The 54972-nt window shown below is 58.6% G+C and carries 60 protein-coding genes, 1 tRNA gene, 2 rRNA genes and 1 pseudogene (1 of these 64 only partly in view); 31 read left to right on the forward strand and 33 right to left on the reverse strand.

Features of this window, described 5'->3' with window-relative positions; genetic code table 11:
• From AC2FNN_RS03100 to AC2FNN_RS03115, 4 genes and pseudogenes are all read left to right on the forward strand, one after another.
• A 23S ribosomal RNA gene (locus AC2FNN_RS03100) occupies nt 1–247 on the forward strand; the annotation flags it as partial.
• Between the two features lie 180 nt (nt 248–427).
• Nucleotides 428–542, forward strand: a 5S ribosomal RNA gene (rrf, locus tag AC2FNN_RS03105).
• 121 nt (nt 543–663) lie between these two features.
• Nucleotides 664–740: transfer RNA gene (locus AC2FNN_RS03110), tRNA-Met, on the forward strand.
• A gap of 200 nt (nt 741–940) precedes the next feature.
• A pseudogene (locus tag AC2FNN_RS03115) lies at nt 941–1201 on the forward strand (integrase core domain-containing protein); the annotation flags it as partial.
• A gap of 104 nt (nt 1202–1305) precedes the next feature.
• Here the strand turns inward: AC2FNN_RS03115 and AC2FNN_RS03120 are convergent.
• The 3 genes from AC2FNN_RS03120 to AC2FNN_RS03130 all read right to left on the reverse strand — a co-directional run bounded on the left by AC2FNN_RS03120 (nt 1306) and on the right by AC2FNN_RS03130 (nt 2772).
• Entirely contained in the window at nt 1306–1620 is a 315-nt protein-coding gene (locus AC2FNN_RS03120) for a DUF1244 domain-containing protein (RefSeq protein WP_496756529.1), read from the reverse strand.
• Nucleotides 1621–1707: 87 nt separating this feature from the next.
• Entirely contained in the window at nt 1708–1947 is a 240-nt protein-coding gene (locus tag AC2FNN_RS03125; RefSeq protein WP_496756530.1) for a DUF6868 family protein, read from the reverse strand.
• An 87-nt stretch (nt 1948–2034) separates the two neighbouring features.
• Complete coding sequence (locus AC2FNN_RS03130) at nt 2035–2772, reverse strand: N-formylglutamate amidohydrolase (RefSeq protein ID WP_496756531.1); 738 nt, start codon at nt 2770–2772, stop codon at nt 2035–2037.
• 142 nt (nt 2773–2914) lie between these two features.
• Here AC2FNN_RS03130 and pyk point away from each other — a divergent pair, with 142 nt between their 5' ends.
• Nucleotides 2915–4360, forward strand: a complete 1446-nt coding sequence (pyk, locus tag AC2FNN_RS03135) for a pyruvate kinase (protein WP_496756532.1) — start codon at nt 2915–2917, stop codon at nt 4358–4360.
• A 12-nt stretch (nt 4361–4372) separates the two neighbouring features.
• Here pyk and AC2FNN_RS03140 read toward each other — a convergent pair whose 3' ends face one another.
• Nucleotides 4373–4834, reverse strand: a complete 462-nt coding sequence (locus tag AC2FNN_RS03140) for an Lrp/AsnC family transcriptional regulator (RefSeq protein WP_245218193.1) — start codon at nt 4832–4834, stop codon at nt 4373–4375.
• 198 nt (nt 4835–5032) lie between these two features.
• Here AC2FNN_RS03140 and AC2FNN_RS03145 point away from each other — a divergent pair, with 198 nt between their 5' ends.
• From AC2FNN_RS03145 to AC2FNN_RS03165, 5 genes are all read left to right on the forward strand, one after another.
• Nucleotides 5033–5470, forward strand: a complete 438-nt coding sequence (locus AC2FNN_RS03145) for a universal stress protein (RefSeq protein WP_496756533.1) — start codon at nt 5033–5035, stop codon at nt 5468–5470.
• A gap of 13 nt (nt 5471–5483) precedes the next feature.
• Nucleotides 5484–7034 (forward strand): alanine/glycine:cation symporter family protein, encoded by a 1551-nt coding sequence (locus AC2FNN_RS03150; RefSeq protein ID WP_496756534.1) that lies wholly within the window; start codon nt 5484–5486, stop codon nt 7032–7034.
• 184 nt (nt 7035–7218) lie between these two features.
• Nucleotides 7219–7419 (forward strand): 50S ribosomal protein L35, encoded by a 201-nt coding sequence (gene rpmI / locus AC2FNN_RS03155; RefSeq protein ID WP_010443552.1) that lies wholly within the window; start codon nt 7219–7221, stop codon nt 7417–7419.
• Nucleotides 7420–7433: 14 nt separating this feature from the next.
• Nucleotides 7434–7799 (forward strand): 50S ribosomal protein L20, encoded by a 366-nt coding sequence (gene rplT / locus AC2FNN_RS03160; protein WP_152457001.1) that lies wholly within the window; start codon nt 7434–7436, stop codon nt 7797–7799.
• Nucleotides 7800–7925: 126 nt separating this feature from the next.
• Nucleotides 7926–9101 carry a S41 family peptidase gene (locus tag AC2FNN_RS03165; RefSeq protein ID WP_496756535.1) on the forward strand — a complete coding sequence of 392 codons (1176 nt, stop codon included), beginning with the start codon at nt 7926–7928 and terminating at the stop codon, nt 9099–9101.
• A gap of 91 nt (nt 9102–9192) precedes the next feature.
• On the opposite strand, the gene AC2FNN_RS03170 is transcribed toward AC2FNN_RS03165, so the two are convergent.
• A complete protein-coding gene (locus AC2FNN_RS03170) occupies nt 9193–10584 on the reverse strand; it encodes an aminotransferase family protein (protein WP_171637665.1) in 1392 nt (463 codons plus the stop codon).
• Between the two features lie 221 nt (nt 10585–10805).
• On the opposite strand from AC2FNN_RS03170, the gene AC2FNN_RS03175 reads away from it, so the two are divergent.
• A complete protein-coding gene (locus AC2FNN_RS03175) occupies nt 10806–12434 on the forward strand; it encodes an acyl-CoA synthetase (protein ID WP_496756537.1) in 1629 nt (542 codons plus the stop codon).
• Here the strand turns inward: AC2FNN_RS03175 and AC2FNN_RS03180 are convergent.
• The 7 genes from AC2FNN_RS03180 to hmgA all read right to left on the reverse strand — a co-directional run bounded on the left by AC2FNN_RS03180 (nt 12413) and on the right by hmgA (nt 19320).
• Nucleotides 12413–12766, reverse strand: a complete 354-nt coding sequence (locus AC2FNN_RS03180; RefSeq protein WP_496756539.1) for a DOPA 4,5-dioxygenase family protein — start codon at nt 12764–12766, stop codon at nt 12413–12415. The genes AC2FNN_RS03175 and AC2FNN_RS03180 overlap by 22 nt on opposite strands.
• Before the next feature lie 86 nt (nt 12767–12852).
• Nucleotides 12853–13491, reverse strand: a complete 639-nt coding sequence (gene maiA / locus AC2FNN_RS03185; protein ID WP_496756541.1) for a maleylacetoacetate isomerase — start codon at nt 13489–13491, stop codon at nt 12853–12855.
• 11 nt (nt 13492–13502) lie between these two features.
• On the reverse strand, nt 13503–13700 hold the full coding sequence (locus AC2FNN_RS03190) for a DUF2783 domain-containing protein (protein ID WP_496756542.1): 198 nt from the start codon (nt 13698–13700) through the stop codon (nt 13503–13505).
• 5 nt (nt 13701–13705) lie between these two features.
• Nucleotides 13706–15316, reverse strand: a complete 1611-nt coding sequence (locus AC2FNN_RS03195; RefSeq protein ID WP_496756544.1) for an FAD-dependent oxidoreductase — start codon at nt 15314–15316, stop codon at nt 13706–13708.
• 134 nt (nt 15317–15450) lie between these two features.
• A complete protein-coding gene (locus AC2FNN_RS03200; RefSeq protein ID WP_496756546.1) occupies nt 15451–16401 on the reverse strand; it encodes an MBL fold metallo-hydrolase in 951 nt (316 codons plus the stop codon).
• 88 nt (nt 16402–16489) lie between these two features.
• A complete protein-coding gene (gene fahA / locus AC2FNN_RS03205; RefSeq protein ID WP_496756548.1) occupies nt 16490–17746 on the reverse strand; it encodes a fumarylacetoacetase in 1257 nt (418 codons plus the stop codon).
• Between the two features lie 218 nt (nt 17747–17964).
• Nucleotides 17965–19320: a homogentisate 1,2-dioxygenase gene (gene hmgA, locus AC2FNN_RS03210; protein ID WP_496756550.1), complete on the reverse strand. Its 1356-nt coding sequence runs from the start codon at nt 19318–19320 to the stop codon at nt 17965–17967.
• A gap of 57 nt (nt 19321–19377) precedes the next feature.
• On the opposite strand from hmgA, the gene AC2FNN_RS03215 reads away from it, so the two are divergent.
• Entirely contained in the window at nt 19378–19830 is a 453-nt protein-coding gene (locus AC2FNN_RS03215) for a MarR family winged helix-turn-helix transcriptional regulator (RefSeq protein ID WP_496756551.1), read from the forward strand.
• A gap of 60 nt (nt 19831–19890) precedes the next feature.
• On the forward strand, nt 19891–21141 hold the full coding sequence (locus tag AC2FNN_RS03220) for an adenylate/guanylate cyclase domain-containing protein (protein WP_496756674.1): 1251 nt from the start codon (nt 19891–19893) through the stop codon (nt 21139–21141).
• A gap of 285 nt (nt 21142–21426) precedes the next feature.
• Here the strand turns inward: AC2FNN_RS03220 and AC2FNN_RS03225 are convergent, their stop codons facing one another.
• Nucleotides 21427–23481, reverse strand: a complete 2055-nt coding sequence (locus AC2FNN_RS03225; protein ID WP_496756553.1) for an alkyl/aryl-sulfatase — start codon at nt 23479–23481, stop codon at nt 21427–21429.
• A 305-nt stretch (nt 23482–23786) separates the two neighbouring features.
• Here AC2FNN_RS03225 and AC2FNN_RS03230 point away from each other — a divergent pair, with 305 nt between their 5' ends.
• Nucleotides 23787–25496, forward strand: coding sequence for a tetratricopeptide repeat protein (locus tag AC2FNN_RS03230; protein ID WP_496756554.1), 1710 nt, complete (start codon nt 23787–23789; stop codon nt 25494–25496).
• A gap of 336 nt (nt 25497–25832) precedes the next feature.
• Here the strand turns inward: AC2FNN_RS03230 and AC2FNN_RS03235 are convergent, their stop codons facing one another.
• Nucleotides 25833–26642, reverse strand: coding sequence for a division plane positioning ATPase MipZ (locus AC2FNN_RS03235; RefSeq protein ID WP_152457022.1), 810 nt, complete (start codon nt 26640–26642; stop codon nt 25833–25835).
• Between the two features lie 217 nt (nt 26643–26859).
• On the opposite strand from AC2FNN_RS03235, the gene AC2FNN_RS03240 reads away from it, so the two are divergent.
• Nucleotides 26860–27747 (forward strand): AEC family transporter, encoded by an 888-nt coding sequence (locus tag AC2FNN_RS03240; RefSeq protein ID WP_496756556.1) that lies wholly within the window; start codon nt 26860–26862, stop codon nt 27745–27747.
• Between the two features lie 77 nt (nt 27748–27824).
• Nucleotides 27825–29432, forward strand: a complete 1608-nt coding sequence (locus AC2FNN_RS03245; protein ID WP_496756558.1) for an MFS transporter — start codon at nt 27825–27827, stop codon at nt 29430–29432.
• Here the strand turns inward: AC2FNN_RS03245 and AC2FNN_RS03250 are convergent.
• The 3 genes from AC2FNN_RS03250 to rplS form a co-directional block, all read right to left on the reverse strand.
• On the reverse strand, nt 29429–29656 hold the full coding sequence (locus AC2FNN_RS03250) for a hypothetical protein (RefSeq protein ID WP_496756560.1): 228 nt from the start codon (nt 29654–29656) through the stop codon (nt 29429–29431). The two genes, AC2FNN_RS03245 and AC2FNN_RS03250, sit on opposite strands and share 4 nt — an antisense overlap.
• Nucleotides 29657–29830: 174 nt before the next feature.
• Nucleotides 29831–30052: a 50S ribosomal protein L31 gene (rpmE, locus tag AC2FNN_RS03255; RefSeq protein WP_480679567.1), complete on the reverse strand. Its 222-nt coding sequence runs from the start codon at nt 30050–30052 to the stop codon at nt 29831–29833.
• Between the two features lie 11 nt (nt 30053–30063).
• Nucleotides 30064–30447 carry a 50S ribosomal protein L19 gene (gene rplS, locus AC2FNN_RS03260; protein ID WP_152457026.1) on the reverse strand — a complete coding sequence of 128 codons (384 nt, stop codon included), beginning with the start codon at nt 30445–30447 and terminating at the stop codon, nt 30064–30066.
• A gap of 370 nt (nt 30448–30817) precedes the next feature.
• On the opposite strand from rplS, the gene AC2FNN_RS03265 reads away from it, so the two are divergent.
• The gene (locus AC2FNN_RS03265; protein ID WP_496756561.1) at nt 30818–31618 is read left to right on the forward strand and encodes a glycoside hydrolase family 25 protein; all 801 of its coding nucleotides are present in this window, start codon (nt 30818–30820) and stop codon (nt 31616–31618) included.
• Nucleotides 31619–31629: 11 nt separating this feature from the next.
• Here the strand turns inward: AC2FNN_RS03265 and AC2FNN_RS03270 are convergent, their stop codons facing one another.
• The 11 genes from AC2FNN_RS03270 to ffh all read right to left on the reverse strand — a co-directional run bounded on the left by AC2FNN_RS03270 (nt 31630) and on the right by ffh (nt 38996).
• Entirely contained in the window at nt 31630–32040 is a 411-nt protein-coding gene (locus AC2FNN_RS03270; protein WP_496756562.1) for a hypothetical protein, read from the reverse strand.
• A 134-nt stretch (nt 32041–32174) separates the two neighbouring features.
• Nucleotides 32175–32984, reverse strand: coding sequence for a tRNA (guanosine(37)-N1)-methyltransferase TrmD (trmD, locus tag AC2FNN_RS03275; protein WP_496756564.1), 810 nt, complete (start codon nt 32982–32984; stop codon nt 32175–32177).
• The gene (locus tag AC2FNN_RS03280) at nt 32981–33796 is read right to left on the reverse strand and encodes a hypothetical protein (protein WP_496756565.1); all 816 of its coding nucleotides are present in this window, start codon (nt 33794–33796) and stop codon (nt 32981–32983) included. The genes trmD and AC2FNN_RS03280 overlap by 4 nt, the downstream gene beginning before the upstream one ends.
• Complete coding sequence (gene rimM, locus AC2FNN_RS03285) at nt 33796–34299, reverse strand: ribosome maturation factor RimM (protein WP_496756566.1); 504 nt, start codon at nt 34297–34299, stop codon at nt 33796–33798. Before rimM ends, AC2FNN_RS03280 begins: the two co-directional genes overlap by 1 nt.
• A gap of 148 nt (nt 34300–34447) precedes the next feature.
• Nucleotides 34448–35083, reverse strand: a complete 636-nt coding sequence (gene bluB, locus AC2FNN_RS03290) for a 5,6-dimethylbenzimidazole synthase (RefSeq protein ID WP_496756567.1) — start codon at nt 35081–35083, stop codon at nt 34448–34450.
• A 12-nt stretch (nt 35084–35095) separates the two neighbouring features.
• Nucleotides 35096–35485, reverse strand: a complete 390-nt coding sequence (gene rpsP / locus AC2FNN_RS03295) for a 30S ribosomal protein S16 (RefSeq protein ID WP_010437590.1) — start codon at nt 35483–35485, stop codon at nt 35096–35098.
• A 71-nt stretch (nt 35486–35556) separates the two neighbouring features.
• Entirely contained in the window at nt 35557–35853 is a 297-nt protein-coding gene (locus AC2FNN_RS03300; protein ID WP_496756568.1) for a chorismate mutase, read from the reverse strand.
• Complete coding sequence (locus AC2FNN_RS03305) at nt 35850–36389, reverse strand: GNAT family N-acetyltransferase (RefSeq protein WP_496756569.1); 540 nt, start codon at nt 36387–36389, stop codon at nt 35850–35852. Before AC2FNN_RS03305 ends, AC2FNN_RS03300 begins: the two co-directional genes overlap by 4 nt.
• Entirely contained in the window at nt 36386–36937 is a 552-nt protein-coding gene (locus AC2FNN_RS03310) for a GNAT family N-acetyltransferase (RefSeq protein ID WP_496756570.1), read from the reverse strand. The genes AC2FNN_RS03305 and AC2FNN_RS03310 overlap by 4 nt, the downstream gene beginning before the upstream one ends.
• Complete coding sequence (locus AC2FNN_RS03315; RefSeq protein WP_496756571.1) at nt 36934–37491, reverse strand: GNAT family N-acetyltransferase; 558 nt, start codon at nt 37489–37491, stop codon at nt 36934–36936. Before AC2FNN_RS03315 ends, AC2FNN_RS03310 begins: the two co-directional genes overlap by 4 nt.
• Complete coding sequence (gene ffh, locus AC2FNN_RS03320; protein ID WP_496756572.1) at nt 37488–38996, reverse strand: signal recognition particle protein; 1509 nt, start codon at nt 38994–38996, stop codon at nt 37488–37490. Before ffh ends, AC2FNN_RS03315 begins: the two co-directional genes overlap by 4 nt.
• Nucleotides 38997–39247: 251 nt before the next feature.
• On the opposite strand from ffh, the gene AC2FNN_RS03325 reads away from it, so the two are divergent.
• On the forward strand, nt 39248–40135 hold the full coding sequence (locus AC2FNN_RS03325) for a sulfotransferase domain-containing protein (protein WP_496756573.1): 888 nt from the start codon (nt 39248–39250) through the stop codon (nt 40133–40135).
• Here the strand turns inward: AC2FNN_RS03325 and AC2FNN_RS03330 are convergent.
• A complete protein-coding gene (locus tag AC2FNN_RS03330) occupies nt 40132–40656 on the reverse strand; it encodes a hypothetical protein (protein WP_496756575.1) in 525 nt (174 codons plus the stop codon). The genes AC2FNN_RS03325 and AC2FNN_RS03330 overlap by 4 nt on opposite strands.
• A 280-nt stretch (nt 40657–40936) precedes the next feature.
• Here AC2FNN_RS03330 and AC2FNN_RS03335 point away from each other — a divergent pair, with 280 nt between their 5' ends.
• The gene (locus tag AC2FNN_RS03335) at nt 40937–41467 is read left to right on the forward strand and encodes a prolyl-tRNA synthetase associated domain-containing protein (RefSeq protein ID WP_496756576.1); all 531 of its coding nucleotides are present in this window, start codon (nt 40937–40939) and stop codon (nt 41465–41467) included.
• Here the strand turns inward: AC2FNN_RS03335 and AC2FNN_RS03340 are convergent, their stop codons facing one another.
• Nucleotides 41468–42205 carry an aspartate/glutamate racemase family protein gene (locus tag AC2FNN_RS03340; RefSeq protein WP_496756577.1) on the reverse strand — a complete coding sequence of 246 codons (738 nt, stop codon included), beginning with the start codon at nt 42203–42205 and terminating at the stop codon, nt 41468–41470. It abuts the gene before it with no gap.
• Nucleotides 42206–42275: 70 nt separating this feature from the next.
• Nucleotides 42276–42857, reverse strand: coding sequence for an FMN-dependent NADH-azoreductase (locus AC2FNN_RS03345; protein WP_496756578.1), 582 nt, complete (start codon nt 42855–42857; stop codon nt 42276–42278).
• A gap of 120 nt (nt 42858–42977) precedes the next feature.
• Here AC2FNN_RS03345 and AC2FNN_RS03350 point away from each other — a divergent pair, with 120 nt between their 5' ends.
• From AC2FNN_RS03350 to AC2FNN_RS03360, 3 genes are all read left to right on the forward strand, one after another.
• Complete coding sequence (locus tag AC2FNN_RS03350; protein ID WP_496756579.1) at nt 42978–43856, forward strand: LysR family transcriptional regulator; 879 nt, start codon at nt 42978–42980, stop codon at nt 43854–43856.
• Nucleotides 43853–44767 (forward strand): DMT family transporter, encoded by a 915-nt coding sequence (locus tag AC2FNN_RS03355; protein ID WP_496756581.1) that lies wholly within the window; start codon nt 43853–43855, stop codon nt 44765–44767. The genes AC2FNN_RS03350 and AC2FNN_RS03355 overlap by 4 nt, the downstream gene beginning before the upstream one ends.
• Nucleotides 44768–44894: 127 nt before the next feature.
• Nucleotides 44895–45308, forward strand: a complete 414-nt coding sequence (locus tag AC2FNN_RS03360) for a universal stress protein (protein WP_496756582.1) — start codon at nt 44895–44897, stop codon at nt 45306–45308.
• Here the strand turns inward: AC2FNN_RS03360 and AC2FNN_RS03365 are convergent.
• Nucleotides 45305–45640 carry an ArsR/SmtB family transcription factor gene (locus AC2FNN_RS03365; protein ID WP_170344797.1) on the reverse strand — a complete coding sequence of 112 codons (336 nt, stop codon included), beginning with the start codon at nt 45638–45640 and terminating at the stop codon, nt 45305–45307. The two genes, AC2FNN_RS03360 and AC2FNN_RS03365, sit on opposite strands and share 4 nt — an antisense overlap.
• Before the next feature lie 231 nt (nt 45641–45871).
• Between AC2FNN_RS03365 and AC2FNN_RS03370 the strand changes: the two genes are divergently transcribed.
• The 6 genes from AC2FNN_RS03370 (at nt 45872) to AC2FNN_RS03395 (ending at nt 49507) form a co-directional block, all read left to right on the forward strand.
• Complete coding sequence (locus AC2FNN_RS03370; protein WP_496756585.1) at nt 45872–46204, forward strand: AtpZ/AtpI family protein; 333 nt, start codon at nt 45872–45874, stop codon at nt 46202–46204.
• Between the two features lie 2 nt (nt 46205–46206).
• A complete protein-coding gene (locus AC2FNN_RS03375) occupies nt 46207–46995 on the forward strand; it encodes a F0F1 ATP synthase subunit A (RefSeq protein WP_496756586.1) in 789 nt (262 codons plus the stop codon).
• Between the two features lie 48 nt (nt 46996–47043).
• The gene (locus AC2FNN_RS03380; protein ID WP_005981269.1) at nt 47044–47268 is read left to right on the forward strand and encodes a F0F1 ATP synthase subunit C; all 225 of its coding nucleotides are present in this window, start codon (nt 47044–47046) and stop codon (nt 47266–47268) included.
• An 86-nt stretch (nt 47269–47354) separates the two neighbouring features.
• Nucleotides 47355–47906: a F0F1 ATP synthase subunit B' gene (locus tag AC2FNN_RS03385; protein WP_496756587.1), complete on the forward strand. Its 552-nt coding sequence runs from the start codon at nt 47355–47357 to the stop codon at nt 47904–47906.
• A 5-nt stretch (nt 47907–47911) separates the two neighbouring features.
• Nucleotides 47912–48472, forward strand: coding sequence for a F0F1 ATP synthase subunit B (locus AC2FNN_RS03390; protein ID WP_496756589.1), 561 nt, complete (start codon nt 47912–47914; stop codon nt 48470–48472).
• A gap of 201 nt (nt 48473–48673) precedes the next feature.
• Complete coding sequence (locus AC2FNN_RS03395; RefSeq protein WP_496756590.1) at nt 48674–49507, forward strand: hypothetical protein; 834 nt, start codon at nt 48674–48676, stop codon at nt 49505–49507.
• Nucleotides 49508–49547: 40 nt separating this feature from the next.
• Here the strand turns inward: AC2FNN_RS03395 and AC2FNN_RS03400 are convergent, their stop codons facing one another.
• The gene (locus AC2FNN_RS03400; protein WP_496756592.1) at nt 49548–50318 is read right to left on the reverse strand and encodes a FadR/GntR family transcriptional regulator; all 771 of its coding nucleotides are present in this window, start codon (nt 50316–50318) and stop codon (nt 49548–49550) included.
• Nucleotides 50319–50468: 150 nt separating this feature from the next.
• On the opposite strand from AC2FNN_RS03400, the gene AC2FNN_RS03405 reads away from it, so the two are divergent.
• The 3 genes from AC2FNN_RS03405 to AC2FNN_RS03415 all read left to right on the forward strand — a co-directional run.
• On the forward strand, nt 50469–51662 hold the full coding sequence (locus AC2FNN_RS03405; protein ID WP_496756593.1) for an aminotransferase-like domain-containing protein: 1194 nt from the start codon (nt 50469–50471) through the stop codon (nt 51660–51662).
• A 44-nt stretch (nt 51663–51706) separates the two neighbouring features.
• A complete protein-coding gene (locus AC2FNN_RS03410) occupies nt 51707–52114 on the forward strand; it encodes a hypothetical protein (protein WP_496756595.1) in 408 nt (135 codons plus the stop codon).
• Nucleotides 52115–52254: 140 nt separating this feature from the next.
• A protein-coding gene (locus AC2FNN_RS03415; protein WP_496756597.1) for a chromosome segregation SMC family protein crosses the window boundary here: on the forward strand, nt 52255–54972 show its 5' portion. It continues 738 nt past the right edge of the window; only the first 2718 of its 3456 coding nucleotides appear in the window; its start codon is at nt 52255–52257; its stop codon lies beyond the right edge, outside the window.

The following is a 54972-nucleotide window of genomic DNA, read 5'->3' on the forward strand; positions in this document are numbered from 1 at the left end:
GAGGAGTTGCCCCTAGTACGAGAGGACCGGGGTGAACGATCCACTGGTGGACCAGTTGTCGTGCCAACGGCAGTGCTGGGTAGCTATGATCGGACAGGATAACCGCTGAAGGCATCTAAGCGGGAAGCCCCCCTCAAAACAAGGTCTCCCTGAGGGCCGTGGAAGACCACCACGTCAATAGGCCGGAGATGTAAGCGCAGCAATGCGTTCAGTTGACCGGTACTAATCGCCCGATAGGCTTGATTTGATCCAGTAACAGAAAGACAAATCAAAAACATACACCTTGAATTGGATAGCTGTGTCGCGCCAAGCGACACTGTTGATTGAAAGCACAACCGTGCAGGACCGCGCATCCGCTTCGCGAATACGCTGCCTCCTGCGCGTCGCGCTTTTGCTCCGCAAAAGCCGCGACGGGGATTTTCCTCGGTTTGGTGGTCATAGCGCAAGTGAAACACCCGGTCCCATCCCGAACCCGGAAGTTAAGCACTGCCGCGCCAATGGTACTTGGGCTTAAGCCCCGGGAGAGTAGGTCACCGCCAAACCTAGTAAAATCCCCCCTCTCTAACACGATGAAAAGAACACTACCCGGTCTCAAGTAGCCGAATAGGCGGTAGACCAACGCTAGGCCTCAAGCAGCGTAAGCGATAGGCCAACGCAAAATGTCGCGGGATGGAGCAGCCCGGTAGCTCGTCAGGCTCATAACCTGAAGGTCGTAGGTTCAAATCCTACTCCCGCAACCAACTTTAGCGAACAGCCGTCGGAATCAAGGCCCGCCTCATCGGCGGGTTTTGCTTTTCTAAGCATGGCGATCAGATTGCCCTGCATATCCAAGACATGGTTCTTCGCATCATGATCGTATGAGACAACAACTCGATCCAGCAGCTCGTGCAGTTCGTCGCTCGCTCTGCCATTGCTCTGATACCCAACCTTCTGCCACTTGGGCATAGAGTTCACCAGCATGGCCATCCTGCGGTGGATCCAGGGCGCCGGAATCGACTGGCCTTACAAAGCGCCGGGAAAACCAACCCAGACCGTATTCATCGAAAGCTTCAACGGCAAGCTGCGCGACGACTGCCTGAATGAAACGCAATTCAGCGCGTTGGCCAAAGCCAGATCAACCTAGGAAGAATGGCAGGAGGACTACAAAACCAACAGACCACATTCGGCGCTCGGAAACCTGACGCCAAGAGAATTTGCTGAGAAAAGGACGATCGACAAAATGGCCGCGTAAGGCCATCAAACAAAACCCAAGAGCTCCCCGCCACGTGGAGGAAACTTGGGGCCCATCTCATGAGCTCTGCGCTGTCAGTCCTTCGTGCCGACGTTTTCTTCGAACGCAACCTTGAAGGCGGCCTGTTTCTCGGGGCTGGCCTCGGTTTGATATTTCGATTTCCATTCATCCATCGTCATGCCGTAGAAAATCTCACGCGCTTCATCCTTGCCCAGTTCGATTCCCTTTTCGTTTGCCGCTTCCTGAAACCAGCGCGACAGGCAGTTGCGACAAAACCCGGCGAGGTTCATCATGTCGATGTTCTGAACGTCCGTGCGGTCTTCCATCAGGTGCTTTTGCAACCGGCGAAAAGCGGCAGCCTGAAGTTCAATTTCGGTTTGCTTGTCCATGATCTGGCTCCGGATGGCGATTGAGTTGCTTCTGACCTAACAATCCAGTCGACCCGTTACAAGAAACGGACGCACCTACGCGCCTTTTCAAATCAGTTTCAAGGCCAGCCACGGCACGATGCAGAAAACCAGCGTCAGGATTTTGTAGTTCGCAAGATACCTGAAATAGGCGCGTTTCACATCGGGGCGTTCCATCCGAAACATCCTGCCGTGAATGCCGGCAATCCAATCCTGCAAAAGCAGAACCATCAGGGTGGTAAAAAGAAGCACCGCGATATTGAGCACGGCCATCCAACCAAAAAACGTTGTCAAAAACTCTTGTGTCATGATGACCCCCTTTCCCAGTTTATATGGGGAATGAAGGCCTTGCTCACAACAGCGAGATGCGCGGCAAAGCACGCGAAAGACTTGCGGTCAAAGGTCGCTTGCTGCCAATGCATCTTGCAGGATCGGAGCCAATCTCTCGGCCCATTCCCTTTGCCCCGTATGGTCTGCGATCAAGTCGTTGCGCAGCTCGATCAGTGCGTTGGGGCGTCCGAACGCGGTACAATGTTTGTCAATCGCATCCCCCGGCAATATTCCGGTATACGGCTCGTTGACGCCAACGCACAGATCATCCTCGGCGCGAAGCCTTTCGATCAGCGGGCCAGAGAACCGCTCGTCCAAGGTGTGCAGCACGCCAATATGCCATGGGCGCGGCTCACGACCGCGCAGCTGGCGGGTGAAGGAATGCATCGAAACGATCACCGCATGGGGCAGGGCCGCCATTCGTGCCAATGCCTCGTGGTAAGGGCGGTAGCACATATTCAGGCGGCGCTCGCGTTCGTCTTCATCTGCATGGCGATTTCCGGGGATGATTGACCCGTCATAGAGCTTCATCAACAGCGTGGGATCGTCTTCACCCCGGTTTGGGTCGATGACCAACCGCGAGAAGTTGGCGGCAATCACCGGCGCGTTCAGGATCTCGCCCAAGTGTTTCGACACCTCATAAGCGCCCACATCATAGGCGATGTGGCGTTCCATATCCTCGCGCGGCAGACCGAGGTCGCCGCCATTTACGTCTGGGGGAACAGTGTTGGTTGCATGGTCGCATGTAATCAGCCAGCGAGACGGGCGATCCGCACCGTGGACGAAAAACGGGTTGTATGTCATGAGCCTGTCATCTTGTTTGCCGCAGGTGTAGGGCAGTTGCTTTGGAAAGGGAATTGCGCAATAAGCATCGAAATGATGTTTGCGGTAACATTTTGCGAAAGCTGATCTGCAAACTTGAGATGACGTAAGGAGGTCTATGCCAATGCGACGCCTGAGAAATGTGAAAATCGTGGCGACGCTGGGGCCAGCGTCAAATGACTATGACACGATTCGTGCCCTGCACGAGGCTGGCGCGGATGTCTTTCGTCTGAACATGAGCCATGGCAGCCATGATGAGATCCGCGAACGGCACAAGATCATTCGGCAGGTGGAAAAGGATCTGGACAGCCCGATTGCCATTCTTGCCGACCTTCAGGGCCCCAAGCTTCGCGTTGGTGTCTTTGCGAATGAGGCCGAGGAGCTGGAAGAAGGTGCGTCTTTCCGTCTCGACCTCGACCCTGCGGCGGGCGACATCAACCGGGTCTGCCTGCCGCATCCCGAGATTTTTGCGGCGCTTGAGCCGGGTGCGCGTCTGCTGGTGAATGACGGCAAGATCCGACTGATCGTTCAGGACTGCGGGCAGGATTTTGCAAATTGCACGGTCGAGGTGGGTGGTACGATCTCGAACCGCAAGGGCGTCAACGTTCCTGATGTGGTGTTGCCGCTGGCGGCTTTGTCGGCCAAGGACCGAGATGATCTGGAGTTTGTCTGCCAACTGGGCGTGGACTGGTTGGCGCTAAGCTTCGTGCAGCGCGCCAAGGACGTTTTCGAGGCTCGCGCGCTTGCGGATGGCCGCGCAGCGATCCTGTCCAAGATAGAAAAACCTGCGGCAGTTGAGGCGTTTGACGACATCCTTGATGCGTCGGACGGGATCATGGTGGCACGCGGCGACCTGGGTGTGGAACTGCCCGTGTCTGCCGTGCCGCCGATCCAGAAACGACTGGTCCGTAAATGCCGCGGGGCAGCCAAGCCCGTCATCGTCGCCACACAGATGCTGGAAAGCATGATCGAAAGCCCGATGCCGACCCGTGCCGAAGTGTCGGATGTTGCGACCGCGATCTACGAAGGCACCGATGCCATCATGCTCAGCGCGGAATCGGCAGCCGGTGCCTATCCCATCGAAGCGGTGCAGACGATGAACAAGGTGGCCATCGAAGTCGAAGCCGACCCGACATATACGCAGATCATCGCGGCCTCGCGTACCGCCAAAGGAACCACCGTTGCGGACGGGATCGTTGCCGCCGCGCGTGAAATAGCCGAGAAAACCGATATCAAGGCGATCTGCTGCTTTACGCAAAGTGGCACGACAGCCGCATTGACCGCGCGCGAACGTCCCGGTGTTCCGATTATCGCGATGACATCGCTGATGGGAACGGCGCGCAGACTCTGCCTGAGCTGGGGTTGCAACTGCGTCATGACGCCCGAGCTTGAACGGTTCAAAAGCGCGGTTGTAAACGCAGCGCGCGCCGCAAGGGCAGGGGGCTTTGCAACTGAAACCGACCAGATCGTTGTCACCGCCGGGGTGCCGTTCAACGTACCGGGTACCACCAACATTCTGCGCGTGGCGCCTTGTGATGAGCGACTGATCTACAGCACGGATCCCGAATAATCAGAACGGGTATCAAAGCCCGGACACCCGTTGGCCAACGGGCTCTTTCACGGCCTCCATGACCGTGAAAGAGCTGGTTTGGTGAATCCCGGGCAGCTTGTTGATTTTCTCGCCCAGTATCATCCGGAAATGCGCGATATCGCGGGTGCGGACAGTCAGCAGGTAATCGAACGACCCTGCCACCATCAGGCAGCTTTCGATTTCCGGCACATCGCGTACGGCCTCGTTGAATTTTTCCAGGGATTGTTCGGCCGTTGCGGTCAGCGATACCTGAACGACAGTCAGAAGGGCCAGCCCCATTCTCTCTTTGTCGACGATGGCGCTGTAGCCCTTGATATAGCCGTTCTTTTCCAACCGTTTCACACGCTCGGAACAGGGCGTGTTTGTAAGGTTAACGCGCGCCGCAAGCTCAACTATTGAGAGCCGGCCATTGGCCTCAAGCTCGTGCAGGATGCGTTGATCGATATTGTCCAATTCTCTACTAATCAGTAAATCTTCCTGTTTTTTTAGTGTGGAACGACAATTTCCACTGAATATAGACCAAAAAAATCCCCAATCCCTAGTGAAAATTCCTGATACTTATCAAAGGGCGGTCTTATTGAAAGTTCCAAGTTCCGGCTGCCCTGCCGGGGGCACGGGCCTCGGCCAAATGAAAAATAATGGAGGAACGACATGACAACAAAGATTGTCATAGGACTCGACGGGACAGAGGCCGGTGAGCGCGTGATTGCCTTTGCCAAGGATTTGGCAAAGTTGATCGGGTCGTGTGAACTGGTGGTTGCTTATGTGATCGAATGGTCCCCTTACACCTTTCAGACACCGGAAGAAAACGCACAGCGTCACAAGCGAAGGGAGGAAGAGATTGATCTGGCAACGTCGCGTATCGTGACACCTGCCGTTGAGGCCCTCAGAGAGGCTGGTTTTCAAGCGCAGGGTGTTGTTCGCCATGGCGATGTGGCCGAGACCTTGAACGCCATCACAACGGGAATGGGCGGTTCGCAGATCGTTGTTGGCCGGTCTTCGGCGGACGGGATCAAGAAACGTATCTTCGGCAGCTCGACCCAGAACCTTGTGATGCATGCCGAAGTTCCGGTCACGGTTGTGAACTGAAGGGAGGGACAAAATGAGAATGCTCAAACAACTCGGCGCCTCGATGGCAGCCGCCATTGTCGCCAGCCCTGCCGTTGCACAAGAAGCTCCGGGGCTTGATGAAAAAATCAACCAGACTTTCGCCGAACTGACCGGCCCATTCGTCAGCTTCATCTTCGCACCATTCCCCGGGACCAGCTTCCCGTGGATCGTGATGTGGCTGGTGATCGCTGCGACGGTCTTCACGCTGTATTTTGCTTTTGTGCAGATGCGGTTCTTCGGCCACGCAATCAGTCTTGTCAAAGGTGACTATTCCGACCCCAATGATGCAGGCGAGGTCAGCCATTTTCAGGCTCTGGCCACGGCGCTGTCCGGTACAGTCGGTCTGGGGAATATCGCGGGTGTCGCCGTCGCCGTCGGCATCGGCGGACCGGGCGCAACCTTCTGGATGATCCTGGCCGGTCTTCTGGGGATGGCGTCGAAATTCACCGAATGTACGCTGGGCGTGAAATACCGCAACGAGTACGAAGACGGCACCGTTTCGGGTGGCCCGATGTACTATATGTCCAAAGGGTTCAACGAACTGGGCTTGCCGGGTGGCAAGATCCTTGCGGTTTTGTTCTCGATCTTCTGTATCCTTGGCGCGCTGGGTGGGGGCAACATGTTCCAGGCCAATCAGGCGCATCAGCAGATCGCGGGCATCGTAGGTGACTATCCGGGTTGGATTACCGGGTTGGTCTTCGCAGCGGTTGTTTTCATGGTCATCGTTGGCGGCCTGAAGTCTATCGCACGGGTGACTGAAAAGGTCGTACCGTTCATGGGCATTCTCTACGTTCTGACGGCATTGGTCATCATCTTGATGAATGCGGATATGATCGGCTGGGCCTTTGGTCAGATCTTCGCCGGCGCCTTCACCGGTCTGGGGGTTGCAGGCGGCATGGTCGGGGCGCTGATCCAGGGTTTCAAACGTGCGGCGTTTTCGAACGAAGCGGGTGTTGGCTCGGCAGCGATTGCGCACTCGGCAGTTCGGACCAAGGAACCGATCACCGAAGGCTTCGTTTCCTTGCTGGAACCGTTCATCGACACCGTGGTGATCTGCACAATGACCGCTCTGGTCATCATCATCACCCAGCAATTGATCATCGATCCGGAAACCGGAAACTACATGCTGAATGAGACCGGTACGGCGATTGCCACTGTTGACGGCAACTCGGGTGTCAGCCTGACCTCTGCCGCCTTCGGCAGCGCGTTCAGTTTCTTCCCGTATATCCTGGCGGTTGCGGTGATCCTGTTTGCCTTCTCGACGATGATCAGCTGGTCCTATTATGGTCTCAAAGCCTGGACCTACCTGTTCGGCGAAGGCCACACCAAAGAGCTGATCTTCAAGGTCATCTTCTGCATCTTCGTCGTCATCGGCGCCGCAGCCAACCTTGGCCCGGTCATCGACTTCTCGGATGCGGCGATCTTTGCTATGGCGGTGGTCAACGTCTTTGCGCTCTACTTCCTGATGAAAGTGGTGCGTCAGGAACTGGCCTCGTATTCCGAGCGCCTGAAAACCGGTGAAATCCGGAAATTCGAACACTAAACCCAATCACTGGGGCGGCCTATGTCGCCCCAGTGCCCGATCAGCCGGCAAAAAGCGCAGAATCTGATCCAAACCCCCTTGCCAGTATGACCGAACTTGCGTAAACGGCGCTTCTGATCGCGTGACCGGCCGAGATGGCATGCCGAGTCGCGTCTGAAACCGAACCCGAAAAAAGGAGACGGAAATGCCTAAGATGAAGACCAAGTCGAGCGCCAAAAAGCGCTTCAAGGTGACTGCGACCGGTAAGGTCCTTGCTGGCCAGGCCGGCAAACGGCACGGCATGATCAAGCGGACCAAGAAATTCATCCGCGACGCCCGTGGCAACACCACCCTGTCCGCCCCCGACGCCAAGATCGTCAAGGGCTACATGCCCTACGACCGCTAAGAGGAGATTAAGAGATGTCCCGCGTTAAAGGTGGAACCGTAACTCACGCCCGTCACAAGAAGGTCATCAAGGCTGCCAAAGGTTACTATGGCCGCCGCAAGAGCACCTTCAAGGTTGCCCGTCAGGCCGTCGACAAGGCCAACCAGTATGCAACCCGCGACCGCAAGAACCGCAAGCGCAACTTCCGCGCGCTGTGGATCCAGCGTATCAACGCTGCTGTGCGTTCGCATGACGAGGCACTGACATATTCCCGCTTCATCAACGGCCTGAACCTGGCCGGTATCGAAGTGGACCGCAAAGTTCTGGCCGACCTGGCCGTGCACGAACCGGAAGCGTTCGGCGCGATCGTCGCCAAAGCTCAGGCCGCTCTGACTGCCTGATCCTCTGAAAAGAGACAGTGAAAGAAAGGCCGTCCCGGTTGGGGCGGCTTTTTTGTTTTCCATAGAATGGACGTCGGTGTTGAGCGCAGTCTGGACATCGTCCAGCAGTTGTGCGCACCGTAAACTATGTCGCTGACACAAGACTTTGAGCAAGTTTTAGAAACTGCCTTGCCACGCGATCCCAGCTTTCGACGGATCGAACAGACGGCGATAGACAGTTGCATTCGTGATACCCGAAGATACGCTTCAGAGGGTCTTAAAGAGGCCTTTCTGTTTTCAACAATGCGCCTACTGGCACTTCCCGACAACGGGCACACACGGCTGATTCCGAACGATGCCATCTCGGTGCTCCCGCTGAGGTTCGTGAGCATCGGAACCGCCTTCCAGTTAGTTGGCGCGGCACTAGAAACAACTGCGCCCCGAGGAAAGCTGGTTGCAGTCAACGGCACACCGTTAAGCCAAATCGAAGCCGCCTCAGAAACATTTCTGGCGGGAACGCGCCAAAGGAAACGGGTAATCGGATCGATTCTTCTCGTTTGGCCCTATGCTTTGGCTCGTCTCGGTTTTTCCTCAAAAGACGAAACGACCGAGTATCGCGTGCAAGACGAGAACGGTCAGATATCCGAATTCAAAGTGGAAAACGGTCATACGGTTCCTGCATCAACGCTCTACCCGCGAAACGAGCATGGCCGGGCTGATCCGGCTTGGACACCCGAGAGACTTGTGGAGACTCAGGACTGGCGGGGACTCGGGCTTTCGATATTGTTGCCCAGTTTTTTCGATCCAGGCGAAGGTGCGTTGCCGAAAGCCATCTCAGGTGCAGCAGAACAAGTAAGCGTTTGCTCGGAAAAAACACTCTTGATTGACATTCGCGGAAACACCGGTGGCGACTTTCTTAAAACGATGCCCTTGATTGATGCCATCTCTGAAAACGCAAGCAGGCAGGTTGTTGTGCTTGTCGATAAATTCACGTTCTCCGCTGCGATAGTTTTTGTCGCCATCCTCAAACATCGTTTGGGACCTAGGCTCAAGCTCATAGGGGAAGAAATGGGTGACGGGTCGACGTTTTTTGCCGAGGGAGGTTCGCTCGATTTGCCGACCAGCGGGGCGGTCGTTCGATACTCATCGGCTTTTCACGATTGGGAGAACGGAACCAGCGATGAAACCACACCGGCCGAGATCGCGCGGCAACTAGTCCCGGCCGGAACACTGGATTTGGATTGGGAGTGGATCGCAGAACCTGCGGCTGAAGATGCACATGGCGCGTTCTATCAACGAATTCTCAGAAGTCTGAGAAATTAGACGAATGGCAGGAAAGCCCGCATAGATGCCACGCGAGCGACAAAAACCGGCGCATTTTAGCGCCGGTTTTCATAGGTTCCGTTAAGGTAACTTACCCGAATACACGCCCCAGCGCGCCATCGACCGCGTCGGTGATCTGGTCGATGTCATCTGCTGTCGCGATCAGGGCGGGCGAGAAGCACAGCGTGTTGTTGCGGCTTGGGATCGAGCGGTTTGTTACGCCGATGATCACGCCCTGGTTCATACAGTCGGCCACAACCGCCTGCGCCAGTTTCTCGTCCACAGGTTCTTTAGAACCACGGTCTGCGACCAGCTCGGCACCCAGGAACAGGCCCTTGCCGCGCACATCGCCGATGACCTTGTGCTTTTCCATCAGCGCCTGAAGGTTGCCCATCATGCGGTCACCCATGGCCGCGCAATTGCCCAGCAGGTTTTCATCCTCGATGATGCGCATGTTTTCGATCGCAGCCGCCGGACCGGCAGTGCATCCACCAAAGGTCGAGATGTCGCGGAAATAGCTCATCGGGTCCGAGGCATCATCCTTGAACATGTCAAAGACTTCCTCGGTGGTGACCATGCAAGCAATCGCAGCATAGCCCGAGGCCACGCCCTTGGCCATGGTCACGAAATCCGGCTTGATGCCGTATTGCTGATAACCGAACCATGTGCCGGTGCGGCCCACGCCGCAGACAACCTCGTCGATATGAAGCAGCACGTCGTATTTCTTGCAGATCTCCTGCACGCGCTGCCAGTAACCTTCGGGCGCTTCGATCACGCCGCCACCTGCGGTCACTGGCTCAAGGCACAGCGCGCCGACGGTGTCGGGGCCTTCGCGCAGGATGACCTGTTCGATCTGATCTGCGGCCCATTCGCCAAAGTTCTCTTCGGGGGCGCCGTCCAGCTCGTGCTTGCGATATTCCATGCAGTGGGGCACGCGCACGAAATCAGGTGCGAACGGTCCGTATTGTGCGGTGCGCTCGTCCTGACCGCCAGCCGACATCGTCGCCAGAGTCGAGCCGTGATAGTCGCGGTCGCGATACAGGATCTTGGTTTTCTTGCCGCCGTACTTCTTGTGCGCGATCTGGCGCACCATCTTGAACGCCTTCTCGTTCGCTTCAGAGCCCGAGTTGGTGTAGTACACGCGGCTCATGCCGGGCATCTTGTCGATCAGTTTTTCCGCGAAGATGGAACCGGGGATCGAGCCTGCGGTATTGGCGAAATAGCACAGTTTCATCAGCTGGTCGTAAACGGCCTTGCAAATCGATTCGCGGCCATAACCGACGTTGACAGTCCAGACGCCGCCGGAAACCGCATCCAGATGCTCTTTGCCTTTCTGGTCCCAGACGCGCATGCCTTTGCCTTCGACAATGATGCGGGGATCATTGGTTTCAAAGGGTTTATGCTGAATCAGATGGTGCCAGATATGGGCGCGGTCGGCTTCGACCACGCGGGAAAGATCGTTTTCGTTGAACGTGCCGTCCATGACAAGTCCTTTCAGTGAGGTGCGGTGCACGGGGTGCGGAAATGGCGTGCCCCGGCATATGTTTAAGATACTTCAGATCACCGCGAATGGCCGGATCTAAGTAGGGCCAGATCGCACCATCCCGTATTGCCAGTCAATAAGGGTACCGTAATACTACGGATTTGTCAGAGCACCAAGTTTGTGCTCAAGTCGCGCAAACCGAGTGCAGGGAGGATCAGCAGTTGGCAGCGACCAATATCTATGAGCGTCATTTGGACAAATGCCGGGCGAATTACACACCCTTGTCGCCCCTCTCGTTCATTGAGCGCACGGCGCAGGTTTATCCCGATTACCCGTCGGTCGTTTATGGCAAGCGGCGTTATACCTGGGCTGAAACCTATGCCCGATGCCGCCTGCTGGCAGGTGCCCTGAATGCGCGGGGTATCGGAAAGGGTGATACCGTATCAATTATCGCCGCAAACATCCCCGAAATGTACGAAGCGCATTTTGGTGTGCCCATGGCCGGTGCCGTATTGAACGCCATCAACACGCGTCTGGATGCTCCGATAGTCGCTTTCATCCTGAACCACGCCGAAACCAAGGCGTTGTTGGTTGACCCCGAGTTTTCCGGCGTCGTGAAAGAGGCGCTGGAGCAGGTTGATCATGATATTCTGGTAATCGACATCGAGGATCCCAGCTTTGAAGGCGGTGAAAGGCTTGGCAGTCTGACATATGACGCCCTGATTTCAGAGGGAGACCCGGGTTTTGACTGGTCACTGCCCGAGGATGAATGGGACGCGATCACGCTGAACTATACGTCTGGCACAACGGGCAATCCCAAGGGCGTGGTTTATCACCACCGCGGCGCCACCCTGAATGCACAATCGGATTTGCTGGACTGGGATATGCCCAAGCATTCGATCTATCTGTGGACCTTGCCGATGTTTCACTGCAATGGCTGGTGCTTCCCCTGGGCCATGGCAGCCAATGCGGGCGTGTCCGTCTGTCTGCGCGCCGTGCGCGCCGAGCCGATCTATGCGGCATTCCGCGACGAGAAGGTCACCCATTTCTGTGGCGCTCCCATCGTTTTGAACATGCTGGCCCACGCGCCGGATGAACTGAAAGACTTTGACCATCAGATCAAGGTGATGACGGCAGGTGCCCCGCCGCCTGCGGCCGTGATCGAAGCGATGGAGGCGATGGGTGTCGAGGTCACGCATGTCTATGGCCTGACCGAAACCTATGGGCCTTCGGTTGTCTGCGCATGGAAAGACGAATGGAACAGCAAAGGGCCCGAAGACCGTGCTGCCCTGAAAGTAAGGCAGGGCGTGCGGTATACCGCGCTGTCTGGCCTGATGGTGGCCGATCCCGAAACGATGGAACCCGTGCCCGCGGACGGCGAAACCATGGGTGAGATCTTTATGCAGGGCAATGTGGTGATGAAAGGGTATCTCAAGAACCCTGATGCCACCGATGGGGCCTTCAAGGGCGGCTGGTTTGCATCCGGCGATTTGGGCGTCATGCATCCGGACGGCTATATCGCGCTCAAAGACCGGTCCAAGGACATCATCATTTCAGGCGGCGAGAACATCTCCTCCGTCGAGGTCGAAGGCATCCTCTACAAACACCCGGCGGTTATGGAAGCGGCGGTTGTGGCCCGGCCAGACGAGAAATGGGGCGAAACCCCCTGTGCCTTTGTCGAGCTGAAGCCTGATTCAACCGCGACCGAGGCAGAGCTGATTGCCTTTTGCCGGGACAACATGGCCCATTTCAAAGCGCCCAAGACCGTGGTGTTTGGTACCCTGCCGAAGACTTCAACCGGCAAGGTGCAGAAATTCGTTTTGCGGGATCAGGCGCGGGCGCTGGGCTGAAGCGTGTCAAAGATCGACAGGTCCAGATCCAGCATTTCACCCATCCAAATCGCGCGATCGCGATGATCGGCCAGATGGTCGCCGGTTTCCGGGTGAGTGAAAACGGTAAGGCCCCGCCGGTTCAGCATCAACCACGGAGTGACCTGATCGAAGGCATCAGCCGCAAAGCTCAACTGGCAGCTCCAGCGCGGGTGGGGGCCGACGTTTCTGGCGTGCATCCGGCCCATTTGAACAGGGAACAGGCGGGCCGCCTCTTCGCAGACCTGTTGCGCGGTGTCCTGCGTGTCGGCATCGAAATAGACATGGGCGTGATAGCCGGTGATCTCGGGCATAGGAACCTCATCTGCTTTGTTGGCTCAAAGCTAAGGCCTAAAAGGAAGAAAACCTAGCTGCGCATGCACACAGGGTCTGTGCAATGTTAACCCGGCGCATGTGCGTCGGGATGCGCCGCGACAAAGGCCGGGTGATCGGCGCAGGCCTCTTCAACCCGCAGCAGACGGGGCATATCCGACAGATCAACCTGCCACCGGCGTGCGTTATAGATTTGCGGGATCAGGCAGAGGTCGGCGAGACCGGGCTTTGACCCAACACAGTAGGGAGCCTGTTCGAAATCCCCCAGCATGGCTTCAAACGCCTGCAATCCGGGTTTGATGAAATGCCGCATCCAGTCGCCGGGCATGTCGGGGGCGTTTTGGCTCAGGGTGGTGGCAAAGCGCGCAACGGACAGGTTGCAGACCGGATGGATGTCGACCGCAATCGCATAAGCCAGCGCCTGAACACGCGCGCGTTCCGCCGGATCATCGGGCAGAAGGTTCAACTGCCGGGTCCGGTCCAGATAGTCGAGGATGGCCAGCGACTGCGTCAACCGCAGCCCGTCTATATCCAGAACCGGCACAAAGCCCTGCGGGTTCCGGGCGATATGTTCATCGCCCTTTTGTGCGCCGTTCACCAGATCGACAACAACCGGGCGATACGCGATCCCGGCCAGATTCAGGGCGATCCGCACCCGGTAACTGGCCGAGGATCGCCAATAGTCATAAAGGACGACGTCGCTCACGTCCGAGCCTGTCAACTGTCGGTCAAAGCGGCAGCGCGAAGGGCGTCCGTCAGCACTGCACTGTCACCGATGTGGTTGGCCAGCACCAGTACCAGCCGCGCATTCAGCGCGTCGCTGTCTGCTTTTTCCAAGCCCTCATGCGCGGCCAGAAGTTCGGCATAGAAGTCATCGGCGTTTTTGATGTTCGGGGTTAGGATCAGGTCTGACATGGGGCTTACTCCTTACCGCAGGCTCTGCGGATCGCGTGCCGGAAGGTGTTTTCTTCGTAACTGTCTCGCCGGGCCGCCACATGCTGGTCCGGGCGGATCAGGTAGACTGCGCTGGTCGCGTCACCCAGATAGCGGCGTTTGAGGGCCAGCGTCATATCATCCTTGACCGACAGCGCCAGTCGCGTGACTTCGATCCCATCTTCTTCCAGGGTATCAGGGGCGTCTGCATCGATGGTCAAAAGCGTGAACTTGCCTGCAAGCTTGGGCAGCAGAAACTCGTCACCAAGCGGAGCGTCGGGACAGGCCGAACCCGGTCGCGTTCCGGCGGGGCCGTTCAGCGCGTCCGCAGAATTCAGCGAAGATCCGTCATAGGTGCAGGGCTGGCTCAGGCGGCCCGAATTCACCAGCGGGCGGGCGAAGTCGTAATGTTCGCTCAGGTCCAGTACCGCATCGCGCAGGATCCGCGATAACTCGGATTTCGGGGTGATGAAATCGGTCGACCGGCTGGAATTCAGGATGTTCTCGTCCGCCCCGTACACGCGTTCGGTGTTGTAGCTGTCCAGCAGACTTTCAGGTGCTTTCCCATCCAGAACCAGCTTCAGTTTCCAGCACAGGTTGTCGGTGTCCTGAAGGCCGGAATTGGCACCGCGCGCGCCAAAGGGGCTGACCTGGTGTGCGCTGTCACCCGCAAACAAAACACGGCTCTTGCGGAAGCTTTCCATGCGACGGCACTGGAATGTATAGATCGAGACCCACTCCAGCTGAAACTCGACGTCATCGCCCAGCATCGCCTTGAGGCGCGGGATCACATTCTCGGGGCGCTTTTCGCGTTCCTTGTCGATGTCCCAACCTAGTTGCAGGTCAATACGCCAGACATTGTCGGGTTGTTTGTGCAAAAGCGCGGATTGCCCGCGATTGAACGGAGGGTCAAACCAGAACCAGCGTTCCGAGGGGAAATCGGCATCCATGATCACGTCCGCGATCAGGAAATTGTCTTCGAAAACACGCCCTTCGAAATCGATGCCCAGCATCCGCCGCGTGGGCGATGTCGCGCCATCACAGGCGATCAGCCATTCAGCCTCAATTGAATAAGGGCCTTCGGGGGTTTCGACCTCCAGCCGAACGTGATCTTCGTGCGTACCGATTGCATCAACTTTGTTGCGCCCGCGAATTTCAATCGGCGCGCCTTCTGCCTGCAACTCGCGCACGCGTTCCACAAAGAAATTTTCAAAATGGTATTGCTGCAAGTTGATGAAGGCCGGGTTGGCATAACCTTCGTCCGGCTGAAGGTTGAAATCATAGACCTGACGGTCGTCGAAAAAGACCTTACCCCGGTCCCAAAGCACGCCTTTGTCGACCAATCGCTGGCCGCAACCCAGCCGGTCTGCAATTTCCAGCGTGCGCTGAGAAAAACAGATGGCGCGGCTGCCGAAGCTGACTTTGTCATTCTCGTCCAGAACCACAACTTCGACCCCTTGCTGGGCCAGATCAATGGCGGCGGCCAGACCAACCGGCCCCGCACCGATCACGATGACCTTGTGCCGGACGGGCGTCGGACTGTCCTGATCCGGACTGCGTTCATATCCGTAAAGCGGCGTTTCAAAGATCTTGTTCATGGGCTCCCCCCGAAACAGATGCACCGATGTGCTGCATGTCCTGTCCCCCGGCGACGGGCGCCGGAGGTCTTAGATTATGGTTTCATCGAATCCCGCCGCAAAAAACGATCTGGATCAAACTCGACCGTTTTTCGTCAGCCTTGCAGGGCTTCCCACATCTCGAGGTCGCGCTGGGCGGTCCAGATGCGGGGCGTGTCAATGCCGCGCGCTTCGTCATAGGCGCGGGCCACGTTGAACGGCAGGCAGTGCTCATAGATTGCGTAGTCGGCGAATTTCGGATCGCATTCAGCGCGGACTGCGTCCCAGGCCTCTTTCAGGGACCCGCCGCGCGCCGCAACCTTGGCTGCCGGGCGGTAGGTGCTTTCGACAAAATCGCGGGTGTTCTCGATGGCCGCATTCACCATGTCCTTGCCAACCAGCGCGTCGCCGCGTCCCGGTGCGATGGCGTCGACATCGAACCACTTGATCTCGTCCAGCGTGTCGCCCCAGTCGTTGAAATGCCCGTCGCCGCAATAGCAGGCCGAGTGATACTCGACGATGTCGCCGGTGAACATCACGTTCTGGTCTGGCACGTGGATGACGATATCACCGGCGGTATGGGCGCGCCCCAGATGCATCAGGTCGATCCGGCGATTGCCCAGATAAACGGTCATCGTGTCGCTGAAGGTGGTTGTGGGCCAGGTCAGGCCGGGGATGCTTTCATGCCCTTCGAACAGGCGCGGGAAGCGCTGGAACTCGCTGTCCCAGTCTTCCTGACCGCGTTCAACCACCATGGCGCGGGCCATGTCCGACATCAGGATCTGCTGCGCGCCGAATGCGCTTGCGCCCAGAACACGTACTGCGTGGTAATGGGTCAGCGCCACATGCGTGATCGGTTTGTCGGTGACGGAACGCACGCATTCGATCACCTTGTTTGCCAGACGCGGAGTCGCCTGCGCCTCGACAATCATCACGCTGTCGTCGCCGACGATCACACCCGAATTCGGGTCGCCTTCGGCGGTAAAGGCATAGAGCCCTTCGCCCACTTCGGTGAAGCTGATCTTTTTTTCGGACATGTCCCCCTGGGACGCGAATGCTTTGGCCATCTTGGTTTTGTCCTTTTTGCGGTTGCGCGGAAGGCAGAGGTTGGATGCCTCCGGCGGGAGTATTTGGGAAAAGATGAAGATCAGTGCGTCATCTTTCGTAGGGGTTCTCGATCGCGGGCAGCAGCTTGCCCACACAGTCGCCGAAGCCGATCGTATAGCCATCGCCCCTGGCAGCACCTTTCAGCATCAGGGTATCGCCGTCCTCGATGAAGCTGCGGGTTTCGCCGGTATCCAGCGTGATCGGTTCCTTGCCGCCCCAACTGAGTTCCAGAAGCGAACCGCGGCTGTCCTTCGTCGGCCCCGAGATCGTGCCCGATCCCAGCAGGTCGCCCGTGTTCATCGGGCATCCTGATGTGGTGTGGTGCGCCAATTGCTGCGCAGCGGAATAATACATCTGGTTGTAATTGGTCCGGGCAATCGTCGTGGCGGGTTGCCCGGCAGGTGCCATGGTGATCGCCAGATCGATGTCATAGAGCATCGGGTCGCAATCCTTGAGGTGATCCAGCAGCGCGAACTCGCGGGGCGGCGTGTCGCAGCGGAACGGCTCGAGCGCCGCTTTGGTCACGATCCAGGGGCTGATTGAGGTTGCGGTTGCCTTGGCCTGAAACGGGCCCAGCGGCTGATATTCCCATGCCTGGATGTCCCGCGCGGACCAGTCATTCAGAAGCACGTAGCCGAAAATATTGTCATCCGCTTCCTGCACGGTGATCGGACCATCCGAGGGCGTTCCGACAATCGCGCCCATCTCAAGCTCGATGTCAAAACGGCGGCTGGGCAGGAAGGCGGGCAAGTCCTGATCGGGGGCCTTCAACTGACCCCAGGGGCGGCGAATATCCGTGCCTGATACCACGACCGAAGATGCGCGGCCGTTGTAACCAATAGGAATGTGCAGCCAGTTCGGCGGCAAAGCGTTTTCCGGCCCCCGGAACATTGTGCCCACGTTGAAGGCATGGTGTCGGCCTGCGTAGAAATCGGTGTATTCGCTGACCGCAAAGGGCAGATGCATTTCCGCATCTTCTTGTTTGACAAGCAGCGGTTCGACTTTGGCTTGTTCATCTGAACCCTCGGCGAGCAGGCTGATCAGCCGCTCACGCAGGGCCGCCCAGACGGCTGGGCCTTCCTCCATGAGGGGGTTCCAGAACGGCATGTCGAACAGCGGCTCATCGCTCAGGGTGATCAACCCCTCGGCTTCGGCGGCGGTGACGTCGAGGATCATGTCACCGATGGCCACACCACAGCGGGGATCATCACCTTCGGTCGAGAAGACACCGTAAGGCAAATTGTTCAGTGGGAACGGATGTGTCGCGTCATTGGCCGACGCCACCCATGAAGTCATTAAAGGCATATCTTGCCCCTATTTTGTTATGTTCTAAGAGGTTCGGAAGGAATTTAGCTTAGGAACGGCGATAGCAATAGCACGAAGCCTTTGCGGTTGTGGCATATCATATGCACGAGGCGTCACTGCACACCGGTTGCCGAGGCGTGTTGGTTCGGCAACCGGTTCAACTCCGGCGTATTCAGCGCGGGCAGGACGACGGCAATGAAACTGAACCAATGGGTGGCTCATTTCTTGCCCGGTGTCCCATCGAACTTCTTCTCAAGCGATGTCCAGCAGTCGATGTAGTCATCCTGCAACGGCGCTTCGGTGGCGGCAAACGGGGTCAGGTGCTGCGGGAAGCGGGTTTCGAACATGAACGACATTGTCTGGTCCAGCTTGTCCGGCCCCAGGTTGGAGTATGACGCCTTATCGAAGGCTTCCCTGTCGGGGCCATGCGGGATCATCATGTTGTGCAGGCTTGTGCCGCCGGGAACAAAGCCCTGCGGTTTCGCGTCGTACTGGCCGTAGATGTTTCCCATCAGCTCGGACATGATGTTCTTGTGGTACCACGGGGGGCGGAACGTGTCTTCCATCACCATCCAGCGTTCACGGAACAGGACAAAGTCGATATTGGCCGTACCGGGCTGGCCGGAAGGAGCCGTCAGAACGGTAAAGATCGACGGGTCGGGGTGGTCAAACAGGATCGCGCCAACCGGGCAATAGTTGCGCAGATCGTATTTGTAGGGTGCATAATTGCCGTGCCACGCCACCACATCCAGGGGGCTGTGCCCGATTTTTGTGGTGTGGAACTGGCCACACCATTTGATCGTCACGGTCGACGGGGCTTCACGATCCTCATAGGCAGCGACCGGAGCCTTGAAATCGCGCGGATTGGCCATGCAGTTGGCCCCGATTGGTCCGCGACCCGGCAGTTCAAATTTCTGACCGTAATTCTCGCAGACAAAGCCGCGCGCAGGGCCTTCCAGAACCTCGACCCGGTACAGCAATCCGCGTGGAATGATCGCGATTTCCTTGGGCTCCAGATCGATGATTCCCAGTTCTGTCGCAAATCGCAGGCGCCCTTCCTGAGGCACAACCAGCAATTCGGAATCAGCCGAGAAGAAATAGTCATCGACCATGGATTCGGTGACCAGATAGATGTGGCTTGCCATTCCGACCTGTGTGTTCACGTCACCTGCGGTCGTCATGGTCCGCATACCCGTCATCCAGTTCAGACCTTCATCGGAGTGCGGGATGGGATCCCAGCGATACTGGCCCAGGCTGATCACATCCGGGTCGATGCAGGGGGCCGATTTCCAGTAGGGCAGATCGATTTTTTCATAACGGTGCGAATGCTTTACGGACGGGCGAATGCGATAGCACCAGGTGCGCTCAGGCGGGTTGGCGGTAAAAGCCGTGCCGCTCAGCTGCTCTCCGTAAAGACCATAGTTGCACCGTTGCGGGCTGTTCATCCCCTGCGGCAGCGCCTCGGGCAGCGCCTCGGTTTCAAAGTCGTTCCCAAAGCCTGGCATATAGCCTGCATGAGTTCCGACAGGCGTCGCAGCCTGTGTCAGCGTGTGCGGATCAGTCGGACGATTCATTGCGTTTTCCTCCGTTTGCTGCTTGTCGGTTAATAGTTGATTTTGTAACTAACAAGCATGACACAAGACGAATCTGAAAAAAATGATGACTTTTTCCTGCAAAATTTTCTGCCCTTCCTGCTGAACCAGGCAGCCGAGCGCGCCTCGCTTGAGTTTCAGGCAGTTTACAAGGGCCGCTATGGGATGCTCAGAACTGAATGGCGGGTATTGTTCCATCTGGGGCTGTTTGGCGAGATGACTGCCAAGGAAATCGGCGCGCGTGCCAGAATGCACAAAACAAAAATCAGCCGTGCAGTCGCCAAACTGGAAGAGCGTCGGTACCTGAAGCGTGCACGGGACGAAGCGGATCGGCGGGCGGAATGGCTGACACTAACACCAGCAGGGCAGGCTGTGTATCGTGACCTGCGCGGCGTTGCTGCCAATTATGATGCCAAATTGTCGGGACTGTTCAAACCGGAAGAGGCCGCGTTGCTGCGTCAGATGCTGCAAAGGTTGTCCGGTTTGGACTGACCTATGGCAATTGATGCGGCGCGCCCCCAAATGGGGATCATGCTTGATACGGACAACGAAATGACCTTGCCAGATTCCGCTTCAGTTTTCACACATTCTCTGATCGAATGGCTGGTCAGCAAGGGGCTGGAGGGCGCCGGGCAGGAAGAGCTGTTGGAAGGGTTTTGTACCCGATTGGTGGATATGGGTATTCCGTTGATGCGCTTTCACGCGGCGCAGTCGGCCCTGCATCCGGTTTACGGCGGCACCGGATACAGCTGGTACAATGGCACGGGCGGTGAATCCGAGAAGTTTGAATACACGGAAACGCCCAGCGAAGTTTGGCAGCAAAGCCCGCTTTATGCGCTGCTGAACGATGATCTGAATGAAATCCGGGTCAAACTGGTCGATCATAACGAACCCAGTCGATTTCCCCTGCTGAATGAGCTGCGTGAGATCGGAGCGACCGATTATTATGCCACGGGCCTGTCATATGAAGGGGCCGATCAACTGCGCCCCTCCGGCACGAAAAAGGTCAGCGACGGTGTTCTGATGTCCTGGACCAGCGACGCGCCGAACGGATTCGAAGACAGCGATCTGAACCGAATACAAACTGTACTGCCGCATTTAGGGCTGGCGCTCAAATCCGCCAAGAACCAGGATCTGGCCAAGGATCTGATGCGGGTCTACCTGGGGCGGGATGCCGGTCGCCGGGTTCTGTCGGGTGAAATTCGGCGCGGGTCTTTGCAGCAAATCGATGCGGTGATCTGGAATTTCGACCTCGAAGGATTCACCACGCTGTCCGAAGACCTGCCGGGGCATGAGATCATCGACATGCTGAACGACTATCTGGCCGTCGCCGTGGGTGTGGTGCATGACAAGGGCGGCAACATCCTGAAATTCATGGGTGACGGGCTGATGGCAATGTTCGATGTCGGAGAGATCGACGAAGACGCCCGTGCCGCGCTTGATGCCGTGCCCTTGTTGCAGTCCCGCATGGATGAACTGAACGCAAGGCGCCGCGCGCAAGGTCTGCCGGTGGCCAACTATACGCTGGCCTTGCATTCGGGCGAGATTCTCTATGGCAATATCGGGTCCGAGACGCGGCTGGACTTCACCGTGATCGGCCCGGCTGTCAACCAGGCCGCCCGCATTGCGGGAATGCACCGGTCTTTGGGTCAGAGGATCCTGATCTCGGACGATGTCGCCCGCGCTGCACAGCCCTGCGCGCAAGAGCTTGTCTCGGTCGGCCGTTACATGCTGCGCGGCGTGAATGAACCGAAAGAGCTGTTTACGGTATACAGCCCCGGCGGGCCATCGGAAACCAAGTGAAACTGCGGCTATTCCTTACAGCGGTGCCGAAGCTGAAAGACGCGATGGAACGCCTTTAACCCGCCGGGATTGATCGGATAATCGCGTATGGTGTGGATTTGAGCCAGTATCTGTTTCGAACCCAGATCCACCGATGCTGCACCGGGGACAAACGACAGAACCTCACATAATTCTGATATCTGCCGGAAAAGGTGACCCAAGCCGGTTTTGGGTTTTGCCAGCTTTCTTCCTGCTGCCATGAATCCATGCCGACTTGGGTTTTGCCAGTTTCAATCCATGAAGAACTCAGCCTCCGTTTGAGTTCGCCAGCGGCGGCTGGGCAAAGTCATTGGCTGGCGGTGTCAGGTCCGCGGCTCCGGTTCCGGGCATCAACTCGAACCCAAGATCAAACTGGTCCAGAGTCGAAGCCAATTGCGCCACAACATCGGTGTTGCCCTCGGATTGGGCGGTTCCGTCCGCCAGCATATCGACAAGCTTGCTCTCTCCGGTCATGACTTTTTCCAGATCTGCTCTGTTCAAGACGATCGACAGGTCTGCGTCGGGTACCTTTCGATCAACGATGTGGGTCAGCGTGGCGTTGCTCATTTCAACTACGATGTTTTCATCCCGGTCCGGAATCGACAGGTTGATCGTGAATTCCATACCCGCCGCTTTTTCGCTGTTGACGCGGATGGCTATGAAATCAAGCCACATTGAGGTTTCCATCGCCCGGATCGTGTCAGGGCCGGTGGTTTCGATGGTTGCACCTTGCGGGATGCCGTTGCGCAATTCGTAAGCGGCACCAAGGAACGAGTTGCGAACCGAAGGGCTTTCTTTTTGATAGCCGATCTGTTCAAACGCATCAGCCAGCAGGTCCTTGGCTTGCTGATTTTCCGGTTCGGCATAGACCAGTTTGTTCAGGATCTCGGTTGCGTGCAAGTATTGCCCCGCGTCAATCAAGTCCTGCCCCTTCGACAGGATCGGATCGGCACCGCCCATCATCTCGACATACAGTGGTGCGCTGTCCTTGGGTGACAGAGGCGTCAAGGTGGTGGGGTTCGCATCCCAATACCCAAGATACCGGTTGATCACTGCCCGGCTGTTATGTTCGACCGAGCCATGATAGCTGCGCGCGGCCCATTGCTGCCGAAGACTTTCGGGGACCTCATAGACATTATGGACCTCATTGATGGTCACACCCTTGTTGGCCAGATTCAACACTCCGTTGTTGAGGTTGGCGTAGGTGTCGCGCTGTGCACGCATGACCTCTTGAATGCGATCATTGCCGAAACGCGGCCAGGAATGTGAGGCGAACATCAACTCAGCGTCCTGCCCGAACTCATAAAGCGCGTCGTTGATATGCTTCGACCAGCTGAGCGCATCGCGGACCAGCGCGCCGCGCAGGGTATAGATGTTGTGGATTGTGCCGGTGATGTTTTCCGCAGCCCAGAACGCCTTGAGGTCGGGGAAGTAGGTGTTCATCTCGGCAGGGGCTTCGGTGCCGGGCGTATTCTGGAAGATCATGCGCACACCGTCGATGGTGATCTCTTCATAATCGTCCGAGACATAGCGGGTCGGCTCGATCAGGCCGGTGGTTCCGGCCGAGATGTTCTTGCCGATCGACTGATCCACATGACCATGCGGATCGCGCGGCAGCAGTACACCATATTGGAAGAACAGACGGCGGTTCATCACGTTGCCGGCATAGACGTTCTCGGACACGGCGTGTTCCATAAAGCCTTCAGGTGCGATGACCTCGACCCCATTGGCCACATCTTCATCGGTGATGACACCACGGACACCGCCGTAATGGTCGGCATGTGAGTGCGAATAGACAACCGCCTTGACCGGCAGTTCGCCTACCGTGTCGTTCAACAGCTTCAACGCGGCAGCGGCAGTTTCTTTCGAAGCCAGCGGATCAAAGATGATCCAGCCGGTATCGCCCCGGATGAACGAGATGTTCGACAGGTCGAAACCGCGGACCTGATAGATTTTGTCGTCCAGAATCTCGAACAGACCATAGTTCATGTTCAGGATCGCCTGACGCTGCAGCGACGGGTGGATCGAGTCGAACTCCTGACCCTCTTCCAGCAGGAAATCATAGCTGCCGATATCCCAGGCGACGGTGCCGTCTTCGGTTTTGATCTGGCGATAGTCGGGAACCGCGATCAGACCCTTGCGGCTTTCTTCAAAATCGCGCTGATCTTCGAAAGGCAAAGAGCCACGCATCTGCTCCTGAAATTCGACCGTGAATTTCGATGGTATCTTGCCCTTGGGGTCAAAGTGATCCTGCGCGACCCCGGCACCAGCCGTCAAAATCGAAAGTGCGGTAGAGAACAAAAGTGTATGTCGGCGTGCCATGTTCAAACGGTTCCTGTCGAGTTGAATGCAAATAACGAAAGCGACAAGGAAGCAGCAATAAAACCACACCACTAGGGAAAATCAGACCGTCCGCACGGGACGGTTTCTGTTTTGAACACAAATGCCACTTCCTTGAGGCTCCGGCGCCTGCCTGCGTGGCAAACTGCACGTTCCTGCTAACCTGAGAAAAAGATCAGTGAAGTGCGAACATGTTGCCACCCGAGTTCAATCCCATGTATGAACGTTCCCAAAGCTCTCTGAGTGTTTGATTTGTAGTAACTTTTTGCGGGACCGGGGTTCTTCAGGTGGGCATATCGGAAAATGACATTCGGGCGCAGTTGCACCGTCTTCTGAAGCATCACGATTTCTCCGCCACACCCCAGCGCCGCGCGTTTCTGTCTTATATCGTGGATGAGTATCTGGCCGGGCGCGCGGACCAAATCAAAGGCGTGTCCATCGCCATGTCCGTTTTCGGCCGGGATGAAACTTTCGATCAGCAAATTGATCCGATTGTCAGGCTTGAAGCCAGGCGACTGCGTCAAGATATCGACGGCTACTATGCCGGGCCCGGCCGATCAGATCCCATTCGATTGACCATTCCCAAGGGGGGCTATGCCCCAAGGTTTGAAAGCGTTGCCCCTCCGGCGGAACCAGTACCGGCACAGCCTGCGCCCCCTCATGTTTCCGTCTTCGGCCCCCGGCGATTTTTCAGGGCTGGATTGGCTGTTTTCGGGGCTTTGATGCTTTGCGCTTTGATCTGGGTTTCTTTTTTTGCATCGCCCACAAGAACGGCTCAGCTCTCGGTTCAACCGTTGCCGCAGGGTCCTGTGGTCGCGGTACTGCCATTCGACACTCTGGGTGAGGGGCCGAGCTATTTCGCCGATGGCATTACACAGCAACTGACCAGCGAGTTGGTCCGGTTTCGTGATATTTGGGTTCTCCCTTTGGGCAGTGTGCGGAGATTTTCGCAAGGCGGCACGGATTCACACGCTTTGCGCGCAGAGTTCGACGCGGATTTCGCGCTGGAAGGCAGTGTCATGGACATGGGCGACACGGTAGAATTGTCTGCCCGTCTCATAGACCTCAAGAGCCAGCGCTACATCTGGGTTCACGAATACAAGGTTGGCAGCTCACCCAGCGACATCTATGGCGCGCAAGACATGATCATACAGGATGTGATCGGAAAACTTGCGGGTAAATACGGTGTTCTTACGCAAGACGCGATGAAGAAGGCGGCGCGCACCCCGCCCGGAAACCGTGATGCCCTTGACTGCGTATTGAGTTACTACAACTACCAGGTCACAATCGATCTTGATCGGCACCACGCAATCAAGGCCTGTATCCTGAGAGCGCTTGAACAAAACCCCGACTATGCCGAAGCGTGGGCAGTACTGTCCAACCTGTATCTTCAGCAAGTCCGGTTTAGTCTTGGCGGAGACCGCCAAGAGCTTTTTGCCGCCGCGGATGCGGCTGCGCGTCGGGCTGTGGAGATTGATCCAAATTTGGCTGCCGGGCATTTGATGCTGGCCAACATGCGCTTTGTTCTTGGCGATATTCAGGGGTTTCGCCAGGCGGGTCAGGTCGCAATTGATCTGAGCCCGAATGACACGGCCGTTCTGGCGCATTACGGAATGAGATTGGCCTTCAGTGGCGAATGGGACGAAGGGCTGACCTTCGTGGAACGGGCCATCTCCCTGAACCCGGTCCATCCGCACTGGTATCATTTCCCGCGTGTCTTTTATGAGTTCGATCAGGGAAACCACCAGCAGGCCCTGACAATTCTGGATCAGATCGACATGCCGAACTTCTTTTGGACGCATCTTTGGGGGGCTGCCTTGAATGGTGAGTTGGGGCGTCAAGAAGCGGCCCAGGCGTCATTGAAGGAACTGCGGGCGCTACAGCCAGATTTTGCATCAAAGGCGCGGGACATTTTGTCAATCTGGCAATTGGATGACTCGTTTCAGAGGAAACTGATGAACAGTCTTCGCAAAGCCGGCCTGCAAGCCGAAGCTTGACGACATCTGTCCGAAGGAAATCTTCGAAGCCGGGAATTCTGAATGCCGCCGCCCCCGAGCCGTGCCGAGGTGTCGGCGGCGGGCCCGACCGTCACGTCGCCGAAGTTCAGCCGCAACTGACCGCCCGTGCTTTCACCGCATCCGGCCACCGACAAAGCCCGCTCTCGAAGATCCCTTCGCCAGGCGATCCGGGAAATGCAGTCCGAGCATCCAACGCGAAACGTACTGCACATCATGAGATAGACATCGCCTCGCGGGCCAGGCCGGAGCGAGCAGCGTGACGCTCAGCCACCGCGCAGCTCACTTTGTCGGCATGGCGGTCGCCGGGACAGCTGATCAGAAATCAATCTCCACACCCGGCAGGTTCAGCTCTTTCATCATGTCACGCAGTTCCTGCCGGGCTGCGATGTTCGAGATGTTCAGCTGTTTGACGCCGATGTCCTTCAGGTCCAGCAGGGTCAGGCCGCGCGGGAACAGTTCGCGGAAGATAACCCGCTCGGAAAAGCCCGAGGCGACCCGAAAGCCGATGCGCTGCGACAGCATCTCGATCGCGCGCTGCATCTTTTCCTTGTTGACCATGCGCTGCGTACCGACCCGGTTGCGGACAACGACCCAGTCGATCGGCTTCAGCCCCGCCTGTGCCCGCAGTTGACGAGCGTTCCAGACCATTTCGGAATAGACCGACGGGCCAAGGATCTTCTCTCCCTTCGAGTCGATCCGCGCCAAAAGGTCGAAGTCAATGAAGCTGTCGTTCAACGGGGTGATCAGCGTGTCGGCCAGCGAATGCGCCACCTGACTCAGACGGGTGTGAGACCCCGGGCAGTCGATCAGAATAAAGTCGCTGTCGCTTTCCAGTTGGGATACGGCAGCAGACAGGCGATGGTCATAGATGTTCTCGCCCGGTTTCAACGTTGCGGCATCGATCTCGGGCAGGTCGTGATGGCGCGGGCTGGGCAGGGTCAGGTCCGAGCTTTTGAGGAAGTTGTTGCGGTTCTCGAAGTATCGCCCCAGACTGCGCTGACGCAGGTCCAGATCCAATGTGCTGACCTTGTGTCCCAATCGGGCCAGCGCGGTCGCCACATGCATCGACACGGTCGATTTGCCTGCGCCACCCTTTTCGTTCCCGACCACAATGATATGTGCCATGCTTGTATTCCCAAGTCCCGCCGTGTTTCACTACACGTTGTTGTCAGCCACTATATGTTGTGTCGGCGGCGAAGGAAAGAACCTCAAGCGGCGCTTTCGGGCAATATCAGACTCTAATCGGGAAAACCCAACGCCGTGCACGGTTTACACAGGGCGCTTGCCATTGCAATGGCTGTGATTCACTGTCGACAAACGGTTTCGGCAAGGAGTTTTTTGCTTGGAGCACCTGTTCCTGAATGTTTTGAACGTGGTTCTGCCTGTCCTGATTTGCGCTGGTATTGGCTATGTTCTTGCCGTGATTCAGGCGCCTTTCGACAACAAGGTCATTGGCGGGATCGTCTCAAAAGTCGGCTATCCGACATTGATCATTTCTCATCTGTCGAGCACCAAACTGGCCGTGGGCACGTTTCTTGACATGATGACCGCCGCTGCCCTTGCGGTGGCCGGTTTCGGGGTGTTGGGGTATGTCGGGCTCAAGGTTCTTCGCTTGCCGGTGAGGGCATTTCTGACGCCGTTGATGCACGGGAATGTCGGCAATATCGGCCTGCCAATCACTTTGCTGGCGCTGGGCGATGCAGGTATGGCCTATACCATGGCTTTCGTGGTGGTTGTGCTGATCAGCATCTTTACCGTCGGCATGTGGATCCCGGCCGGAGAATTCTCGCCCGGGAAACTGGCGACATCCCCGATTATCTACGCCGTGGGCCTCGCCCTGATCCTGATGGCAACAGGGCAAAGCCTGCCGCAACCGGTCGCAAAGTCCTTTGACATCTTGGGTGGATTGTCGATCCCGCTCATGCTGCTGACCCTGGGGCATACGCTCGCGACGCTGCGTGTGAAAAGCCTGGGTCGCGCGGTTCTGCTGACGGCCCTGCATCTGGCGATGGCCGTTGCAATTGCCAGTGTTCTGATCTGGTTGTTTGGTTTCACGGGAACGCAGCGGGGTGCGCTGATCCTGTGCTGCCTGATGCCTTCTTCCGTGGCGACTTATCTGTTTATCGACCAGCATGTTCCGGAATACGGGCCGGATGTGGCGGGGTTCATTCTTGTCTCGACGCTCAGCACTGTGCTGGTGCTTCCCGTTGCGCTGTCTTACTGGATTTGACGCAACCCTATGCGCAGGGCCAGAAATCGTTAAACTGATAATGATTGTAGTCAACAATCTTGGTCAGTAGGTGTTTTATGGGCGATGAGAGCTCGGCACGTGTTTCTCCGCAGTCCCGCGCTCGCGTGGTGCTGGCCATGACGGCCATCTGCATGATGGTCGTGGGATTCAACACCACTGCTGTGACCACCATATTGCCCAATCTCAGGGCCGAATTCGATTTGACCCCGTCAGGTTTGCAATGGGTGATGGCCACGTATTCCGTGACCAGCGCCACGCTTGTCTGCATCGTCAGCCGGCTGGGTGACATTACCGGCAAGATGGGCGTGTTCTTTTTCGGCATGATTGTCTTTGCAATCGGGTCCGCCTTTGCCCTGTTGGCGCAGGACGGGGCCATGCTGCTCATCGGGCGCGGTGCGCAAGGCGCGGGCGCGGCTGCTTTGTTCGGCACGTCCCTGTCACTGTTGACGGCGGCCACGCCCGAAGAGCAGCGCGCCAGCGTAACCGGCATCTGGGGGGCGATTGTCGGTCTGGCGATCGGTGTCGGGCCCATCGTCGGAGGCGCTTTCAGCCATTATGTCAGCTGGCGCGCGGTTTTTGCAGCCGACCTGGTTCTGCTGGCTGTGGCCTTTGCCATCGGGCTGCATGTCAGCAAACGGAGATACGTTCCCGATACCCGTCTTGCCGGGGCAAAGTTCGATTATGCGGGGGCCGTTGCTATTCTGTTTTTCCTCGGGCCATTGTCCTTTGCACTCAGCAACGGGGAAAGCGGCGGGTGGACTTCGCCCCTGACACTGGTGCCCCTGGGCGTGGCAGCCGTGTCGACAATTGCGCTTGTCATCGTATCCCGCCGCAGCGACGACCCGTTGATCGAGCTGCGATACTTTCGCCATCCGCGTTATCTGATGGCCGCGGCAGGGATGTTCTTTACCGGATTCACGCTGTTCTGCTTCTTCGTCTATTTCAATACATTCGTCCAATCGCCCGATGCTTTTGGGTATTCGTCCATCGGTGCGGGTCTGGCGATCATGCCGCTCAGCCTCAGCATGTTTGTCATCTCGGTCACCGCCCCCCGCTTTCTTGCCCCCTACAGCTTTCAATGGCCGATCGCCATTGGCCTGGGGGCGATGGCCTGCGGGTTCCTGCTGCTGATGACAACCGCGAACACAACGCAGTTTTCGGAAATCTGGTGGAAGCTGCTGATCGTCGGTGTCGGGTTGGGCATCTGCTTTTCGCTGTTGCCACGTCTGGGCCTGCGCCTGCTGCCCGAGCAGCATGTGGGGCAGGGTTCTGGGGTCATCAACGCCTGTCTCTATTTCGGAGCAACCCTTGGTGCCGTGGTGGGCGGTCTGGCTGAAGCGATTACCAGACGCCGAGGTCTGTCCGAGGTGATCGACGCGTTGCCTGCCGGGTCAACCCAGCGTGAGGATCTGGCCCATGCGCTGACACATGGAACGCCGAACCAGATACAGCAATTGATCTCAGGGATGGATCCGACTGCGGGAGATACATTGGCGAAGGCCCTGCGGGATGTGCAGGACAACGCCTTTGACAATGCCATGTTGGTTGCCGCGATTGCGGCACTGGCCGGAATGACGCTGGCGCTGATGTTGTTGCGCGGGCCGGTTCCCCCTGTGCACAGTGCGGCGGAATTGACCCGCAATCCGCGACAACCAAGCCCCTAACCGCCGAGGTAAACCCCTTTCTGCGGGCGAAAGAAGACCTTCTGATCGTGTAGCTTGCCCAGAAGTTCGTGAATGCGCCGCAACGTGTCTTCCCGGTCGGTCTTGCTGTCCTCTGGTTCACCCGAAGCAGCATGTGACAACGAAGCGATCGAGTCGCGCAATGCCGTTTCAATCAGATCCATATCATCGACTGAAAGCTCGATCATGTCATTGTACTGGGGCATGTCCGGATCTCCGTGGAAGCTGAGCGTTGGTCAACCGGAGTGTAGCATCCCTGGGCCTTTGCCAAAACGCATCTTGTTCGGTTAGTCCGGTTTCGCGTCCATAAGACACATGGAAGCTTCCAAAAAAAAGGCCGCCCCCAAGGGACGGCCTTTCGAAATCGAAACCAGTCAGACTTAGAAGCCCAGACCTTCGTATTTCTTTTTGAACTTCGACACGCGGCCGCCGGCGTCCATCAGGCGCGACGAACCACCAGTCCATGCAGGGTGCACGGAGGGGTCGATTTCCAGAGCCAACTGGTCGCCTTCGCTGCCCCAGGTGGATTTCATCTGAACCACGGTGCCATCGGTCATTTTGACGTCGATGAAGTGATAATCGGGATGGATGTCTTTTTTCATCTTTCCGTTCCTTACGCTTCGGCGCCAGCCTTGGGCTTGTAGTTCGTGACCTCTGCGATACGCGCGGATTTACCGCGGCGGGTGCGCAGATAGTACAGTTTGGCGCGACGAACGCGGCCACGGCGGACAACGGTGATGCTGTCGATGTTGGTCGAATACAGCGGGAACACACGCTCCACGCCTTCGCCAAACGAAATCTTGCGAACGGTGAACGAACCGGCAATGCCATTGCCGTTGTTGCGCGCGATGCAGACGCCTTCGTAGTTCTGCACACGGGTGCGCGACCCTTCGGTCACCTTATAGCCGACACGAATGGTGTCACCGGCCTTGAAGTCGGGGATGTCTTTCCCCAGGGCGGCAATCTGTTCCGCCTCAAGCTGTGCGATAAGATCCATCGCAGGTACTCCTATATGCTCGTGGTTGGCCCACGAAGTTTGGGCACGGCCTGAGAGCTCTTGGTCTTCACCGGGTCCTGCGTACAGCCCGCCAGAGGTCAGATCGAATGTTCCTTTGGTCTGGTTTGATCTGACACATCCCCGCCGAAGAAAGCCGGGCTTTTAGCCGAGTATCAAACCAAAACACCGGAGTCGCAGAATGCGGCACCGGATTGCGGTCGTTTAAGGGTATTGTGTGCCGGGATCAAGAACAAATCGTATGGCGTAGCAGTGGGAATCCGCCTTTCGAAAATCCCACCGTTGCCACAGCGCTCAGATCAGGCATTCTGAAGGAAATTGAAAGAGCAGAAATTTCAGACAGGACCCCATGATGCGAATTGCACTTATGCTGACGATTGCAGCCGCTTTGCTTATGTCGTGCGGGCGCGGCGGCCCGAAACCGCAGGTCGTGGAGCCCACGCCGGGCGTGGACAGGACAGCACCGTCCGTAATCTATCCTGATTTTGGTGACGCCGATCCGCATGACTGGGAGGGCCGCCACCCCGGCCTGTATCCGATCCACGGGCTTGACGTCTCGCGCTGGCAGGGACCGATAGACTGGCGCAAGGCCAAAGCTTCGGGCGTAAGCTTTGCGTTTCTGAAAGCAACCGAAGGCGGCGATGTGGCGGATCCGATGTTCGACGACCACAGGCGCGGTGCTCAGGCGGCGGGCGTGCCGTGGGGGGCTTATCATTACTATTATTTCTGCCGATCGGCCCGGGAACAGGCGCGTTGGTTCATCCAGAACGTCCCGAAAGGGGCTGACCTGCCGCATGTGCTTGACATGGAGTGGACGCCGCATTCCAAGACCTGCACGTTGCGGCCCGATGGCAGAACCGTTCGCGCCGAAGCGCAGCGCTTTCTGGACATTCTCGAACGGCATTATGGCCGGCGTCCCATCGTCTATACGACGGTGGATTTCTTTGCGGATACGGATATCGGGCGTTTGCCCAAAACCGAGTTCTGGTTGCGTTCCGTCGCGGGCCATCCGCGTCAGGTCTATCCCCGCACGGTCTGGCGGTTTTGGCAATACACCGGCACCGGGCTGGTGCCGGGGGTTCAGGGCAGGGTGGACATCAACACGTTCAACGGCACTCCAGAGATTTGGGCCAGCTGGAAAGCGCGCCGCTAGTTTTTGGCTGTTCAGTAGGTTTCGATAGTGCCGCCCCCGACCAGGTGGTCCAGCCGCCGTTCGCGTTCATCACCGAAGGCGTTGCGCACCCAGAACGATTCACCCGCGGTCAGTTCGCGCCGCTCGAAACCACGTGCGCGCAGGCAGCGATCAACCTGATCGATTTCGCCCTGTTGACGCAGCTCGTCCTGAAATGGCGCGGTGACCGCAGGCCCGATGATGATGCCCCAAAGCAGGATATTGGTTGCATAACCGCCGATTACGGCGCTGTTGCCGCCCTCGTCAGCTTCCTGAGAACAGGAAACAACGGCAACCTTCGCAGAGTGCAGATTGTGACCGGCTTGCGTCGGAACCGACATCCCAAGCGGTTTGGTGGTACAGGCGGAGGCAACCAGTAACGCGCCAAGCAATAACTTTTTCATAATGCCTTCTATTTCACTTCTTGTTACCCAAAAAAACTATGGGACCTGGAGGTGAATAAGTTCAGGTGCGTTCAACTTCAAATGGCATTCTGACAAACATCGAAACTGAGGCATCCCGGCCACAACGAGCGGGTCTAGTCCTGGGATTCTGATGTGGCTTTGACATAATCTGCCCAGATATCAGGACGCCGTTCGCGCGTGATGTCTTGTGCCATTTTATGCCGCCATTCCGCGATCCGGCCATGATGGCCCGACATCAGAACCTCGGGGATCGGGCGCCCTTTCCAATCTGCGGGGCGGGTATACTGGGGGTGCTCCAGCAAACCCGAGGCAAAACTTTCTTCTTCCGTCGAAGCCTGATTTCCAAGCACTCCGGGGATCAGCCGTACCGTGGCATCGATCAGGGCTTGTGCCGCGATTTCGCCGCCGGTCATGACGAAATCACCCAACGACACCTCTTGCACGCCATAATGTTCCAAAACGCGCTCGTCCACGCCTTCAAAACGACCGCACAGAAGGGTCATGCCGTCACAACGGGCAAGATTCTGCATCATGCGCTGGTCCATTCGACGCCCGCGCGGGCTGAGGTAGATCAGCGGCCAGTTCCCTTGAACGCCTGCCATCGCATGTTCGATCGCGTCACCCAGAACATCCGCCCGCAGAACCATGCCGGCGCCACCCCCGGCCGGGGTGTCATCAACGTTGCGATGTTTGCCTATACCGAACTGTCGCAGATCCACAGTTTCCAGTTGCCAAAGCCCCTCCTGCAAGGCCTTGCCTGTCAGGCTTTCGCCCAGAACACCGGGGAAGGCGGACGGGAACAAAGTGATGATCTTGGCTTTCCAGACCCCGTGCAGGTCAGGGCTCGGCGTCATCAGCTCGCGTGGTTTTAGGGCAGGACGGATCGCCTTGCGGCCATGGGATCTGCTGGGTTTCTCTGTCATGTCTGGCGGGCCAGTTCGTTCTGTGCGGATTGAATCAGAGCTTTCTTCTGGGTGATCATGGCGGCGTCGTCCAGCGAGGATCGATTCAGCGCCAGGATTTCCTGAAGAACATCGTCTGAAAATGTTGGCGTGCCATGTGCAGGCCGGACAAGCTGCGACGAAAGCTCGGGTGGCAGGTTCAGAAATTCGGCCAACGGCGCGCCTGCACCAAGGCGGTGGTTCTGCAACGCCTCCGTCCACTCCGTTCTGACCGTGACGGATGGCAACCGATTCCGGACGGCATCAGCGGTTTCCTGAAGGGATGGCAGATGGGCAAGGTCGGAAGAAAAGGCGTCCAAATCCTGCACGATGCGTGATTTCTGCAAATCATGTGCCCAGAGGCTGCGCAACCATTGATCGCGCTGGCGTAAGGACAGGTATACAGCAATATCCACTTCCTGCCCTACGAAACGGCGGCGCACCACGCTGACCAGGGTATTCGCCAGTTCCGGCGCAGCCCCATAACCTTCGCTTTTGTTTCTGCTGGGGCGCAGGCCCAGTAAATTCTCTTCGCTCAGGATCAGCCCGCGACGTGTTCCGAAATCCAGACTGTCGAGGAATTCGCGCATCTGGCCACCAAACACTGCCAGAGTCGCATCCAGACGATAGATCGAATGGCGTGTGGCTGCTTCGCTCAGCCCCAGCTTGCGGGTTTTATACGGAAGAACCAGCGAATAACGCGGCCAGATCAATTCCCGGTTTTGATACAGAAAGGACTGTGCTGCGGTCATACCTGTCTTGTGCAGGCCCAGATGCAGCAGGACCCGACGCATCAGATCAGGCCTTCGGGCGGGTCGGCCACGATACGGCCTTGTTCCAGATCCACCGTGGGTACAACCTGCATCGTGAAGGGCAGCAAAACGGTGGTTTTCAAACCCGGCCCGTGCAATTCCAACAAGTCTGCGGCCCCGTGGTTCTGCACCGATTTGACCTTGCCCAGCAGGGTGCCTCCGGTGTCATAGACGTCCAGCCCGATCAGGTCGTTGTGGTAGAACTCATCATCGGGGAGCGAAGGCAGCTGATCGCGCCTTGCATAAAGGCGCAACCCATTCAGGGCATCCGCCTGTTCCTTGGTTTCAACGCCACCAAGGCGGGCCGCGAATCCGTTCTTGATGGTGCGCGTCAATACCACCGGGTAACGCTCTTTGCCCGCTTCATCGGTCAGCGGCGAATAGGTCTCGATATCTTCGGGAACGGCGCAAAAGCTTTTCAGCCTCACCTCGCCTCGCACACCGTAAGCCCCCGAAACGCTGCCGACGCAGATCAGATCACTCATTGGCTGCCCCAGTCGTCAAACATATCCCGTTTCTCCATTCGCCAAGCCCGTTGCAGGCTTCGCGCTGGTTGTTGCGCTCGAAAAACACGCCCACAATAAAGGCGATCAGAAGCAGAATGGGAAGTCGTATCAATCCGAACATGAGGTCTTACCGTGTTTCGATCGTCAGGTCCTGCGCCCGGGTTTCCCAGCCGACCTGTTCCAGTTCAGGTGTATCCGACATCTGTTCCGGCCGGCCGACACAGAAATAGCCGATCAGACGCCAGGTTTCGGGAACATTCAGATCGCGCGCCATCTGGTCGGGGTCCAGAATTGAAACCCAGCCCAGCCCCAGCCCTTCCACCCGAAGTGCAAGCCAGAACAAAGTGATCGCGGACACGACAGAGTAGCGCCGCATCTCGGGCATCGTGCCAGCGCCAAGTCCCAGCCCTTTTTCGGTGCTGTCGTCGCAGAAGACGGCCAGTTGCACAGGTGCTTCCTGCATCCCGGAAAGCTTCAGGCTGCTGTATAGCTGCGCCTTGTCACCTGAGTAGCCCGCCAAAGCGTGGTCATTGGCGGTGCGAAAATTCTTCAGCGCTGCGGCCCTTGCCGCTTCGCTTTCGACGCGGATTACGCGCCAAGGTTCGCTGAGCCCCACCGAAGGGGCCAGTCGAAATGCGTCGAGGCAGCGCGCCAGCACTGCCTCGTCAATCGCGTCGCCGCGGAACCGGCGCACATCGCGCCGGAGCCGCAACAACAGGTCGAACTGCGTGCGAAAATCGTCTGTAAAGGGGTGATCCCGCACGCGTGCGCCTGCTTATTCTTCTGCAGCTGCTTCTTCAGCCGGAGCAGCAGCGGCTTCGGCTGCTTCAGCGGCCTTGGCGGCTTTCTCTTCGGCGCGCTCCTGGGCTTTCTTGCCCGGAGTTCCCTTGTTGGGGTTGTTGCGCTCGGCCTTGTCACGGGCACCAGCAGCTTCCAGCATGCGCGCGATACGGTCGGTGGGCTGTGCGCCCTGGTCCAGCCAGTACTGGATGCGCTCCATGTTCATTTTCACGCGCTCTTCGCTGTCTTTCGGCAGCAGCGGGTTGTAGGTGCCCAGTTTCTCGATGAAACGGCCATCGCGTGGCATACGGCTGTCAGCCGCAACAATGCGATAGAAGGGACGTTTTTTCGAGCCGCCGCGGGCGAGACGAATTTTCATTGCCATGGTGGTATCTCCTTTGAATGGCGTATCCGGCGTGGGTGCCGGTTCGTTCTGGTGTTTGTTGAACCGGAGGTTCACTCTTGATGCTTCCGGTGGTGTCGGATGACTTCCTGAATGATGAAATTCAGGAAAGCCTTGGCGAAATCGGGGTCCAGATCGGCCTCAGTCGCCAGGTCTTCTAACCGTGCGATCTGCGCAGCTTCGCGCGTGGGATCGGACGGGGGAAGGTCGTGTTCGGCCTTGAGCTTGCCAACGGCCTGCGTGTGTTTGAACCGCTCGCCAAGCGTATAGACCAGGATCGCGTCCAGTCGGTCGATGCTTTCGCGATGCTCTTTCAACAGCGTGGCAGCCTGTGTCACGGGGTTGGTCATTGGCCGGTCCTTTCGGTGGTCAAGTCAATCTGCGGATGGCGCCAGATCTGAGCGTGCTTGCCCAGAAGTTCGGCATTCTCAAGCTCCAGTGTTGCACCAAGCCGTTCAGCCAAAGCGCGGGAACGATCATTTGCATGGGCGATGTATGAGATCACGCCGTTCAGGTCCTGATGCCGGGCGGCATGGTCACGCGCGGCCGATGCGGCTTCAAAGGCCAGCCCCTTACCTTCGGCTTCTTCCATCAGGGTCCAACCCAGTTCCGGTTCGGCCCAGCCCGGCACATAGATCATTCCGGCCCAGCCGACGAATGTGCTGCTGGCCTTTTCGGTCAGGTGCCACAGGCCATAACCCCGCAGCGCCCAGTGACCCAGCCGGTTCGACAGAGAGTTCCAGCTTTCCAGCGCGTCCTTGGGGCCGCCGACCATATGGCTGCGCTCGGTCGCGAAGAATGCGGTCATCGCGGGCAGATCATCCGGATGCGGCGCGCGCAGGGTCAGGCGTTCGGTTTCGATCGTGGGGATGGTGAAAGAGGTCATGCGTACGCCTCCATTCCACCATTCACCAGATCCGAGGGCGCCGGGTGCCGCCAGATTTCGGATTTTCCGAACTTGGGGTGGTCATAGTAATGTTCGAACTGCGCGCCCAGACGCTTGGCCACGGCCTTGCTGGCATGATTGTCCAGGTCGATCAGTGAGATCGCGGTTTCCCAGCCCAATACATCATAGGCGTAGGCGCGTGCAGTCAGCGCGGCCTCGGTCGCATAGCCCTTTCCGGTGGCGTGGTTCAACAGGGTCCAGCCAACCTCGGGTTCCGGCCAGCCTTCGGGAAACCAAAGCCCGATCCGCCCGACATAGGTGCCGGTGTCTTTTTCATCGACGCTCCAATACCCATAGCCGCGCAAGGCCCAGTGCCCCAGCAGCGAGGCGACCACCCGCCATACCTCATCCCTGCGCAGAGGGCCGCCGACGAACTTGGCCGCATCGCTTGCAAAGAAGGCAGTGTCCGCGTCGACATCGGCCTCGGACGGCGCGCGCAGGATCAGGCGTTCGGTTTCCAGCGTCGGGATCGGCATCGCGAATGTCATGCCTGCACCTCGCGGTAGCGCCAGACATGCTGGGTTGGTCCAAAGGCGCTTTCTGCATCGGCATCACGCGCTGCGCCCAGTCGTTGGGCAAGCGCGTTCGAACGGGCGTTGGATTGCGAGACATAGCTTACGAACTGCCCCGATCCGAGCAGGTCAAATCCGAAATCACGCACGGCGGCGCAAGCTTCGGTGGCATAGCCCTGCATCTGGTGTTCAGCGCCGAACATATAGCCAAGTTCCGGTTCGTGATCGTCCCATTCCAAGCCCAGGACAACGAAGCCAATGGCCTGGTCTTTTCCTTTGAGCGTGACCGTGAACAGGCCGTGACCATGCAATAGCCAGCCCGCAGTATAATAGGAAAACTCGGTCCAAGCTTCCTGCTCGGTATCGCCAAAGCTGTCCTTGCAGATCGAGGTCCAAACCGGCAGGTCGTCCAGAGTGGGCGCACGCAGAACCAGCCGCCGGGTCTGAATGACCGGCAGGGCCGCGCGATACTGCGCTGCTGCCATCGCCGCCTTTCCGGACGGGGGCTGGGTGCAGCGTGCTGGTGTCACTTTTTCTTTCCAAACCCGCTCAGCCCCGGGGGCAAGCCCATGCCACCGCCCAAACCGGGCAGGCCGCCGGGCATTTTGCCACCCATCGCCTTGGCCGCCTGTTCCAGCGCCTTGGGGTCCATGCCTGCGGCCATTTCCTCGGGGCTGGGGCCGCCCTTGCCGAACATGCCCTTCATGGCCTGTTTCAGCATCTTGCCTTTGCCCATCTTGCCCATCTTTTTCATCATGTCCGACATCTGTCGGTGCATCTTGAGCAGCTTGTTGAGGTCGCTGACTTCCATCCCGGAACCGGCGGCAATCCGTTTTTTACGGCTCGCCTGCAGCAGCTGCGGATTGGCGCGTTCGCGTTTGGTCATCGACTGGATCATGGCGATCTGCTGGCGCAGGATCTTGTCGTCCAGACCGGCCTGATCCATCTGCTTGGCCATCTTGTTCATGCCGGGCATCATGCCCATCATGCCCTGCATGCCGCCCATCTGGATCATCTGCTCCAGCTGCATTTTCAGGTCGTTCATATTGAACTGACCTTTGACCATGCGCTTCATCATGCGCTCGGTCTGTTCCATCTCCATCGTTTCCTGGGCCTTTTCGACCAGGGCAACAATGTCGCCCATGCCCAGAATACGACCGGCAATCCGGTCCGGTTCGAAGGTTTCGAGCGCATCCATCTTCTCGCCCAGACCGACAAAGCGGATCGGCTTGCCGGTGACCGCGCGCATCGACAGTGCCGCACCGCCACGGCCGTCACCGTCCATCCGGGTCAGAACCACGCCCGAGATGCCGACCTTGGCGTCGAACTCTTCGGCCACCTCAACAGCGACCTGACCAGTCAGGCCATCGACCACCAGCAGGGTTTCGCGCGGATCAACCGCGTTGCGAACCTGCTCGACCTCGTCCATCAGGACTTCGTCGATATGTAGACGGCCCGCGGTGTCGAGCATATAGACGTCATAACCACCCAGCGTCGCCTGCTGCTTGGCGCGTTTGGCGATGTCGACGGGCTTCTGGCCGGGAACGATCGGCAGCGTATCGACGCCAACCTGCGTGCCCAGAACCGCCAGCTGATCCATCGCCGCCGGGCGATAGACGTCGAGCGAGGCCATCAGGACCTTTTTGCCCTCTTTCTCTTTCAGACGTTTGGCGAGCTTACCGGTGGTGGTCGTCTTACCCGAGCCTTGCAAGCCGACCATCAGGATCGGGGCAGGCGGGTTGTCGATCTTCAGCTTACCGGGGTCTTCCTCGCCACGCAGGGTATCGACCAGCGCGTCATGCACGATCTTGACGACCTGCTGGCCGGGCGTGATCGACTTGGTCACCGCCTGGCCGGTCGCCTGTTCCTGTACCTTTTTGACGAAGGCGCGCGCCACCGGCAGCGAGACGTCTGCCTCAAGCAGGGCAACCCGAACCTCGCGCAGCGCGGTTTTGACGTCTTCCTCGGACAGCGCGCCTTGTTTGGTCAGCCGATCAAAGACGCCGGAAAGGCGTTCGGATAGATTTTCAAACATGCCTTCGGCCTCCTTAGCCGGTTTTCATTTGGCGCCCCTTAGATAGGGGCAGGCGGGTCAATGCACAAACGCCCCCACGGGCGAAACTCGCTGGTGGGGGGCGATCCCTGAACGACTCAAGGGACCGGAAGATCGAAAGGCTTCCGGATGTTGGGCGATCATCTACGCCTCTGGGCCGCGTGAGTCAAGATAAGCTATATGAGTGCCACATTGCGGGCTATTCTGCGTGAATGAAGCCGGGGGAGGGGGCAATGAAGAATGGTCTGCCGCGAAAGACGACCGACTATGTCGGCGAGGTCACCAACACCGATATCTGGTCTGGATTCGAGATACGGCCCAGCGACGTCTTTGTGTGCACACCGCCCAAATGCGGCACCACCTGGACGCAAACACTGGTGCGCATGCTCATCACCGAAACGGCCGACCCCGGCGTGTACGACAACAGGGTCTCACCGTGGCTTGATTGCAACTTTCGCGATCGGGTCGCGCAGGCGGATGAACTGAGCGCGCAAGGCCATCGGCGCTGTATCAAGACACATACCCCGCTTGATGGCATCGTGTTCTCGCCAAATGCGCAATATCTGGTTGTTCACCGCCATCCGGTTGACGTTCATTTTTCAATGCGCCGCCATGTCGAGAATATGAAGCATGACTGGCTTGATTACCTGTTCCCCGACGATCTGTCGGAAGCTTTCGACATGTTTTTGAACCGGCCCGCGTCGTCCAAGGGCACAGATGACCTGACGCTAAGATCGATCCTTCATCACTTCCATTCCTTTTGGATGTATCGAGACCTGCCCAATATCCATTTTCTGCACTATGCCGAGCTCAGCCGGGATCTTACAGGACAGGTCGCGCGGCTTGCACGGATCATGGACATCGAAATTGACCCGGACCTGGTCAAGGACATAGCCGAGGCCGGCAGTTTCGGATCGATGAAGAACAATGCCATGCGTCTGGAGCAAACCCCCGGATTCACCAGTGGTTTTCACGACTATGCGCGGTTCTTCTCCTCGGGCACAAGCAACAAGTGGGAAGGCAAGCTGACCGAGCAGGACATGGCACGATATGACGCCTGCATGTCCCGGCTGGTTTCACCCGAAGAACGCTTGTGGCTGGAACGCGGCCTGGCGTCTTAATTCGCCCCGACGTCACGACGGTCTTGGTCAGGCTTCGATGGAAGCCAGTCATTCACCGCCTCGGCCAACCGGTGAGAGCCGGAGCCGCTGGAAAACGCTTCGACAATCGGATGGCGACCCGCACTCATGCCTTTCTCAAGAACAAGGACCGGGCGATACAGCGTCGAGTTGCCGTTTTTGCCACGGGATGTCGTGCTTTCGATTTCTGCGTGGGACAGGTTGGACAATTTGTGTTCAACCACTTCATAACCGAAAACGGATTGGCGGCGGATCAGTATACTGTCCTTGTTCCGATCCAAAATGACCTGAACCCGTCTTACGAAAACACAAAACGCACCAAACCCAAGACCGCCTCCGCCAAGGGCGAAGATCAGGCCGAACCAGATGCCTTCGCCGCCCGTGCTCATCAGAAAAATACCGGGGCCGACAAAGGCCAGAATGAAAATGATCAGCGTGATACCGATGAACCAGGGCGTATTGGCGATGATCAGTTGGTTCGGGGTGTCTCGGGTCACTTTCATGGCGGTACGCTAGCACCGTTCCAACACCCCGTTCCAGTTTGATTTTAAACCGTCTTGCGTGAAAACAGGTTGAAACGCGCAGGGCCAGGACAGCACCGTCCTTGATCTCGGGCAGTGTGGTTGGCGGGGGCAAGGCCATGCTCGGCAAGCCAGACGCTGACTGCGCCAGTGAGATGCGCGCGATTTTCATTCGGGCGGGTATCACTCGGGCAATTGTATGTCTCGCGCTTGAATTCCAAGCTTTGTTGCGCGATGAGCAATCCCAAAAAACGAGGACTTCATGGACGCTACATCAACCTTTCAGGACACGTTGCCGCTGAGTTCGGACGCATTGCTGGCGCAGATGGGAGATTGGGGGCTGACCTATCGCCTGCATACCCATCTGCCGTTGCGTACGGTCGAGGATGCAAAGGCGGTCGAAGACCAGTTCATGACACCCGGAGAGAACGCGCTGCGGGTCAAGAACCTGTATCTGCGCGACAAGAAAAAGCGCAACTATCTGGTGACTTTGGAGCAAAGTCGCGAGATTGATCTCAAAGCTTTGGGGGCTGAGTTGGGCATTGGCAACCTGTCCTTCGGCTCGGCGGACCGGCTGTTTCAGAACCTGGGCATACGCCCCGGCGCGGTCAGCCCGCTGGCGATGATCAACGGTGTTCAGAATGATGTCAGGTTCTTCATGGATGCGGCGGCGCAGCAGGCCGAATTGATTTACATGCACCCCCTTGTCAACGACCGCACCGTGGCCCTGCCGCGGGCCGACATGATGGCCTTTTTCGATCGCATCGGCTGCGCGGTCACTTGGTTGCCCTGATTACATCAGCGCCTCTTTCAATGCGGCGGCAACATGCGCGGCTGACGGGTTGACGAACAGATGCCCGTCAGCTTCGAACACCGGATCGTCCAGGTGGTTCGGGAAAGCCAGTGGAAGCTCGGTACAGGCCAGCAGGATCGCGGTTCCGGGGCTGGCGTGCTTGTCGCAAAACGCCAACAGTCGGGCGCGGGCCGTGTCGGTTGCACCACCATAGAAATCACTGTCGATCATGGCCTGCATCTGGGAAATCTCGGGTTCGGGCAACCGTTCATTCGCGGCAATGCCTTCGGCGGCCAAACGTTTCGCATAGTTGGTGGCCTGCATCGTCACTGTTGTTCCAAGGACCAGAGCCCGTGATGCGCCGGTACCTGCCGTCGCCTCGGCGGTTGCGTCAAAGATGCTGAGAATCGGCATCGAGACACCCTGCCGTATCGCGTGAAGCCGCGCATGAGGGGTGTTGGACGCGATAATGCCAAAATCGCAGCCGGCATGTTCCAGAGTCAGCAGGGCGTCGCGGAACACCGCGTCAAAACCCGCCCAGCTTGCCTCATCACCGGCGACGCCGCGCAGGGCGCGCGTTCTGGCCTGCGTAACGGATTCGATGGTCATCGGTGGGATCGGCAAAGGCGAACCATGGCCGCGTTCCGCGTGATAACGCCCGGCCCCTTCGGCAATCGCCCGGTAGTAATCGACGGTCGAGGCCCAGCCCACACCGCCCAGAATGCCGATTTTCTTCATGTGGCCCATCCAGTCTGCCTGTTTGCTATCTGGCAGACTGGACGTTTCCATGCTCGTTGGCCAGAGGCGATCAGGCTGCAAGCTCCGCAACGGCCTTGTGGGCATTTTCCAACGCCGCATCCGGGTTCACGGCCATCTGGTCCGCGGCAATGACATCGACGTCATGAATGCCGATGAAACCCAGAACGTGGCGCGCGTAATTGGTGGCGAAATCCGCTTCGGATCCGACAGGAACACCGCCCGATGCGATGGCCAGAATGGCACGTTTCCCTTCCAGCAGGCCTTTGGGGCCGTTTTCCGTGTAGGAAAAGGTCAGGCCCGCGCGCGCCACGAGGTCGATCCAGGCCTTGAATGCGGCAGGCACCGAAAAGTTGTAGATCGGCAGGCCGATGACGATGGTGTCGGCGTCTTGCAGTTCGGAAACCAGTTCGTCCGACAGGGTCAGCCGGTCGCGTTGTACATCGTCGCGCTGCTCGGCGGGGGTGAAATTGGCGGCAATCCAGTCTTCTGTCAGCAAGGGCAGGGGGGTGGCCAGATCGCGGCGGATGATGCGGTCTGCGCCCAGTTGCTTGACCACACGGTCAGACAGATCGCGCGTGGTCGAGTTCACGCGGCGGGCGGATGAGTCGATGTGAAGGATCGTTTTGGTCATTGTTTTGGTCCTTTCGGTCAGGGGAATATTGTTCTGCGCCCAATATGATTATTGCGTTGGTGAACAAAACTCGGATACATCAACAGTTATTGTTGGAAATTGCACAGTGACGACATTGCCATGGATAATTGGGATGAAGTGAGAACCGCCTATCAGGTGGCACGCATGGGGACGGTCAGCGGCGCGGCAGAGGTTCTGGGCGTTCACCACGCCACCGTGATCCGTCACATTGATGCGATCGAGGCGCGATTGGGGGTCAAACTATTTCAGCGCCACGCGCGTGGGTATACGCCGACCGAAGCAGGTGACGATCTGCTGCGTGTGGCGCAGGCGACCGAAGATCAGTTCAATCAGCTTGTCGGCCGGATGAAGGGTCGCGGAGACGATGTCTCGGGTGAGTTGGTCGTGACTTCCCTGGGGTCGCTTGCACCGTTGGTGGTGCCCACGCTCACCGCGTTTCAAAAGATGCATCCGGACCTGATCGTGCGATACCTGACGGGCGACCGGCTGTTCCGGCTGGAATACGGTGAGGCGCATGTGGCGATCCGCGCCGGATCGGCCCCCGACCAACCTGACAATGTTGTCCAGCCTTTCCGGCAACAGGAGGTTGGTCTTTATGCCAGCACTTCGTACATCGAACGGTTCGGCAAACCATCCGGAATCGAGGATTTTGCGCGCCATCACTTCGTAAGTTCCGACGATGAGACCAGCCGCGCGCCGTTCACACGCTGGCTGCGCGCGACGGTACCCGCCGATCGCATTACCTTCCGCTGTACCAACAACTTCTGCATGCGCGAGGCCGTTCTGGCCGGTGCCGGCATCGGCTTCATGGCCCGTTGGGAGGCTGCCCGCCATGAAAATTTGGTCGAGGTGATTGATCCGCTGCCGGAATGGTTCGGCAATCTGTGGCTGGTGACCCACGTGGATTTGCACCGCACTACCAAGGTACAGGCGTTCCTGAGCTTTCTGAAAGAAGAAGCCAAAGGCTGGCAGCCATGAGCCCGCAGACGCGTGGCCATCTGGCCATGCTTGCCTTCTCAGCCCTTGTGGCAGGCAGCTTTTCGCTGGGGGCCATGATCGCCAACGAAATCGCACCAGCCGCGTTGAACGCGGTTCGCTTTGCCATTGCCGCTGCCGTGATTGGTTTGGCCGCACTGGCGACAACCGGCCTGCCGCGCAGCGCCGCGCAGGCCCCTTGGCGCTATCTCGTGCTCGGGGCTTTGTTCGCCACCTATTTCGTCCTGATGTTCTATGGCTTGCAAACCGCCCCACCTGTCAGTGCGGCAGCGGTGTTCACCCTGACACCAGTTGTCTCTGCCATGGCGGGGTGGGTCTTGTTGCGCCAGATCACGACTCCGCGCATGGCGCTGGCCCTGACCATTGGCGCTGTGGGGGCGCTTTGGGTGATTTTTCGGGCCGACTGGCAAATGTTCCGCGCCTTTGAAATCGGTGGCGGCGAAATCATCTATTTCTGGGGCTGCGTCGCCCATGCGATCTATACGCCCATGATACGCAAGCTGAACCGAGGAGAGCCCGCCGTGGTGTTCACCTTCGGTACGCTGGTTGCCGGGTGTCTGTTGCTGGTCGTGTTTGGCTGGTCCGACCTGATGGCGACCGATTGGGCCGGGCTTCCGGCTATTGTCTGGATCGGGCTGTTCTACATTTCGATCTTTGCAACGGCAGCCAGCTTCGTGCTGGTGCAGTTTTCTTCCCTGCGGCTGCCGTCGGCCAAGGTCATGGCCTATACCTACCTGGTTCCCAGCTGGGTCATTCTGTGGGAGATCGCGCTGGGCAAAGGTGTGCCAACCGGTTTGATCCTGGGTGGTGTGGCGCTGACAATCATCGCCCTGGTGATGTTGTTGAAAGAGGAAGTTCCGCCCTCGGTGCCTGTTCGCCGCGCCGTGGAATAAGCCACATCTTCGCTGGAAAAACCCCGGCAGATCCAAGATGCATTCCAGCGGTGGAATTTGTTGAGCCAGATCAAGGCGCCCCTGTGGGCCCTTCCATAACCTCATTGGCAGGCAAATGGAGGAGATCATGTTCAAACATATCATGTTGCCGATTGACCGGCATCTACCAACCGAAGTTCGCAAAGCAGCCGAAGTTGCCGGGCAAGTTGCAAAATGGCAGGGGGCCAAAATCACTCTGGTCAGCGTCACCGGGGCCCATATGGGTGAATCCTCGGAAACCGAGGCCGAGATCGACAAGGAATTGGCGGAGTTCACCGAACAGTTGGCCGCTGAAAGTGGATCAGACGTTTCCGTGCGCAAAATCCACTCGGTCGACGTTGCCGCAGAGGTGGACAGCGATCTGACCCGCGCTGCCGAGGAGATCGGCGCAGATCTGGTCATTGTCGGCACCCACGCGCCGCGGATCACCGACTACATTTTTTCCAGCCACGCCGGGTATCTGGCAAAACACGCAAGCATGTCTGTCTTCGTGGTGCGCTAGGCCTCGCCCGACTTCGGCAGTTCAGCTTCCAGAAACCGTTCGAACGCGTCCAGATTGACGGGCTCGAATTGTCCGAACCCCTGCATCCAGACCGAAGCGGCGCGCAAGGCGTCAGGTTCTAGCTTGCACCATTTTACCCGCCCGCGTTTTTCCTGACTGATCAGACCAGCCTTGGTCAGTATGACCAGGTGTTTGGAGATTGCGGCCAGCGACATCTCGAACGGTTCTGCCACATCCGTCACCGCCATGTCATCCTCCAGCAGCATCGCCAGAATGGCGCGGCGGGTGGGGTCGGCGAGGGCTGCAAAGACGGTGTCGAGATCGTTGGACATGCGTCCGCTCAACCATAGCCGCCGGGATTGGTCAACCATTTGGTTGAATATGCAGATTCAGGGCTTTGGCGGCGCAATGGGGGCCATCGAAACGATTGGCACGCCCCAGAGCTTCTGCAAAACATAAAAATAACAATGCTTTAACCTGCGTCAATGAGGGCCTTCAAGGTCGTTGACTCTGTGCGCTTCGCGCCTTAGCACCATGCCCAAGATTGTACGAGGGAAACGCCCGTGACCGATGATGACCAAAAGCAGCGTATGGCGCAGCTTGAGGCCAAGATCGAAGCGGCGAAGAAGGCCAAAGCGCCAAAGCCCCGTGCAGATGCTGACGTGTCCGGGGGCGAGCTTGCCTGGAGGATGGTCATCGAAATGGTATCCGGTCTGGGGATCGGATTTGGCATCGGATACGGGCTGGACAGCCTGCTCGGGACGATCCCGATCTTTCTGGTGCTGTTCACATTGCTGGGCCTTGTCGCGGGCGTGAAGGTTATGCTCCGCAGCGCTAAAGAGGTTCAAGATAAACAAGCGGCCTCAACACAGGCCGAGCAGGACGAGAGGGACTGAACGTGGCAAGCGAGACCACCGCAGCACACGGCGCCGAAGGCGCAGACCACGCAGCAGAAGGCAGCAGCCTGGTATTCCATCCGATGGATCAGTTCATCGTCAAGCCGCTGTTCGGCGACGGTGCCGTTGGCATGTTCACGGTCACCAACGTGACCCTGTGGTTGTTCTTTGCGGTGCTGGCCATAATTGCCCTGCTGGTGCTGCCCACTTCGAAACGCGCCATCGTTCCGACCCGTATGCAGTCGGTGGCCGAGCTGGCCTATGGTTTCATCTACAAAATGCTGGAAGACATCTGTGGCAAGGAAGGCGTGAAGTACTTCCCCTATGTCATGACCCTGTTCATGTTCATCGTCTGCGCAAACTTCCTGGGCCTGATCCCGACTTCGTTCACCACCACGTCGCATTTCGCCGTGACCATCCCGCTGGCGCTGGCCGTGTTCCTGACCGTGACCGTGCTGGGTTTCGTCAAGAACGGCGCAGGCTTCCTCGGTCTGTTCTGGGTCTCAAGCGCGCCGCTGGCGCTGCGCCCGATCCTGGCGATCATCGAGCTGATCTCGTACTTCGTACGTCCCGTCAGCCACTCCATCCGTCTTGCCGGTAACGTCATGGCAGGCCACGCGGTTATCAAGGTTTTTGCAGGCTTCGCCGCGATTGCCGTGATCTCGCCCGTGTCGGTTCTGGCGATCACCGCAATGTATGGTCTTGAGGTCCTGGTGGCCTTCATTCAGGCCTACGTATTCACCATTCTGACCTGTGTTTATCTGAAAGATGCGCTGCATCCTTCGCACTAAGGTCCGATACCCCAACATCGAAACTTCCAATTCGTAAGGAGATACATCATGGAAGGCGATCTCGCACACATCGGCGCAGGCCTGGCAGCAATCGGTTCCGGCGCAGCCGCAATCGGGGTGGGCAACGTGGCAGGCAACTTCCTGGCCGGCGCCCTGCGCAACCCTTCGGCGGCTGCATCGCAGACCGCAACCCTGTTCATCGGTATCGCATTCGCAGAAGCGCTGGGCATCTTCGCATTCCTGGTCTCGCTGCTGCTGATGTTCGCCGTCTGATCTGCGGAACCTGATCCTTACGCGCAGGTGGGCCCAAGCCATAGCGGCCCACCTGTTGTAAAGACAACGTTCCGACGGAGGACATCATGGCGACTGAACCCATTAGCGAAGAAGTGGTTGGCTCGTGCGTCGACTCGCATGGCTCTGCCATCGGGATGCCGCAGCTCTGCTTCGATTGGTTCCCCAACCAGATTTTCTGGCTGGTCATTACGCTGGTCGTCATCTTTCTGGTCCTGTCCCGCGTGGCTTTGCCGCGTATCGCGGCAATCCTGGCTGAACGTCAGGGGACCATTACAAATGACCTGGCTGCGGCCGAAGATCTGAAGGCCAAGGCGGTCGAGGCCGAAGAGGCCTATAACAAGGCGCTGGTCGATGCCCGTGCCGAAGCGCAGCGTATCGCTGCCGAAGCACGCGCTGAAATTCAGGCTGGACTGGATGACGCAATTGCCAAGGCGGATGCGGAAATCGCTGCCAAGGCGGCTGAATCGGAAAAGGCAATTGCCGAAATCCGTGCCGGTGCGCTGGAAAGCATTCAAGTGGTTGCCAAGGATACGGCGGCTGAACTGGTCACCGTACTGGGCGGCGAGGCAGATGCCAAAGCCATCGACAGTGCAGTAGACGCACAGACGAAAGGATAAGTGACATGCGGAACACTCTTGCCCTTATCCTGACCGCTGGTGCCGCCAGCCCCGCGCTGGCCGCAAGCGGCCCGTTCTTCTCGCTTGGCAATACCGACTTTGTCGTCCTTCTGGGCTTCATCGTCTTCATCGCGGTCCTGTTCTACTTCAAGGTCCCCGGTATGATCGGTGGTGCGCTGGACAAACGTGCCGAAGGCATCAAATCCGAGTTGGACGAAGCCCGCGCCCTGCATGAAGAGGCCCGCAGTTTGCTGGCCTCGTACGAGCGCAAGCAGCGTGAAGTTCAGGGGCAGGCCGATGCGATCGTCGCGGCAGCGAAGGAAGACGCGGCCTTGGCGGCAGAACAGGCGAAAGCTGACTTGGAAAAGTCGATCGAGCGTCGCCTGGCCGCAGCTCAGGACCAGATCGCTTCGGCCGAAGCGTCTGCACTGAAAGAAGTGCGTGATCAGGCCGTAACGGTTGCGGTTTCGGCGGCCAGCTCGGTTCTGGCAAAGCAAATGACCGCAGCGCAGGCCAACAAGCTGATCGATGCATCGATTGCAGACGTGGATGCCAAGCTGCACTGACGGGTGACCCCGACAGACACGTGATACAGACGACCCGAGAGCTTTTGGCTGTCGGGTCTTTTGTTTTTGTCGTGCTTCTGTTTCTGTTGTTTCAAACACTCCGAATCCTACGACCTGCCGGGGATCAGGTTGATAGGAGCGCCCTGATGGGGGCGTGAAAACAACAGGGAAAGACAGGCGGTGTCAGGCAACGCAGTTTCGATGAATATTGTCGGCGTCGTCCGAAATGGCGGGTCGGCGCTGATCGACACGATCAACAGGATCGAAAACCTGTCTGCGCAGTTGCACCGGTTCACCGTCACCATTGCCACGAACGACAACACGGACGGTACGGATCAGGTGTTGTCCGACTATGCGGGTCATAGCCGGCATGTCGATATCATGCGACTGGATGGTCTTGCGTCAGAATTGCCAAACCGGGTCGAGCGTATCACGGCGGCCAGAAATGCCGTTCTCAAAAAACTCGAGGATCAGGACACGGACCTTGAGTTGACGCTGGTGTTGGATCTGGATGGTCCGAATACCTGCCTGGATGCCCAGGCGGTTCTGACAGCAGCGCAGCGGGTCGCCCCGTTGTGGGAGGGCGTTTTCGCCAATCCCAAACCAGCATATGACGATATCTACGCCCTGCGTTGTTCGGGTTGGTGTGATGAAGACGTGTGGCAACGCATTCAAAGCACGCGCCGGCCGCTGTTCGGGCGTCGCAAGTGGCGCCGGTCCGTCATGAAGTCCGCTGTTTTCGACCGCCAGTTTCACATTCCTGCCGATACGCCCCTGATCCCGGTCGACAGCGCATTCGGCGGTGCCGGGTTGTACAAATCCCGCGCGCTGCGAGGGTTGCGCTATTCTTGCCGGGACGAAAAAGGCCAACAGGTGTGCGAACATGTAATGCTGCACAAACGTCTGAGAGATCGCGGCGCAAGGCTATTCATCGACCCGGCGCTGACGACACTGGCCGCCGAGAACCGTCTGGGAGAAGGCAGCGGCGCGCCGTTCCCCCGACATCTGCTGCCAGCCGCGTCAGGCGCTGCCTAGTCCCTGCCTTGCCCTGCCGTCTGCAAATTCCGAACCGCACTCAGCCCCGCCCGGTTTCGTGTTGCAGCCTTTGTTGCGCAACAGCTTCGTTCCGATCGGCCTTTTGCTGGTCCGCCATGCAGCGTTCCACAAAATCCAAATGGCGCTCGATTGCATTTCGGGCGGCCAGAGGATCACGCTCTTGCAGAGCCGCGTTGATGGCGCGGTGCTGATCCAGGATGGCCTCGCGGGTGGCGAGCTGACGGAACATGGTCTGACGATTGTAGAACACGCCCTGCACCAGAAGGTCATACATCGACCGCATCATGTGCAGCATCACCACATTGTGGCTGGCTTCGATGATGGCCATGTGGAATTCGGCGTCCAGCTGCGCCTCGTCATTCGCAGCGTTTCGGTTATGGGCCGCCTGCATCTTGTCAAAGATTGCCTGAACGACCTTCAGGTCGCTGTCTGACCCCAGGCGCGCGGCCCGTTCTGCCGCCAGCCCTTCCATGTCGCGGCGAAAGGACAGGTAATCGAATACGGCTTCCTCGTGGCTGCCGAACAATCGGATCAGCGCAGGTGAAAAGGCCGAGCCCAAAACCTCGGCCACATAGATCCCGGATCCGGCTTTTGTTGTCAGCAACCCCTGTTCCTGAAGCTCGGACACTGCATCGCGCAGGGACGGGCGCGACACACCCATCCGTTCGGCCAACTCACGCTCGGGCGGCAGGCGCTCACCGGGGCGCAGGATGCCGCGCAGGATCAACAGTTCGATCTGGCGAACGACCGCAAGCGACAGTTTTTCCGTCTGAACTTTTTGAAAAGGCATGATCCGTTCCGAAATTGGTCAACTCATTTGACCATGGACCGGGGGGCTGTTCAAGAATACCCGGTCACATCCGCTGAAATATTAGGTCAGAAGTGTTGACTTTAATTTGGGAGAGCATAGGCTGCGCCGAAATGAGATCGGAGGAGCCTCATGTCCCAACACCCTTTGTTTGCCACCCGGGCCTCCCGGATGAAGGCGTCAGAAATCCGCGAGCTGCTGAAATTGCTCGATCAGCCCGGTATCATTTCCTTTGCCGGTGGCATTCCGGACCCCGCGCTTTTTCCCGCCGAAGCTTTCGCTCAGGCGTTTCAGCAGGCATTGGGGCCGGACATGCAGGCGCAGGCTCTGCAATATTCCGTCAGCGAAGGCTATGCTCCCCTGCGCCGGTGGCTGGTGCAGCACATGCGCGAAATCGGGGTGGAATGTGACATGGACAACGTCCTGATCACCTCGGGCTCGCAGCAGGCGCTGGATTATCTGGGCAAGCTGTTTCTGTCCCCCGGCGACACGGCTTTGGTCGGGTGGCCCACCTATCTGGGCGCCCTTGCCGCGTTCAACGCGTATGAGCCGCGCTTTGACCGGCTCAATGGCAACAGGGGGGCCGATGAATTCAGGGCTGCGGCAGGGGATGGCGCTGTGAAATTCGCCTATCTGTCGCCCGATTTTGCCAATCCGACAGGCGAAACCCTGACCCGCCCGGGTCGTGAGGCATTGCTGGACCTGACCGACGAACTGGACTGCGCGTTGATCGAAGACGGAGCCTATCAGGCACTGCGCTATGACGGCGATCCGATCCCGCCGATCCTGGCTCTGGAACAGGCGCGCAAGGGATCGATCGAAAACTGCCGGACGATCTACTGTGGCAGCTTCTCGAAAACCCTGTCACCGGGTCTGCGCATGGGGTGGGTTGTTGCGGCCAAGCCGATCATCTCGCAGATGGTTCTGCTGAAACAGGCGGCAGATCTGCATTCGGCAACCATCAACCAGATGGCTGTGCATCAGGTGGCGGAAGCGTGTTTTGATACTCACATTCCGAAAGTGCGCGACACTTACCGCGCGCGCCGTGATGCGATGCTGGATGCGCTGCAACAGCACATGCCCGACGGGGTCGCGTGGACGCGCCCCGAAGGCGGCATGTTCGTCTGGGCGACACTCCCGTCGGGAATCAGCGGGTCTGACCTGCTGGCACAGGCGCTGGATACGGTGAAAGTGGCCTTTGTGCCGGGGCAGGCGTTTTTCCCCGACGGCAGCGGGGCGAACACGATCCGGCTCAGCTTCTCGAACTCGGACGAGGCGACAATCCGCGAAGGCATCCGCCGGTTGGGCCAAGTTCTGCGTGCCTGACGTCCGGAAAGGTTCTGTTAACCAAATTGCTGCAACTCTGCGGCATGATCCGGTTTCTCGCTCCGCTCCTGCTGGCCGCCTGCGCCGCCGGGACCCCGCATTTCCGCGAGGTTCCTGCCACCCGCGTGGCGGTGAACGGCAGTGTGTTCGATGTGCGCGTGCGCGGCGATCTGGCCGAGGCGGTGCGGATCAACGCGCAATATGCACCGCGGCTAGGCCCTGTTCGGGATCGCGCCGCGCTGGCCATGGCGCAGGTTTCGGGCTGCCCGATCCTCGACGTGCTGGGCGACGCGGCTGTCACGGTTGGTGTTCTGGGGTGTGACCGCAAGGCGGGGGAACGGTTGCTGCTGACTGCCGTCTCGACGCCCAGATATGAATGTATCGACTATGGCATCTATGAAAATGTCGGGGGCAGTACCGGGTATCAGGTCTTTGAATGCATCCCATACTGACATACGCGTGTTCCTGCGCATTTCGGCAAGATGTTGTGGATAACTTGCGCTGATATCCCATATCCTGCGCAACTGCGTTGACTCGGACCCCATCCCTTGCGCAGACTTTCAATTCATAGGAATCACGGGACACGCGGCCATTGCGTTTCAGCAAGCTCAAACTGACCGGCTTCAAAAGCTTTGTTGATCCGACCGATCTGATCATCGCGGACGGGTTGACCGGTGTGGTGGGTCCGAACGGCTGTGGCAAGTCCAACCTTCTGGAAGCCTTGCGCTGGGTGATGGGTGAAAACCGCCCCAAATCCATGCGCGGCGGCGCGATGGAGGATGTGATCTTTGCTGGTGCCGCCACACGGCCCGCCCGCAATTTCGCCGAAGTTGTCCTGACCATGGACAATTCCGAACGTCTGGCGCCTGCGGGGTTCAACGACACCGACCAGCTTGAAATCGTGCGCCGGATCACCCGCGATGTCGGCAGCGCCTACAAGACCAACGGCAAGGATGTGCGCGCGCGCGATGTGCAGATGCTGTTCGCGGATGCCTCGACCGGTGCCCATTCCCCGGCGCTTGTAGGGCAGAACCGCATCGCCGAGCTGATCAGCGCCAAACCCCGCGCCCGCCGCCGCATTCTGGAAGAGGCCGCCGGGATCTCGGGGCTCTATCAACGCCGGCATGAGGCCGAGCTGAAGCTGAAAGCGACCGAGTCCAACCTGACCCGCGTCGATGACGTGCTCGAGCAGTTGGGCGGGCAGCTTGCGCAACTGGCCCGTCAGGCCCGTCAGGCCGCACGCTATCGCGAAATCGGCGAACAGCTGCGTCAGGCCGAGGGAATGCTGCTCTATCGCCGCTGGAAAGAGGCCGACATGGCCCGCCAGCAGGCCGAAGACAAGCTGAGGGATCGGATTTCCGAGGCCTCCCGCGCCGAGGCCGAGGCCCGCGCCGCCGCCGCAAAAAGGGCCGGGATCGAAGAAACCCTGCCCCCCCTGCGCGAGGAAGAGGCCATCGCCGCCGCTGTCCTGCAACGCCAGCAGGTGCAGCGCGATCAACTGACCGATCAGGAAACCCGCGCGCGCCAGACCATTGAAACGCTGACCAGCCGCATTCATCAGCTCGGCAAGGATATCGAACGGGAAACCGGCCTGAACCGCGATGCGGGCCAGATGATCGAACGGCTGGAATGGGAAGCCCGCGAACTGGCCAAGGCTGCCGAAGGGCATGACGCGAAGGTGGCGGAAGCTGCAGAAATCGCCCGCGAAGCGGCTTCGATCCTTCAGGACCGCGAAGACCACCTGTCGCAGCAGACCGAGGATATGGCGCGTCTTGTCGCCCGTCACCAGTCGGCGCAGCGTCTGGTCGAAGACAGCCGCAAGACGCTGGCCCGCTCTGAGGGGGAAGAGGAAAAAGCCCGGCTGGCGGTGGATGAGGCCAAAACAGCCCTGACCCGTGCCAGCGAGGCGTTCGAAACCGCGCAGGAAAGCGAGGAAGAAGCCCGCGAAGCCGCCGAGGCTGCCGAAGAGGCGCTGGCCGCCGCGGATGAGCTGCGCAATGAAACGCAGGCCCGCGAAGCCGAGGCGCGCGCGCAACGGTCCGAGGCCGAAGGCGAATTGGGTGCAATCCGCGCCGAAACCACCGCGCTTGCCAAGCTGGTGGACCGCGACACGGCCGAGGGCGGGCAGGTGATGGACCTGCTGCGCGTGGAACCGGGTTTTGAGAAGGCGCTGGGTGCTGCGCTTGCCGATGACCTCCGTGCGCCGCTGGTCGAAGGTGACGGCCCGTCCGGCTGGGTTCAGGTGGCAGGTTATGACAGCGATCAACCCTTGCCCGATGGGGTCGACCCGCTGGCGCTGCACGTGTCGGGGCCGGACAGGCTCAGCCGTCGCATCGCGCAGATCGGGCTGGTCGATGCGGATCAGGGCGCGCGGTTGCAGGCGTCGTTGAAGCCGGGCCAGCGTCTTGTGTCCCGCTCGGGCGACCTGTGGCGCTGGGACGGGTTCCGTGCCTGGGCCGAGGATGCGCCAAGTGCGGCGGCGCTGCGACTGGAGCAGCTCAACAAGCTTGAGGCGCTGAAACAGGAACTGGCCCGCACCGAGGCGCAGGCCGACGGCGCCCGCGCCGCGCATGAAACCCTGTCGCGGCAACTGGCGGACGTGACCGAGGCCGACCGCCGCGCGCGCGAAGCCCGCCGTGCCGCCGATCAGCGCATGGCCGAAACCGCACGCCAGCTCAGCCGCGCCGAGGCGGATCGCAACCTTGCGCAGGGCAAGCTTGAAACACTGGCCCTTGCCGTGGATCGCCACAAAGAAGATGCCATGTCCGCCCGCGTGCAGCTGCGCGAGGCCGAGGCGGCGCTGAACGATCTGGGTGACCTCGACAGCGCCCGCGCCGAGGTTGAGGACATCAAACAGACGGTCGAGGCGGCGCGGATCACCATGCTGACCCACCGCTCGACCCATGATGAGCTGCGCCGTGAAGGCGACGCCCGTACCCGTCGCACGCAGGAGGTCACCAAGGACCTGAGTGGCTGGCGGCACCGTCTGGAAACGGCTGAGAAACGGATTTCGGAACTGGCCGAGCGCAAGGAAAGCTCGGAAGAGGAACTGACCGAGGCCATGGCCGCCCCCGGCGAAATCGCCGAGGCGCGGGAAGAGTTGAACGAGTTGATCGAAGCCGCCGAAGCCCGTCGGGCCGACGCCGCCGACAAGCTGGCCGAAGCAGAAACACAGTTGCGCGAAGTGGTGATGGCCGAGCGTGAGGCGGAACGCCTGGCCTCGGAAGCTCGCGAAAACCGCGCCGCAGCCGAGGCGCGCAGTGACGCGGCAAAGGAAAGCGTGCTTGCGGCAGCAGAACGAATTGCCGAA

The organism is Ruegeria sp. BHSA118 (genome assembly GCF_059613405.1).

Coding starts and splice junctions, on each gene's coding strand:
- AC2FNN_RS03120 (WP_496756529.1), bottom strand. CDS start 1,620: ATGGACAAGCAAACCGAAATTGAACTTCAGGCTGCCGCTTTTCGCCGG.
- AC2FNN_RS03125 (WP_496756530.1), bottom strand. CDS start 1,947: ATGACACAAGAGTTTTTGACAACGTTTTTTGGTTGGATGGCCGTGCTC.
- AC2FNN_RS03130 (WP_496756531.1), bottom strand. CDS start 2,772: ATGACATACAACCCGTTTTTCGTCCACGGTGCGGATCGCCCGTCTCGC.
- pyk (WP_496756532.1), top strand. CDS start 2,915: ATGCGACGCCTGAGAAATGTGAAAATCGTGGCGACGCTGGGGCCAGCG.
- AC2FNN_RS03145 (WP_496756533.1), top strand. CDS start 5,033: ATGACAACAAAGATTGTCATAGGACTCGACGGGACAGAGGCCGGTGAG.
- AC2FNN_RS03150 (WP_496756534.1), top strand. CDS start 5,484: ATGAGAATGCTCAAACAACTCGGCGCCTCGATGGCAGCCGCCATTGTC.
- rpmI (WP_010443552.1), top strand. CDS start 7,219: ATGCCTAAGATGAAGACCAAGTCGAGCGCCAAAAAGCGCTTCAAGGTG.
- rplT (WP_152457001.1), top strand. CDS start 7,434: ATGTCCCGCGTTAAAGGTGGAACCGTAACTCACGCCCGTCACAAGAAG.
- AC2FNN_RS03165 (WP_496756535.1), top strand. CDS start 7,926: ATGTCGCTGACACAAGACTTTGAGCAAGTTTTAGAAACTGCCTTGCCA.
- AC2FNN_RS03170 (WP_171637665.1), bottom strand. CDS start 10,584: ATGGACGGCACGTTCAACGAAAACGATCTTTCCCGCGTGGTCGAAGCC.
- AC2FNN_RS03180 (WP_496756539.1), bottom strand. CDS start 12,766: ATGCCCGAGATCACCGGCTATCACGCCCATGTCTATTTCGATGCCGAC.
- AC2FNN_RS03190 (WP_496756542.1), bottom strand. CDS start 13,700: ATGTCAGACCTGATCCTAACCCCGAACATCAAAAACGCCGATGACTTC.
- AC2FNN_RS03195 (WP_496756544.1), bottom strand. CDS start 15,316: ATGAACAAGATCTTTGAAACGCCGCTTTACGGATATGAACGCAGTCCG.
- AC2FNN_RS03200 (WP_496756546.1), bottom strand. CDS start 16,401: ATGGCCAAAGCATTCGCGTCCCAGGGGGACATGTCCGAAAAAAAGATC.
- fahA (WP_496756548.1), bottom strand. CDS start 17,746: ATGCCTTTAATGACTTCATGGGTGGCGTCGGCCAATGACGCGACACAT.
- hmgA (WP_496756550.1), bottom strand. CDS start 19,320: ATGAATCGTCCGACTGATCCGCACACGCTGACACAGGCTGCGACGCCT.
- AC2FNN_RS03215 (WP_496756551.1), top strand. CDS start 19,378: ATGACACAAGACGAATCTGAAAAAAATGATGACTTTTTCCTGCAAAAT.
- AC2FNN_RS03220 (WP_496756674.1), top strand. CDS start 19,891: ATGACCTTGCCAGATTCCGCTTCAGTTTTCACACATTCTCTGATCGAA.
- AC2FNN_RS03225 (WP_496756553.1), bottom strand. CDS start 23,481: ATGGCACGCCGACATACACTTTTGTTCTCTACCGCACTTTCGATTTTG.
- AC2FNN_RS03235 (WP_152457022.1), bottom strand. CDS start 26,642: ATGGCACATATCATTGTGGTCGGGAACGAAAAGGGTGGCGCAGGCAAA.
- AC2FNN_RS03245 (WP_496756558.1), top strand. CDS start 27,825: ATGGGCGATGAGAGCTCGGCACGTGTTTCTCCGCAGTCCCGCGCTCGC.
- AC2FNN_RS03250 (WP_496756560.1), bottom strand. CDS start 29,656: ATGCCCCAGTACAATGACATGATCGAGCTTTCAGTCGATGATATGGAT.
- rpmE (WP_480679567.1), bottom strand. CDS start 30,052: ATGAAAAAAGACATCCATCCCGATTATCACTTCATCGACGTCAAAATG.
- rplS (WP_152457026.1), bottom strand. CDS start 30,447: ATGGATCTTATCGCACAGCTTGAGGCGGAACAGATTGCCGCCCTGGGG.
- AC2FNN_RS03265 (WP_496756561.1), top strand. CDS start 30,818: ATGCGAATTGCACTTATGCTGACGATTGCAGCCGCTTTGCTTATGTCG.
- AC2FNN_RS03270 (WP_496756562.1), bottom strand. CDS start 32,040: ATGAAAAAGTTATTGCTTGGCGCGTTACTGGTTGCCTCCGCCTGTACC.
- trmD (WP_496756564.1), bottom strand. CDS start 32,984: ATGACAGAGAAACCCAGCAGATCCCATGGCCGCAAGGCGATCCGTCCT.
- AC2FNN_RS03280 (WP_496756565.1), bottom strand. CDS start 33,796: ATGCGTCGGGTCCTGCTGCATCTGGGCCTGCACAAGACAGGTATGACC.
- rimM (WP_496756566.1), bottom strand. CDS start 34,299: ATGAGTGATCTGATCTGCGTCGGCAGCGTTTCGGGGGCTTACGGTGTG.
- rpsP (WP_010437590.1), bottom strand. CDS start 35,485: ATGGCAATGAAAATTCGTCTCGCCCGCGGCGGCTCGAAAAAACGTCCC.
- AC2FNN_RS03300 (WP_496756568.1), bottom strand. CDS start 35,853: ATGACCAACCCCGTGACACAGGCTGCCACGCTGTTGAAAGAGCATCGC.
- AC2FNN_RS03305 (WP_496756569.1), bottom strand. CDS start 36,389: ATGACCTCTTTCACCATCCCCACGATCGAAACCGAACGCCTGACCCTG.
- AC2FNN_RS03310 (WP_496756570.1), bottom strand. CDS start 36,937: ATGACATTCGCGATGCCGATCCCGACGCTGGAAACCGAACGCCTGATC.
- ffh (WP_496756572.1), bottom strand. CDS start 38,996: ATGTTTGAAAATCTATCCGAACGCCTTTCCGGCGTCTTTGATCGGCTG.
- AC2FNN_RS03325 (WP_496756573.1), top strand. CDS start 39,248: ATGAAGAATGGTCTGCCGCGAAAGACGACCGACTATGTCGGCGAGGTC.
- AC2FNN_RS03330 (WP_496756575.1), bottom strand. CDS start 40,656: ATGAAAGTGACCCGAGACACCCCGAACCAACTGATCATCGCCAATACG.
- AC2FNN_RS03335 (WP_496756576.1), top strand. CDS start 40,937: ATGGACGCTACATCAACCTTTCAGGACACGTTGCCGCTGAGTTCGGAC.
- AC2FNN_RS03340 (WP_496756577.1), bottom strand. CDS start 42,205: ATGAAGAAAATCGGCATTCTGGGCGGTGTGGGCTGGGCCTCGACCGTC.
- AC2FNN_RS03345 (WP_496756578.1), bottom strand. CDS start 42,857: ATGACCAAAACGATCCTTCACATCGACTCATCCGCCCGCCGCGTGAAC.
- AC2FNN_RS03350 (WP_496756579.1), top strand. CDS start 42,978: ATGGATAATTGGGATGAAGTGAGAACCGCCTATCAGGTGGCACGCATG.
- AC2FNN_RS03355 (WP_496756581.1), top strand. CDS start 43,853: ATGAGCCCGCAGACGCGTGGCCATCTGGCCATGCTTGCCTTCTCAGCC.
- AC2FNN_RS03360 (WP_496756582.1), top strand. CDS start 44,895: ATGTTCAAACATATCATGTTGCCGATTGACCGGCATCTACCAACCGAA.
- AC2FNN_RS03365 (WP_170344797.1), bottom strand. CDS start 45,640: ATGTCCAACGATCTCGACACCGTCTTTGCAGCCCTCGCCGACCCCACC.
- AC2FNN_RS03380 (WP_005981269.1), top strand. CDS start 47,044: ATGGAAGGCGATCTCGCACACATCGGCGCAGGCCTGGCAGCAATCGGT.
- AC2FNN_RS03385 (WP_496756587.1), top strand. CDS start 47,355: ATGGCGACTGAACCCATTAGCGAAGAAGTGGTTGGCTCGTGCGTCGAC.
- AC2FNN_RS03390 (WP_496756589.1), top strand. CDS start 47,912: ATGCGGAACACTCTTGCCCTTATCCTGACCGCTGGTGCCGCCAGCCCC.
- AC2FNN_RS03395 (WP_496756590.1), top strand. CDS start 48,674: ATGAATATTGTCGGCGTCGTCCGAAATGGCGGGTCGGCGCTGATCGAC.
- AC2FNN_RS03400 (WP_496756592.1), bottom strand. CDS start 50,318: ATGCCTTTTCAAAAAGTTCAGACGGAAAAACTGTCGCTTGCGGTCGTT.
- AC2FNN_RS03405 (WP_496756593.1), top strand. CDS start 50,469: ATGTCCCAACACCCTTTGTTTGCCACCCGGGCCTCCCGGATGAAGGCG.
- AC2FNN_RS03410 (WP_496756595.1), top strand. CDS start 51,707: ATGATCCGGTTTCTCGCTCCGCTCCTGCTGGCCGCCTGCGCCGCCGGG.